Source organism: Aquamicrobium segne (assembly GCF_042656785.1).
Classification (GTDB): domain Bacteria; phylum Pseudomonadota; class Alphaproteobacteria; order Rhizobiales; family Rhizobiaceae; genus Mesorhizobium; species Mesorhizobium segne.
In genome coordinates this window covers 55,513-113,183 of record NZ_JBHSLL010000018.1, presented here as the reverse complement: position 1 = coordinate 113,183, position 57,671 = coordinate 55,513, and the positions used below count along the sequence as shown (strand labels likewise).

At 55.5% G+C, this 57,671-nt stretch carries 47 protein-coding genes, 2 tRNA genes and 1 pseudogene (2 of these 50 only partly in view); 22 read left to right on the top strand and 28 right to left on the bottom strand.

What is annotated here, in order from left to right:
• Window positions 1-76 carry the 3' portion of a multidrug effflux MFS transporter gene (locus ACFPLB_RS07370; protein WP_378228767.1) on the top strand. Its footprint begins 1,124 nt before the window's first position, so only the last 76 of its 1,200 coding nucleotides appear in the window; the start codon falls outside the window, past its left edge; it ends in the stop codon at window positions 74-76.
• Between the two features lie 74 nt (window positions 77-150).
• Here the strand turns inward: ACFPLB_RS07370 and rpsD are convergent, their stop codons facing one another.
• From rpsD to ACFPLB_RS07355, 3 genes and pseudogenes are all read right to left on the bottom strand, one after another.
• Window positions 151-768, bottom strand: coding sequence for a 30S ribosomal protein S4 (gene rpsD, locus ACFPLB_RS07365; RefSeq protein WP_378228719.1), 618 nt, complete (start codon window positions 766-768; stop codon window positions 151-153).
• A gap of 199 nt (window positions 769-967) precedes the next feature.
• Complete coding sequence (murI, locus tag ACFPLB_RS07360) at window positions 968-1,768, bottom strand: glutamate racemase (RefSeq protein WP_378228718.1); 801 nt, start codon at window positions 1,766-1,768, stop codon at window positions 968-970.
• A 14-nt stretch (window positions 1,769-1,782) separates the two neighbouring features.
• A pseudogene (locus ACFPLB_RS07355) lies at window positions 1,783-2,606 on the bottom strand (RNA methyltransferase).
• 199 nt (window positions 2,607-2,805) lie between these two features.
• Here ACFPLB_RS07355 and ACFPLB_RS07350 point away from each other — a divergent pair.
• Window positions 2,806-4,017, top strand: a complete 1,212-nt coding sequence (locus ACFPLB_RS07350; RefSeq protein WP_378228717.1) for an NADP-dependent isocitrate dehydrogenase — start codon at window positions 2,806-2,808, stop codon at window positions 4,015-4,017.
• A gap of 215 nt (window positions 4,018-4,232) precedes the next feature.
• On the opposite strand, the gene alaS is transcribed toward ACFPLB_RS07350, so the two are convergent.
• The 9 genes from alaS to ACFPLB_RS07305 form a co-directional block, all read right to left on the bottom strand.
• Entirely contained in the window at window positions 4,233-6,896 is a 2,664-nt protein-coding gene (gene alaS, locus ACFPLB_RS07345; RefSeq protein ID WP_378228716.1) for an alanine--tRNA ligase, read from the bottom strand.
• Window positions 6,897-7,146: 250 nt separating this feature from the next.
• The gene (recA, locus tag ACFPLB_RS07340) at window positions 7,147-8,223 is read right to left on the bottom strand and encodes a recombinase RecA (protein WP_378228715.1); all 1,077 of its coding nucleotides are present in this window, start codon (window positions 8,221-8,223) and stop codon (window positions 7,147-7,149) included.
• Window positions 8,224-8,432: 209 nt separating this feature from the next.
• Entirely contained in the window at window positions 8,433-8,813 is a 381-nt protein-coding gene (gene sufA / locus ACFPLB_RS07335; protein WP_378228714.1) for a Fe-S cluster assembly scaffold SufA, read from the bottom strand.
• A 111-nt stretch (window positions 8,814-8,924) separates the two neighbouring features.
• The gene (locus ACFPLB_RS07330; protein WP_378228713.1) at window positions 8,925-9,317 is read right to left on the bottom strand and encodes an SUF system Fe-S cluster assembly protein; all 393 of its coding nucleotides are present in this window, start codon (window positions 9,315-9,317) and stop codon (window positions 8,925-8,927) included.
• Window positions 9,314-10,555, bottom strand: coding sequence for a cysteine desulfurase (locus ACFPLB_RS07325; protein WP_378228712.1), 1,242 nt, complete (start codon window positions 10,553-10,555; stop codon window positions 9,314-9,316). The genes ACFPLB_RS07330 and ACFPLB_RS07325 overlap by 4 nt, the downstream gene beginning before the upstream one ends.
• A gap of 69 nt (window positions 10,556-10,624) precedes the next feature.
• Window positions 10,625-11,893, bottom strand: coding sequence for a Fe-S cluster assembly protein SufD (gene sufD, locus ACFPLB_RS07320; protein ID WP_378228711.1), 1,269 nt, complete (start codon window positions 11,891-11,893; stop codon window positions 10,625-10,627).
• A gap of 26 nt (window positions 11,894-11,919) precedes the next feature.
• On the bottom strand, window positions 11,920-12,675 hold the full coding sequence (sufC, locus tag ACFPLB_RS07315) for a Fe-S cluster assembly ATPase SufC (RefSeq protein WP_378228710.1): 756 nt from the start codon (window positions 12,673-12,675) through the stop codon (window positions 11,920-11,922).
• Between the two features lie 139 nt (window positions 12,676-12,814).
• On the bottom strand, window positions 12,815-14,329 hold the full coding sequence (gene sufB, locus ACFPLB_RS07310) for a Fe-S cluster assembly protein SufB (RefSeq protein ID WP_378228709.1): 1,515 nt from the start codon (window positions 14,327-14,329) through the stop codon (window positions 12,815-12,817).
• A gap of 155 nt (window positions 14,330-14,484) precedes the next feature.
• Window positions 14,485-15,642 (bottom strand): cysteine desulfurase family protein, encoded by a 1,158-nt coding sequence (locus tag ACFPLB_RS07305; RefSeq protein WP_378228708.1) that lies wholly within the window; start codon window positions 15,640-15,642, stop codon window positions 14,485-14,487.
• 355 nt (window positions 15,643-15,997) lie between these two features.
• Here ACFPLB_RS07305 and ACFPLB_RS07300 point away from each other — a divergent pair, with 355 nt between their 5' ends.
• Window positions 15,998-16,672, top strand: a complete 675-nt coding sequence (locus ACFPLB_RS07300; protein ID WP_378228707.1) for an alpha/beta hydrolase — start codon at window positions 15,998-16,000, stop codon at window positions 16,670-16,672.
• Here the strand turns inward: ACFPLB_RS07300 and ACFPLB_RS07295 are convergent.
• Window positions 16,664-17,797 (bottom strand): anhydro-N-acetylmuramic acid kinase, encoded by a 1,134-nt coding sequence (locus ACFPLB_RS07295; protein ID WP_378228706.1) that lies wholly within the window; start codon window positions 17,795-17,797, stop codon window positions 16,664-16,666. The two genes, ACFPLB_RS07300 and ACFPLB_RS07295, sit on opposite strands and share 9 nt — an antisense overlap.
• Before the next feature lie 102 nt (window positions 17,798-17,899).
• Here ACFPLB_RS07295 and tyrS point away from each other — a divergent pair, with 102 nt between their 5' ends.
• Window positions 17,900-19,153: a tyrosine--tRNA ligase gene (tyrS, locus tag ACFPLB_RS07290; RefSeq protein ID WP_378228705.1), complete on the top strand. Its 1,254-nt coding sequence runs from the start codon at window positions 17,900-17,902 to the stop codon at window positions 19,151-19,153.
• 37 nt (window positions 19,154-19,190) lie between these two features.
• Here tyrS and ACFPLB_RS07285 read toward each other — a convergent pair whose 3' ends face one another.
• The gene (locus tag ACFPLB_RS07285; protein ID WP_378228704.1) at window positions 19,191-22,586 is read right to left on the bottom strand and encodes a YhdP family protein; all 3,396 of its coding nucleotides are present in this window, start codon (window positions 22,584-22,586) and stop codon (window positions 19,191-19,193) included.
• 165 nt (window positions 22,587-22,751) lie between these two features.
• Between ACFPLB_RS07285 and bcp the strand changes: the two genes are divergently transcribed.
• Window positions 22,752-23,255, top strand: a complete 504-nt coding sequence (gene bcp, locus ACFPLB_RS07280; protein WP_378228703.1) for a thioredoxin-dependent thiol peroxidase — start codon at window positions 22,752-22,754, stop codon at window positions 23,253-23,255.
• Window positions 23,256-23,382: 127 nt separating this feature from the next.
• On the top strand, window positions 23,383-24,687 hold the full coding sequence (locus ACFPLB_RS07275; RefSeq protein WP_378228702.1) for a M23 family metallopeptidase: 1,305 nt from the start codon (window positions 23,383-23,385) through the stop codon (window positions 24,685-24,687).
• Between the two features lie 18 nt (window positions 24,688-24,705).
• On the opposite strand, the gene ACFPLB_RS07270 is transcribed toward ACFPLB_RS07275, so the two are convergent.
• Window positions 24,706-24,781, bottom strand: a tRNA-Val gene (locus ACFPLB_RS07270).
• 214 nt (window positions 24,782-24,995) lie between these two features.
• Here ACFPLB_RS07270 and ACFPLB_RS07265 point away from each other — a divergent pair.
• From ACFPLB_RS07265 to ACFPLB_RS07250, 4 genes are all read left to right on the top strand, one after another.
• Window positions 24,996-25,072, top strand: a tRNA-Asp gene (locus ACFPLB_RS07265).
• A 277-nt stretch (window positions 25,073-25,349) separates the two neighbouring features.
• Window positions 25,350-25,835, top strand: coding sequence for an EF-hand domain-containing protein (locus ACFPLB_RS07260; RefSeq protein ID WP_378228701.1), 486 nt, complete (start codon window positions 25,350-25,352; stop codon window positions 25,833-25,835).
• Window positions 25,836-25,976: 141 nt separating this feature from the next.
• On the top strand, window positions 25,977-26,264 hold the full coding sequence (locus tag ACFPLB_RS07255; protein ID WP_378228700.1) for a hypothetical protein: 288 nt from the start codon (window positions 25,977-25,979) through the stop codon (window positions 26,262-26,264).
• Between the two features lie 3 nt (window positions 26,265-26,267).
• Entirely contained in the window at window positions 26,268-26,441 is a 174-nt protein-coding gene (locus ACFPLB_RS07250) for a YegP family protein (RefSeq protein WP_378228699.1), read from the top strand.
• A gap of 79 nt (window positions 26,442-26,520) precedes the next feature.
• Here ACFPLB_RS07250 and ACFPLB_RS07245 read toward each other — a convergent pair whose 3' ends face one another.
• The 6 genes from ACFPLB_RS07245 to ACFPLB_RS07220 form a co-directional block, all read right to left on the bottom strand.
• Complete coding sequence (locus ACFPLB_RS07245) at window positions 26,521-26,793, bottom strand: HU family DNA-binding protein (RefSeq protein ID WP_378228698.1); 273 nt, start codon at window positions 26,791-26,793, stop codon at window positions 26,521-26,523.
• Window positions 26,794-27,107: 314 nt separating this feature from the next.
• Window positions 27,108-29,519 carry an endopeptidase La gene (gene lon / locus ACFPLB_RS07240; protein ID WP_378228697.1) on the bottom strand — a complete coding sequence of 804 codons (2,412 nt, stop codon included), beginning with the start codon at window positions 29,517-29,519 and terminating at the stop codon, window positions 27,108-27,110.
• Between the two features lie 280 nt (window positions 29,520-29,799).
• On the bottom strand, window positions 29,800-31,077 hold the full coding sequence (gene clpX / locus ACFPLB_RS07235) for an ATP-dependent Clp protease ATP-binding subunit ClpX (RefSeq protein ID WP_378228696.1): 1,278 nt from the start codon (window positions 31,075-31,077) through the stop codon (window positions 29,800-29,802).
• A 240-nt stretch (window positions 31,078-31,317) separates the two neighbouring features.
• Window positions 31,318-31,953 carry an ATP-dependent Clp endopeptidase proteolytic subunit ClpP gene (gene clpP, locus ACFPLB_RS07230; RefSeq protein ID WP_378228695.1) on the bottom strand — a complete coding sequence of 212 codons (636 nt, stop codon included), beginning with the start codon at window positions 31,951-31,953 and terminating at the stop codon, window positions 31,318-31,320.
• 128 nt (window positions 31,954-32,081) lie between these two features.
• Window positions 32,082-32,432, bottom strand: a complete 351-nt coding sequence (locus tag ACFPLB_RS07225) for a cupin domain-containing protein (RefSeq protein ID WP_378228694.1) — start codon at window positions 32,430-32,432, stop codon at window positions 32,082-32,084.
• Window positions 32,433-32,477: 45 nt separating this feature from the next.
• On the bottom strand, window positions 32,478-33,761 hold the full coding sequence (locus tag ACFPLB_RS07220) for an O-acetylhomoserine aminocarboxypropyltransferase (RefSeq protein WP_378228693.1): 1,284 nt from the start codon (window positions 33,759-33,761) through the stop codon (window positions 32,478-32,480).
• A gap of 480 nt (window positions 33,762-34,241) precedes the next feature.
• On the opposite strand from ACFPLB_RS07220, the gene rplM reads away from it, so the two are divergent.
• Window positions 34,242-34,706 carry a 50S ribosomal protein L13 gene (rplM, locus tag ACFPLB_RS07215; protein ID WP_378228692.1) on the top strand — a complete coding sequence of 155 codons (465 nt, stop codon included), beginning with the start codon at window positions 34,242-34,244 and terminating at the stop codon, window positions 34,704-34,706.
• Window positions 34,706-35,185, top strand: coding sequence for a 30S ribosomal protein S9 (rpsI, locus tag ACFPLB_RS07210; protein ID WP_378228691.1), 480 nt, complete (start codon window positions 34,706-34,708; stop codon window positions 35,183-35,185). Before rplM ends, rpsI begins: the two co-directional genes overlap by 1 nt.
• A gap of 188 nt (window positions 35,186-35,373) precedes the next feature.
• Here rpsI and ACFPLB_RS07205 read toward each other — a convergent pair whose 3' ends face one another.
• Window positions 35,374-35,997 (bottom strand): invasion associated locus B family protein, encoded by a 624-nt coding sequence (locus tag ACFPLB_RS07205; protein WP_378228690.1) that lies wholly within the window; start codon window positions 35,995-35,997, stop codon window positions 35,374-35,376.
• Window positions 35,998-36,225: 228 nt separating this feature from the next.
• Here ACFPLB_RS07205 and ACFPLB_RS07200 point away from each other — a divergent pair, with 228 nt between their 5' ends.
• Window positions 36,226-38,061: an extracellular solute-binding protein gene (locus tag ACFPLB_RS07200; protein WP_378228689.1), complete on the top strand. Its 1,836-nt coding sequence runs from the start codon at window positions 36,226-36,228 to the stop codon at window positions 38,059-38,061.
• A gap of 20 nt (window positions 38,062-38,081) precedes the next feature.
• Here the strand turns inward: ACFPLB_RS07200 and mfd are convergent, their stop codons facing one another.
• Together mfd and ACFPLB_RS07190 are read right to left on the bottom strand one after the other, a co-directional pair.
• Window positions 38,082-41,573, bottom strand: coding sequence for a transcription-repair coupling factor (gene mfd / locus ACFPLB_RS07195; RefSeq protein WP_378228688.1), 3,492 nt, complete (start codon window positions 41,571-41,573; stop codon window positions 38,082-38,084).
• A gap of 50 nt (window positions 41,574-41,623) precedes the next feature.
• On the bottom strand, window positions 41,624-41,920 hold the full coding sequence (locus ACFPLB_RS07190) for an FAD assembly factor SdhE (protein ID WP_378228687.1): 297 nt from the start codon (window positions 41,918-41,920) through the stop codon (window positions 41,624-41,626).
• Window positions 41,921-42,011: 91 nt separating this feature from the next.
• Between ACFPLB_RS07190 and recG the strand changes: the two genes are divergently transcribed.
• Complete coding sequence (recG, locus tag ACFPLB_RS07185; RefSeq protein ID WP_378228686.1) at window positions 42,012-44,120, top strand: ATP-dependent DNA helicase RecG; 2,109 nt, start codon at window positions 42,012-42,014, stop codon at window positions 44,118-44,120.
• Between the two features lie 38 nt (window positions 44,121-44,158).
• Here the strand turns inward: recG and glmS are convergent, their stop codons facing one another.
• The 4 genes from glmS to ACFPLB_RS07165 all read right to left on the bottom strand — a co-directional run bounded on the left by glmS (window position 44,159) and on the right by ACFPLB_RS07165 (window position 48,618).
• Entirely contained in the window at window positions 44,159-45,985 is a 1,827-nt protein-coding gene (glmS, locus tag ACFPLB_RS07180) for a glutamine--fructose-6-phosphate transaminase (isomerizing) (RefSeq protein WP_378228685.1), read from the bottom strand.
• A gap of 104 nt (window positions 45,986-46,089) precedes the next feature.
• Entirely contained in the window at window positions 46,090-47,439 is a 1,350-nt protein-coding gene (gene glmU, locus ACFPLB_RS07175) for a bifunctional UDP-N-acetylglucosamine diphosphorylase/glucosamine-1-phosphate N-acetyltransferase GlmU (RefSeq protein WP_378228684.1), read from the bottom strand.
• A gap of 96 nt (window positions 47,440-47,535) precedes the next feature.
• On the bottom strand, window positions 47,536-48,282 hold the full coding sequence (locus ACFPLB_RS07170; RefSeq protein WP_378228683.1) for a cytochrome c biogenesis CcdA family protein: 747 nt from the start codon (window positions 48,280-48,282) through the stop codon (window positions 47,536-47,538).
• A 132-nt stretch (window positions 48,283-48,414) separates the two neighbouring features.
• A complete protein-coding gene (locus ACFPLB_RS07165; protein WP_378228682.1) occupies window positions 48,415-48,618 on the bottom strand; it encodes a hypothetical protein in 204 nt (67 codons plus the stop codon).
• A 276-nt stretch (window positions 48,619-48,894) separates the two neighbouring features.
• Between ACFPLB_RS07165 and topA the strand changes: the two genes are divergently transcribed.
• The 8 genes from topA to rplI all read left to right on the top strand — a co-directional run.
• A complete protein-coding gene (topA, locus tag ACFPLB_RS07160) occupies window positions 48,895-51,519 on the top strand; it encodes a type I DNA topoisomerase (RefSeq protein ID WP_378228681.1) in 2,625 nt (874 codons plus the stop codon).
• A 4-nt stretch (window positions 51,520-51,523) separates the two neighbouring features.
• Window positions 51,524-53,818: a ribonuclease R gene (gene rnr / locus ACFPLB_RS07155; RefSeq protein WP_378228680.1), complete on the top strand. Its 2,295-nt coding sequence runs from the start codon at window positions 51,524-51,526 to the stop codon at window positions 53,816-53,818.
• 1 nt (window position 53,819) lies between these two features.
• On the top strand, window positions 53,820-54,263 hold the full coding sequence (locus ACFPLB_RS07150) for a DUF983 domain-containing protein (RefSeq protein ID WP_378228679.1): 444 nt from the start codon (window positions 53,820-53,822) through the stop codon (window positions 54,261-54,263).
• Window positions 54,264-54,275: 12 nt separating this feature from the next.
• Entirely contained in the window at window positions 54,276-55,001 is a 726-nt protein-coding gene (locus ACFPLB_RS07145) for an NUDIX hydrolase (protein ID WP_378228678.1), read from the top strand.
• Between the two features lie 95 nt (window positions 55,002-55,096).
• Window positions 55,097-56,281, top strand: coding sequence for an MFS transporter (locus tag ACFPLB_RS07140; protein WP_378228677.1), 1,185 nt, complete (start codon window positions 55,097-55,099; stop codon window positions 56,279-56,281).
• Between the two features lie 282 nt (window positions 56,282-56,563).
• Window positions 56,564-56,980: a 30S ribosomal protein S6 gene (gene rpsF / locus ACFPLB_RS07135; protein WP_378228676.1), complete on the top strand. Its 417-nt coding sequence runs from the start codon at window positions 56,564-56,566 to the stop codon at window positions 56,978-56,980.
• A 3-nt stretch (window positions 56,981-56,983) separates the two neighbouring features.
• Complete coding sequence (gene rpsR / locus ACFPLB_RS07130; protein ID WP_035025637.1) at window positions 56,984-57,232, top strand: 30S ribosomal protein S18; 249 nt, start codon at window positions 56,984-56,986, stop codon at window positions 57,230-57,232.
• Window positions 57,233-57,571: 339 nt separating this feature from the next.
• On the top strand, window positions 57,572-57,671 hold the start of the coding sequence (gene rplI / locus ACFPLB_RS07125) for a 50S ribosomal protein L9 (protein WP_378228675.1). It continues 476 nt past the right edge of the window; the window shows 100 of its 576 coding nt (coding positions 1-100); it begins with the start codon at window positions 57,572-57,574; the stop codon falls past the right edge of the window.

The window sequence follows — 57,671 nt, the reverse complement described above, 5'->3', positions numbered from 1 at the left end:
CGCCATTATAGGGCTGTTTTTTGTGCTGATTGCAGAACGCGGCAAGCTGTTTCAGGCACATCACAAACCGCTGTAATTCTTTTATGATAAATGAGGTAAAAGAAAAGGCCGCCCAAAAGACGGCCTTTTCAAAATAAAATTGCAATCAGATCAGCGCGAATAGAATTCGACCACCAGATTGGGTTCCATCTGGACGGCGTAAGGTACATCCGACAGGCTCGGCACGCGAGAATAGGTGGCAACCATCTTGTTATGGTCCACTTCGATATAATCAGGAACATCGCGCTCGGCGAGACTGACAGCTTCCAGGACGATGGTGAGTTGCTTCGACTTTTCACGCACCTCGATCACATCACCCGGCTTGCAGCGATAAGAGCCAATGTTCACGCGGCGGCCATTGACGTTGACATGACCATGATTGACGAACTGGCGCGCAGCAAAAATCGTCGGAACGAATTTGGCGCGGTAGACGATAGCGTCAAGACGCGATTCCAGCAGGCCAATGAGGTTTTCAGGCGTATCCCCACGGCGGCGGGCGGCCTCATCATAGGTCTTGCGGAACTGTTTTTCGGAAATATCGCCGTAGTGACCCTTCAGCTTCTGCTTGGCGCGCAACTGCAGGCCGAAATCGGACAGTTTGCCCTTGCGGCGCTGACCATGCTGGCCGGGACCATACTCACGACGATTGACCGGGGATTTCGGACGACCCCAGATATTTTCGCCAAGACGGCGATCAATTTTATATTTTGCGGATTCGCGCTTGCTCATCGCATTCCCTTTCAAACAAAACACCCACAGCCTCATGACTGCGGGGAAGGAAACGCGCCCTCCTCTGGCCTCCGTTTTCGAGACCTGACAGAATTGTCTGCGCCAAGCAGCAGACTATCCACGGGACACGTCAAATGAAACAGTCGGGCTGGTTGGCCCGGTGCTTCGCAGGTTTCACTAGAGGGACAGGTCTGCGCTGTCAAGCCTGCACGATCAATCCAAACCCTTGCATCAACCGCCGGATGGACTCATCCGGCCTGCCTGAAGTAAAAACAGCAAGATCCAGCTGCCCATCATTGTGACTTTTTGCCAATCCGGTTTCATGTCTCAACAAGGATAGGGCCCGTCGGGCAATGGCTTCAGCGGGATCAAGCCAGTCCACCGGCCATGGGGCGGTCTTGCGCATCCGATTGGCCAGAAATGGATAATGGGTGCAGGCCAGCACCACAATATCGGTGCGCTGCCCGTTCTGCTCCACAAAGCACGGCGCAATTTCTGCCCGCACGGCCTCCTCATCAACAAACCCGTCGCGCATATAGGTTTCAGCCAGCAAGGCCAGATTTTGCGAGCCGACAAGCCGCACATGGCATTTTGTCGCCCATTGATGAATGAGATCGCGCGTATATTGGCGCTTGACGGTTCCGGGCGTCGCCAGCACCGAGACAAGGCCGGAGCGCGTACGTTCCGCCGCAGGCTTGATTGCGGGCACCATGCCGACAAAGGGATGACCCGGAAAGCGCTGCCGCAGATCAGAAATGACCAGCGTGGAAGCCGTATTGCAGGCAATGACGGAAATTTCCGGGCGAAATCGGTCCAAAAGCCCGGCAAAAAGCTCCAATATATGTGCGCGCAGCGCCGGTTCTTCCCAGGCTCCATAGGGAAAGCCCGCATCGTCTGCGACATAGACAAAGCGTCGATCCGGGATCAGCACCCGCGCCTCGCGCAGCACTGTGAGGCCACCAACACCGGAATCAAACATCAGGATTGGCGCTTCAGCCATTTTTAGGCCGCTCCTTATCCGGCTCCACCAATTTTTCGGCTGTCACATCCTTGCGCGCCATTGTGCGCGGTGTTTTGGGCGAATAGCGATCCAGCGACGTAATCACCCCGCGTAACACCCGCAATTCAGGCGCCGCAAAACCTGCCCGCGTCAGGACAGAGCGCAGATTGTCCACCATTTTTGATTTTTTCTCAGGCGGTCGAAAATAGCCGCGCACATCAAGGGCTGCTTCCAGATGAGAAAACAAACCCAGCAAGTCTTCCTTGCTGGCTGGCTCCATATCTGCCCCCCGAAAATTGGTGCGGGTCTCGTCCGCAAAGCCGGATTTCATCCATTCATAGGACATCAACAGCACAGCCTGCGCAATGTTGAGCGAGGCAAAGCCCGGATCGACCGGGAAGGTTACAACCTCGTCTGCCAGTCCGACCTCATCATTGTTCAGGCCAAACCGCTCACGCCCGAACAGGAGGCCGGTGCGTTGGCCTGCCTGACTGCGGGCGCGCAATTGTCGGCCCGCCTCCACCGGGGCGCGCACCGGCTTGAACCCGTCACGGGCGCGGGCTGTCGTGGCAAAAATAAAATTCAAATCGGCAATTGCTTCCGGCAAAGTCTCAAACACACGCACAGCATCGATGACATGATCAGCCTTGCTGGCTGCGGCGCGCGCCTTTTCGCTTGGCCAGCCATCACGCGGATTGACCAGCCGCAATTCATGCAGGCCGAAATTGGCCATGGCACGCGCCACCATGCCGATATTCTCGCCAAGTTGCGGCTCGACAAGAACAATCACCGGACCGGTCGAGGCAGGCTTTTCATCTGGCGTGGTCGTTTCAGTCATCACAAACCGGAGTTTTATTCATAAAACAAGGACCGTCCCTGCCATATCTATTCGACAAATTGAAGGAATTTTGTTGCCATGACAGGCTTTCAAAACAGGCAGACATGATTTGCGCCGCATCGCAGCTTTTGGTATAGGGGCGCATCTTTAACGCCTTGCCCATGCGGCAAAGGCCATTTTCCAAAATGAGGCAGTTTTTATGGCGAAGATCAAGGTGGCAAACCCGATCGTCGAACTCGACGGCGACGAGATGACCCGCATCATATGGCAACTCATCAAGGACAAGTTGCTCCATCCCTATCTTGATCTCAATCTTGAATATTATGATCTTGGCGTTGAACATCGTGACGCCACCGATGATCAGGTGACCATTGACGCAGCCAACGCCATCAAGAAACATGGCGTTGGTGTGAAATGCGCCACCATCACCCCCGATGAAGGGCGTGTCGAAGAGTTCAAGCTCAAGAAAATGTGGCGTTCGCCCAACGGCACCATCCGCAACATTTTAGGCGGCACCATCTTTCGCGAACCAATCATCATGAAGAATGTGCCGCGCCTGGTGCCCGGCTGGACCCAGCCGATCATTATTGGCCGACATGCTTTTGGCGACCAGTATCGCGCCACCGATTTCCGCTTCCCCGGCAAGGGCAAGCTGACCATCAAATTTGTCGGTGAAGACGGCCAGACCATCGAGCATGAAGTGTTTGACGCGCCCGGCTCAGGCGTCACCATGGCCATGTATAATCTTGATGATTCAATCCGCGAATTTGCCCGTGCTTCATTGAATTACGGCTTGCTGCGCAATTATCCTGTCTATCTGTCCACCAAGAACACCATTCTCAAAGCCTATGATGGCCGCTTCAAGGATATTTTCCAGGAAGTTTACGAACAGGAATTCGAGGCAAAGTTCAAGGAAAACAAGATCTGGTATGAGCACCGCCTGATCGACGATATGGTTGCCGCTTCGCTCAAATGGTCTGGTGGCTATGTCTGGGCCTGTAAAAACTATGATGGTGATGTTCAGTCTGACACAGTGGCGCAAGGCTTTGGCTCATTGGGCCTGATGACTTCAGTGCTGATGACGCCAGATGGCAAGACCGTGGAAGCAGAAGCTGCCCATGGCACGGTAACCCGCCACTATCGCCAGCACCAGAAGGGCGAGCAGACCTCAACCAACTCGATTGCCTCGATCTTTGCCTGGACGCGCGGCCTCGCCCATCGCGCCAAGCTCGACGACAATGCCGAGCTGAAGCATTTTGCCGAAACGCTGGAGCGCGTTTGCATCGAGACTGTCGAAAGCGGCTTCATGACCAAGGACCTGTCGCTGTTGATCGGACCGGATCAGCCATGGCTGTCGACCACCGGCTTCCTCGACAAGGTCGACGAAAATCTGCAAAAGGCGATGGCCTGAACCATTTGCCGTCAGATATTTTTATCTTGACGGCAAATGCTCTAAAGCCTGTCTCTCGAACTGGGAACCAGTTTCGAGATAAAGACATGCGAAAAAACAAAGACTTAAAGCGAGTCTCGTGAATCTAAAAAGATTGTGACACGCTTTAAACTAAAAGGCGGTTTCCATTTTGGAAACCGCCTTTTTTATGGGTTGATACAGAAAAGCAACTGAAATCAGGAAGCCAGCACCGCTTCAACGGCTGCAAGCGCCTGCCCGGCTTTTGCACCATCCGGGCCGCCTGCCTGCGCCATGTCAGGACGCCCGCCACCGCCCTGCCCGCCAAGGGCGGCAGATGCCTGACGCACCAGATCAACGGCAGAAAAACGGGATGTGAGATCCTCCGTTACAGCCACCACAACACTTGCCTTGCCATCTTCGACAACGCCGACAAAGACAACGACGCCTGAGCCAACCGATTTCTTGCCCTCATCGGCCAGTGATTTGAGATCACGCGGTGAGACGCCCTCAACCACCTTGCCAAGGAATTTTATGCCCGCCACTTCCTTTGCCTCAGAACCGGCAGCACCATTTGCGTCTCCACCCAAAGCAAGTTTGCGTCGCGCTTCGGAAAGCTCCCGTTCCAGCTTGCGCCGCTCTTCCACCAGCGCTTCCACCCGCCCCAAAACATCGGCAGGCGCAACTTTCAGCACCGCAGCCGCCGACTTCAAGCGTTGCTCCTGCTCATTAAGATAAAGCCGGGCCGCCTCGCCGGTCAGCGCCTCAATGCGGCGCACGCCGGCTGAAACCGGACTGTCGGAAACAATGCGTATCAGCCCAATATCGCCTGTCGCGCGCACATGTGTGCCGCCGCACAGTTCAATGGAATAAGGCCGGTTGGCCTTCTCGCCATGCAGTGCAGTTCCCATCGAAACGACACGCACCTCATCGCCATATTTCTCGCCAAACAGCGCCATGGCGCCTTCAGCGCGGGCATCATCGACCGTCATCAGCCGTGTCGTGACCGGAGCATTCTGCACCACGATCTCATTGGCCATATGCTCGACCTGTTCAAGCTCTTCAGCGCTGACAGCCTTGTTGTGTGAAATGTCAAAGCGCAGCCGCTCTGGCGCCACCAGCGATCCCTTCTGGGCAACATGAGTGCCCAGCACTTCGCGCAGCGCCTCATGAATGAGATGTGTGGCCGAATGGTTGGAGCGCAGCCTGCTGCGGCGTGCATGATCGACCTTCAATTCCACCGCAGCACCCGGTTTCAGTTTTCCCTTTACAACCTTGCCAAGATGCACGATGAGGCCGTCGGCTTTTTTCTGCGTATCTTCAATCTCAATAGAAAAATCATCCCCGGAAATAATGCCGGTGTCACCCATCTGACCACCGGATTCGCCATAAAACGGCGTCTGGTTGACGACAATGGCGACCTTGTCGCCTACAGCTGCTGTTTCCACTTGTTTGCCATCGACGACCAGGGCCTGAATAATTCCTTCGGCCTGCTCTGTATCATAGCCAAGAAATTCACTGGCTCCGGTTTTATCACGCACCCCGAACCAGATAGTTTCGGTTGCAGCTTCGCCAGAGCCTGCCCAATTGGCGCGAGCCTCGGCCTTCTGACGCTCCATTGCCAAATTAAACCCTTCAAGATCAACACCGATATTGCGCTGGCGCAGCGCATCCTGAGTCAGGTCAAGGGGAAAACCATAAGTGTCATAGAGCCTGAAGGCGGTTTCACCATCAAGATTATCGCCTCCGCTCAAAGATTCGGTTGCCTCATTCAAAAGGGCCAGACCGCGCGTCAGAGTGTTGCGAAAACGGCTTTCCTCCAGTTTCAATGTCTCGGAAATCAGGCTTTGGGCACTTACCAATTCAGGATAGGCCTGCCCCATCTCGCGCAACAGCGCCGGAACCAGCCGCCACATCAGCGGCTCTTTGGCCCCCAAAAGCTGGGCGTGGCGCATGGCGCGGCGCATGATACGACGCAGCACATAGCCGCGCCCTTCATTTGAGGGCAAAACGCCATCGGCGATCAGGAAGGACGAGGCGCGCAAATGGTCGGCAATAACGCGGTGGCTGGCACGGTTTGCCCCAAGCGCCGGAACGCCGGTTGCTTCTTCCGAAGCGCGGATCAGCGCCTTGAACAGGTCAATGTCGTAATTGTCGTGCTCGCCTTGCAAGACGGCGGCAATGCGCTCCAGCCCCATGCCCGTGTCGATGGATGGACGCGGCAGTTCAATACGCTCCTCCTTCGACAATTGTTCATATTGCATGAAGACAAGGTTCCAGATTTCGATGAAACGATCGCCATCCTCATCGGGACTGCCCGGCGGGCCACCGAAAATATGATCGCCATGGTCGTAGAAAATCTCTGAACAGGGACCGCAAGGGCCGGTATCGCCCATCGCCCAGAAATTATCGCTGGTGGCAATACGGATGATTTTTTCATCCGGCAGACCGGCAATCTTCTTCCACAGATCAATGGCTGCATCATCGGTGTGATAGACGGTGACCAGCAGGCGGTTCTTGTCCAGCCCGAATTCACGGGTAATCAGGTTCCAGGCAAGTTCAATGGCACGTTCCTTGAAATAATCACCAAAAGAAAAATTACCCAGCATTTCAAAGAAAGTGTGGTGGCGCGCCGTATAGCCGACATTGTCAAGGTCATTATGCTTGCCGCCAGCGCGAACGCATTTCTGCGAGGTGGTGGCACGGTTATAAGAACGGGTCTCCAACCCGGTAAACACATTCTTGAACTGCACCATGCCCGCATTGGTAAACATCAGGGTCGGGTCATTACGCGGCACCAAGGGGCTTGAAGAAACGACCTCGTGTCCTTCCTTGCGGAAATAGTCGAGGAAGGTCGACCGGATCTCGTTTACACCACTCATGAAAGCTGCCTTTGCCCAGAAACGCCATTGATGTCAGCGCACAAACACAGCCTTTTAGCGGTCGACCGGAACCCTGTCCAGAATGAGAAACGACGCGCCTGTTTTTGCAGCCATCAAAATACAAAATCGGCAGCGTTTGTCCTTCTGGACTGGCGCTGCCGATATATAAATTGCATCATTTTCGTCTAAAGCAACGGGCGTTCTGACAAACGCAGCTTCCGCTGCCCCAAGCTTTTCTCAAAAGTCGGGATCAGGCCTCGTCAGCCTCCGCTTCAAAGCCGCCATTTTCAAGAAATTTCTCGGCAATCAGGCCTGCATTCTGGCGCAAGGTTGCCTCAATCTCACGTGCGGTATCGGGATTGTCACGCAAGAACAGCTTGGCATTTTCACGCCCCTGCCCCAGACGCTGTGAATTATAGGAAAACCACGATCCTGATTTCTCAACCACCCCGGCCTTGACACCCAGATCGATCAGTTCCCCCATCTTGGAGACGCCTTCACCATACATGATGTCGAACTCGACCACCTTGAAGGGCGGGGCCAGCTTGTTCTTGACCACTTTGACGCGGGTCTGGTTACCGGTCACCTCATCACGATCCTTGATCGAACCGATACGGCGAATATCGAGACGCACCGAAGCGTAGAATTTAAGTGCGTTTCCTCCAGTCGTCGTTTCAGGAGACCCGAACATGACGCCAATCTTCATACGAATCTGGTTGATGAAAATAACCATGGTGTTGGAGCGTGAAATCGAAGCCGTCAGCTTGCGCAGCGCCTGGCTCATCAGACGCGCCTGCAAGCCGGGCAGCGAATCGCCCATCTCGCCTTCAATTTCAGCGCGCGGTGTCAGGGCGGCCACCGAATCCACCACCAGAACATCAACCGCGCCCGAACGCACCAGCGTGTCACAAATCTCCAGCGCCTGCTCGCCAGTGTCCGGCTGCGAAATCAGAAGATTTTCAAGGTCAACACCAAGCTTGCGGGCATAAACCGGGTCGAGCGCATGTTCAGCATCAACAAAGGCGCAAATGCCACCCTTCTTCTGCGCTTCGGCCACAGTGTGAAGCGCCAGTGTTGTCTTGCCCGAGCTTTCAGGCCCGTAAATCTCGACAATGCGTCCGCGCGGCAGACCGCCAACACCCAGCGCAATATCAAGGCCAAGCGAGCCGGTTGAGACCGTTTCAATCTCCACCGCCTGTTCATTTGCGCCCAGACGCATGATCGAGCCCTTGCCGAAAGCCCGCTCGATCTGTGACAGGGCGGCATCCAGTGCCTTTGATTTGTCCACCGAATTGTCCTCTACAAGCCGCAATGAATTCTGAGCCATGATACAGCACCTTCTGGTCGTCAATAACAGACGGACAATTCCTGACTGCTTATATTTTTGTACACTCTTTGTTCTAATTTAGCAAGAGCGCCAACACTTTGATTCCATTGAATAAATAAAATATGTTCTCGTTTTATTCTAAATAATACCGCTATGTGAACGCGGATAAAAAGCATGGAAGGGAAAGGTGTTTTTGAAAAATATCCGGGTCAGGCCCCGGCCCGGGCCTGCGCCAGCGCCTTGAGATCAGCCGCTTTCAGCTCCACTGATTCGCCGCAACCACAGGCGGAAGACTGGTTGGGATTGCGAAAGGTAAAACCGGTGCGCAAGGCGGTGACTTCAAAGTCCATCTCGGTGCCCAACAGGAAAAGGGCTGCCTCAGGCGCAACATAAACATGCGCGCCTTCATACTCGATATGATCATCCTTCGGATTTGGCTCGGTAACCAGATCAACCGTATATTCCATGCCTGCGCAGCCGCCCTTCTTGATGCCAAGGCGAATGCCATGCGCACCTTCGCGTGAAGTGGCGATCTCGCGAACACGCTCGGCTGCTTTTTGCGTCAGCGTCATGACGGAAAAACCTGCCATATCAGTCCTCTCCATGTCCGGCAGTCAAATTCCCGCCAGAATGAGTTTTATACATATCTTCCCTGAAGATGGGGATATTTGCAAACCACCGCAAGGTTGGCTTGTGCGGCTTCAATACCAGCCGCAGGCGATTTGCGCTTCTTCCGACATGCGATCCGGCGTCCATGGCGGATCAAAGGTCATTTCAACCTCCACCCCCGAAACACCTTCTACTGTGCTCACCGCATTTTGTACCCAGCCCGGCATTTCCCCAGCAACCGGGCAGCCGGGAGCCGTCAGTGTCATATCGATCTTGACGGTGCGGTCATCTTCAATATCGATGCGATATATAAGACCAAGCTCGTAGATGTCTGATGGAATTTCGGGATCATACACCGTCTTGAGCGCGGCAATGATGTCATCGGTCAGCCGCGCCAGTTCATCATCGGAAATAGCCGAGACCGATCCCGCTTCACTCGCCTGTTCAGGCGCCGCATTCATGTTGCTTTCATCCATATCCGTCATCCAAAAAACTTGCAGGCTTTTTCCAGCGCTTCGGCCAGCACGTCGATTTCTGCTTTGGTATTGTACATGCCAAAGGATGCCCTGCATGTGGAGGTCACGCCAAAGCGCTTCAACAGCGGCTGGGCGCAATGGGTACCGGCGCGCACAGCAACACCCTGACGATCGATCAGCATCGAAACATCATGTGCATGAATGCCCTGCAATTCAAACGAAATGATCGCCCCCTTGTCCGGGGATTGGCCAAAAATACGCAGCCGGTCAATGGCGCCAAGCCGCTCATGGGCATAGGCGGTCAGTTCGGCTTCATGGGCAGAAATCTGCGCGCGTCCGATACTATCCATATAGTCAAGGGCGGCGCCCAGCCCAATGGCCTGAACGATGGGCGGCGTTCCTGCCTCAAAACGATGCGGCGGCGCATTGTAAGTGACCATGTCCTCACTCACATCCTCGATCATTTCACCACCGCCCATAAAGGGGCGCATGGCTTCCAGCCGCTCCGTCTTGCCGTACAGCACGCCGATGCCGGAAGGCCCGTAGACCTTATGGCCGGTAAAGACGAAGAAATCGCAGTCAAGGTCCTGCACATCGACAGGCATATGGACAGCGCTCTGGCTGCCATCGACCAGAACCGGAATCCCGCGCGCATGGGCAATGCGGCAGATTTCGCGGATCGGGGTCACCGTGCCCAGCGCATTCGACATATGGGTGATGGCAACCAGCTTTGTGCGCTCGCTCAGGCTGTTTTCAAAATATTCCAGATGCAGCGCACCCAGATCATCCACCGGCACCCAGACAAGTTTTGCGCCCTGCCGCTCGCGAATGAAATGCCATGGCACAATATTGGAATGATGCTCCAGGATCGACAGCACGATCTCGTCACTCTCGCCGATATTGGGCATTCCAAAACCATAGGCCACCGTATTGATGGCGGCGGTCGAATTGGAAGTGAAGATGATATTGTCAACCGATGGTGCATTCAAGAAACGGCGCACGCTTTCGCGGGCTTTTTCATAGGCGTCCGTAGACGCATTGGATAAAAAATGCAGGCCGCGATGCACGTTGGCATAGTCTTGCGCATAGGCGTTGTGGATCGCATCCAGCACGATTTGCGGCTTTTGCGCCGATGCGCCATTGTCAAGATAGACCAAAGGCTTGCCATATACCTGCCGGGCAAGAATGGGGAAGTCGCGGCGAACAGCCTCAACATCATAGGCAGCGGTTTTGATCATTTGATCCATCACAGGCTCCCTGCGCCCTTGCTCCACCGCCCCCAGCGAACACAAGTCGTTGGGGGCGCGTGGAAAATTTTACCCGTGTGTGGCAAACCAGTCATCAAGCCTGGCTTCAAGAGCCTCTACCAGGCGCTCATCTTCCAGTTCCTCGATCACTTCGGCCACAAATGCCTTGACCAGCAGGCCACGCGCCGTCTTTTCGGTGATGCCACGCGACATCAAATAGAAAAGATAATCATTCTGGATTTCAGTCACCGTCGCGCCATGGCCGCAGGCCACGTCATCGGCAAAGATTTCCAGTTCCGGCTTGGTCGAAAACTCGGCATCGTCAGACAAGAGCAGCGTGTTGCAAGCCATGCGCGCATCGGTCTTTTGCGCAATCTGGTGCACATTGATGCGCCCCTGAAACACACCATGCGCACGACCTGTCACCACATTGCGCACAATCTCGGTGGAGTCGGTATGGGGCACGGCATGGTCAAGCACCATGGTCACATCGGTGTGGTTGTCACCAGCCAGAAGGTTTATGCCACGCATCTGGAAGTCCGAGCCTTCACCCGCCACATTTACGTGCACTTCCTGACGCACCAGCTTACCGCCACTATTCATGAAGAACAGGGTCAGCTTCGCATCCTTGCCGATCTGCGCCTTGAACTGGGCCAGATTTTGCGCCGTCTCAGGCTGTTCCTGAATAATCAACCAGGTGACGTCTGCCCCATCGCCAACATGAAGCTGGCTGACGCAAGTGGCAAAACCGGCCCCTTCGCCCGACTGACGCTCAATGATGGTTGCCTGTGCCTTTGCCCCGACATTGACTGCAAGGCGCACATGGCTTTGACCACCGGCCTGCAGATTTTGCAGTTCAACCACCTGTTCCAGTTGAGCGCCTTCAGCAATATCAAGCGCAATGCCATTGGCCACAAAGGCAGTGTTGATGGCGCCAATGGCATCGTCAAACCCATAGGTTTCAAGCGACGAGGCAAACTGGCCGTCGATCAGTTTTTGGGCAAGCGGTGTAAAGGTAATGCCCTCGCTTGAGGGCGGCTTGCCCGACCACACACCATCAATGAGCGTGATCAGATGCGAGTCTTCCAAAATAGGATCAAGCGCCTTGACCGCAGATGTTGCCGGAAATGCCGGAACCTTGCCCAGCAGGCGGCGCAGATCCGTATAGTGCCAGCTTTCAACACGGCGGGTCGGCAGACCTGCCTTGACCATTTCAATGGCGTGATCGCGCCTGCTCATCACCGCGCCATCGCCCGGCAATGTGCCCAGTCGCTCGCCAAAAGCCTCAACCAGAGCCGTCTCGGCAGGCGTAAGCTGTGGAGTTGCGTGTATATTCATTGCATTCACCTCACCTAACCACCGCCTTAAGCTGCTTCACCGATAATACCGGCATAGCCATTGGCTTCCAGTTCAAGCGCCAGCGACTTGTCGCCGGACTTGACGACCTGCCCCCTGGACAAGACATGCACACTGTCGGGCACGATATGCTCCAGCAGGCGCTGATAGTGGGTGATGACAAGGAAGGCACGGTCGGGCGAGCGCAGCGAATTGACGCCATCGGCCACAATCTTGAGCGCATCGATGTCGAGACCGGAATCGGTTTCATCCAGCACACACAGTTTTGGCTGGAGCAGCTTCATTTGCAGGATTTCGGCGCGCTTTTTCTCACCGCCGGAAAAACCGACATTGAGCGGACGCTTCAACATGCCCATATCCATGTTGAGGGTGCCCGAAGCCTGTTTCACCTTCGCAATGAATTCCGAAATTTTCAGCGGTTCCTCGCCGCGCGCCTTGCGCTGCTCATTCATCGCAACTTTCAGAAATTCCATGGTGGCGACACCGGGAATTTCCATCGGATACTGGAAAGCAAGGAAAATGCCGGAAACGGCGCGCTCGGCCGGGTCCATCTCAAGAATGGACTGGCCATTGTATAAAATATCGCCTTCCGTCACCTCATAATCCTCGCGACCGGCAAGAATATAAGACAGCGTTGACTTGCCCGAACCGTTTGGCCCCATAATGGCGGCAACTTCGCCAGCCTTTACCGTCAGGTTCAAGCCACGGATAATCTCAGTGCCGTCCTCGGCAATGCGGGCATGCAGATTCTTGATCTCAAGCATTGTGTTCTTCCTGAATTTTCAAAGCCCGTTGCAATTTTTTAAGAAAAACCGCTTTGCGTGGCTTTTTAGTCCCTGTTCTGTTTCAACTTGCCGCTTCCAAAACCGGCATGCGGTTTTGCGCGACATGCTTTTTCAATGGTCAGCCGACCGAACCTTCGAGCGAAATGCCGATCAGTTTCTGGGCTTCGACGGCAAATTCCATCGGCAGTTCCTGAATGACATCCTTGACGAAGCCATTGACGATGAGCGCAATGGCTTCCTCTTCAGGAATGCCGCGCTGCATGACATAAAACTTCTGGTCTTCAGAGATTTTAGAGGTCGTGGCTTCATGCTCGAACTGGGCGGTCGAGTTCTTGGCTTCCATGTAAGGAATGGTGTGCGCACCGCAGCGATCGCCGATCAGCAGCGAGTCACAATTGGTGAAGTTGCGCGCATTGGTTGCCTTGCGATGGGCCGAAACCTGACCGCGATAGGTGTTTTGCGAAAAACCTGCGGCAATACCCTTGGAGATGATGCGGCTTTTGGTGTTCTTGCCCAGATGGATCATCTTGGTGCCACTGTCGATCTGCTGATAACCATTGGAAACGGCAATCGAGTAGAATTCGCCCTGGCTGTCATCACCGCGCAGAATGCAGGATGGGTATTTCCAGGTGACGGCAGAGCCGGTTTCCACCTGTGTCCACGAGATTTTTGAACGATCGCCACGGCAATCGCCACGCTTGGTGACGAAATTATAAATACCGCCCTTGCCTTGCGCATCGCCCGGATACCAGTTCTGGACGGTCGAATATTTGATTTCGGCGTCATCAAGCGCAATCAGTTCAACAACGGCGGCGTGAAGCTGGTTTTCATCGCGCTGTGGTGCGGTGCACCCTTCCAGATAGGAGACATAGCCGCCTTCCTCGACAATGATCAGCGTGCGCTCAAACTGGCCGGTGTTCTTCTCGTTGATACGGAAATAGGTCGAAAGTTCCATCGGGCAGCGCACACCCTTGGGCACATAAACAAATGACCCATCGGTAAAGACTGCCGAATTGAGCGTCGCATAATAATTGTCACTGACCGGCACGACCGAAGCCAGATATTTTTTCACCAGTTCCGGATGTTCGCGAATGGCTTCTGAAATCGAGCAGAAGATCACTCCGGCCTTGGCCAGTTCTTCCTTGAAGGTGGTTACAACCGAGATGGAATCGAAAACCGCATCAACCGCAACGCGGCCTGAGGCATAGATATTGTCGCTTTCTGCGCCATTTTCCGCAGCAGGCTTTTGCACCCCGGCCAGAATTTCCTGCTCACGCAGCGGAATGCCCAGCTTTTCATAGGTGCGCAGCAGTTCCGGATCGACCTCATCAAGCGATTTGGGACCAGTCTGGTTCTTTGGCGCGGCGTAATAATGAATATCCTGAAAATCAATTTTCGGATAATCGACACGCGCCCAGGTGGGCTCTTCCATGGTCAGCCAGCGGCGATACGCCTCCAGACGCCATTCAAGCATCCACTCCGGCTCATCCTTTTTATTTGAAATAAAGCGGATAATGTCTTCATTCAGCCCCTTGGGGGCCTTGTCGGTTTCGATTTCTGTCTCAAAACCATATTTATACTGATCAACATCGAGCTCACGAACGGCATCGATTGTTTCCTGCACAGCAGCCACAGGCGTTCTCCATCCTTGTCGGGGGCAAGGCCCGACAGTTTTCAAACTATGGCATCGCCCAATCAGAACGATGTGTTTTACATATAGTATGTTCCGGTCGCGATTACACCCGCCCGTCACACACCAAAAGGCCGCAGCCGCGGCCCCAGCCACCTTCAGGCGGCTCTGCCTCCACCGGAACGGCGGGATACGATACCCGCCAGCGCCGAACGGAACAGTTCAAGGTCGTGCATATCCGTCGCCTGCCCGATGGACACACGCAACGCACCCTGGATTTCATCAAAGCCCATCGCCGTCAGCACAGGACTTGCGCCCACCTTGCCCGACGAACAGGCCGAACCAGCCGACAAGGCGACACCGGCAAGATCAAAGGCGATCTGGGCGGTTTCGGCTTTCAGGCCGGGAATGGCAAAAAACAACGTATTGGCCAGCCGCGGCGCAGCACGCCCGAAAATCAGCGCATCGGGAACCAGTTCCAGAACCACATCTTCAAAACGGTCACGCAGCTTGCGCACCTCGTCAATTGTCTTGAAACTTTCAGATGCGGATTCTGCCGCAGCCCCGAACCCGGCAATACCGGGAAGATTTTCAGTTCCGGCACGATGGCTTTTTTCCTGCCCGCCACCAGTAATCAGCGGCTGCGGCATCATCAGATCACTGGCGGCAATAATTGCGCCAACGCCTTTGGGACCACCGATCTTGTGGGCGGAAAGAATCAGATAATCGGCACAAGGCTTTGACATATCAAGCAAAATACGCCCTGCCGCCTGCACCGCATCCAGCACCAGAACGCCACCGGCAGCCTTGACTACCGAGGCAATGTCCTCAAGCGGCTGCACCACGCCAGATTCATTATTGGCAGCATGAACAGCAACCAGCGCCAGTCCTTGCGCCTTGTCATGAGACGCCAGCGCTTGCGCCAGCGCATCCAGCTTCAACAGCCCTTGCCCGTCAACACCGATCTGCGTGATCTGATCGGGCAAAAAACGCCCGCCACTGCGCAGGCAGGAATGGTCAGCGCTACAGATATAAAGATGAGAAAAGCGCAATGGCGCTTTGCCCATGCGCCAGTCCGGGGCCAGCAGGGTGGTAGCCCCTTCTGTTGCGCCTGACGTAAAGACGATATGTTGCGGCCGGGCATTGACCAGTCCGGCAATCCGGGCGCGCGCTTCTTCCATCAGACGCCGCGCTGCGCGCCCCTCACCGTGAACAGAGGAAGGATTGGCAGCCTCCAGCGCCGCGACCACAGCCTCACGCGCAACACGCAAAAGCGGTGCGCTGGCATTATAGTCGAGATAGGCGCGAGCAGCCATTTCCTGTCAAATCCTCCTGAACTTTCTCTATCACGCCGGACTGCGGCGTTATTTCCTTGAAATCTGAGGCTTAGCCGTCCTATCTACGCAGCAACAGCGCAGATCGGCTGACCAGTCAGTTTTGAACAATTCTAATCTAGCTTCTAAGAAGGCCCCGTCCCCGCGTCAAGGTCAAATCTTGCGAAAAGCATTCAAGAATTGCTCCAGCGCGACGCGATCCGTTTTGAGAACGCCTCCTGTTTTCCTGGAAACGAACAGATGTTCTCAAATTTTGTTGCAGCCGCATTTATGCGCCGCCAGACAAGATCGTCTGGCTGTAAAATGCTCTAAAATTTTGTTTTAGTCGGAGTTTTGAATGCCAGAGGTCATTTTTACAGGTCCTGCCGGTCGGCTGGAAGGACGCTATCAGCCTTCCACCGAAAAGAACGCGCCGATCGCCATCGTGCTTCATCCCCATCCGCGATTTGGCGGCACGATGAACAACAAGATCGTCTATGACCTGTTTTACATGTTCCAGAAGCGCAATTTCACCACGCTGCGTTTCAACTTTCGCAGCATCGGCCGCAGCCAGGGCAATTTCGATCATGGTGTGGGCGAGTTGTCGGATGCAGCAGCTGCCCTCGACTGGATACAGGCATTGCATCCAGACTCACAACATTGCTGGGTGGCCGGATATTCCTTCGGCGCCTGGATTGGCATGCAGCTTTTGATGCGCAGGCCGGAAATCGAAGGGTTTATGTCGATTGCCCCGCAGCCGAACATCTATGACTTTTCCTTCCTTGCCCCCTGCCCGTCCTCCGGCCTCATCATCCATGGCGATGCCGACAAGGTCGCGCCGCCCAAGGATGTTCAGGTTCTGGTCGACAAGCTGCATACGCAAAAAGGCATCACCATTACCCAGAAAATCCTGCCCGGCGCCAATCATTTCTTTTCCAATGATACAGACCTGCTGATCGAGGAATGCTCCGATTATCTGGATCGCCGCCTTGCCGGTGAACTGGCCGAGCCGCGCCCCAAGCGCCTAAGATAAGGGTTTTTTCACAAAAATCCCGCCGCTCACCGGCCTGTCACACCCTGTGGTGGATGGAAAAGTGAGCGGCATTTTTTTGTATGAGCGCACAGCCAGATAGGCCCAGGCTTCTGCTTCCGTTGCATCACCATCAAGGCCGGCCTCTTCCGCGGAAATGACCTGTGCACCCATTTTTTGAGCACCTGCCTTCAGATCATGCATGATATGCGGGTTTTTGCGCCCGCCCCCGCAAATGATCCACAGAACCGGTCTTTCCGGCAAATGTGTCGTGGCCTTCAAGATTGCTCTGGCCGATAAAGCCGCCAGAGTTCTGGCACCATCGGCAAGTTTTAGCCCTTCAGCTTGCGCCAGCGTAAAATCCCCACGATCAAGCGATTTTGGACCCGGCCTGTCAAAGAAAGGGCTTTGCAAATAGCTAGCCACAACGTCCTCATCCACCTGCCCCTGTCTGGCGATTTCTCCATCCTGATCAAAGGAAATACCGACTTTTTGCATGACCCACTGGTCGATCAAACCATTGCCCGGCCCCGTGTCAAAAGCAATTGGATCGCCATTTTTCGGTACATAGGTGATGTTTGAAATGCCGCCAATATTGACGAAAACAACCGGAAACCGGCCTGCGATATTTTCAGGCAATGAACGCGCCAAAGCCGCATGATAGGCCGGAACCAAAGGCGCGCCCTGCCCGCCATGACGCATGTCTTCAGCCCGCATGTCAAACACCACCGGCAGGCCGGTCAGATCTGCCAGCATTTGCCCGTCACCCAGTTGAACGGTCAGTGCCTGTTGTGGCCGGTGCAGCACGGTCTGGCCATGAAAGCCGATCAATTCAGGTTTTGTCCAGCAGCCCGCCTGATCCGACAGGAATTTTTCAACCGCTGCTGCATGTCTGCGGGTGATGTCTTGCTCCAGCGCAGCCAGATCACCGGGGCGCGCAGAACGCTGCGTGATCTGCTTTGCCACTTCAAGCCCAGCGATAATACGCTCACGAAATGCGGCCTCATAAGGCACAGACAGGCATGGTCCCTGCTCGACCAGATTGACGCCATCGGTGCGCAGCATGGCCAGATCAATCCCGTCCATTGAGGTGCCGCTCATCAGGCCGATTGCGCAGATTGTCGCCATTTGGCTTACTATCCTTGTGATTCCCTGTCTTGAGATGCTAAACGCGCGCGGTCACACTTGCCACGCCGACATGAACCCGTCGGCGCTTTCAGGAACAGAAAAATGACTGCCTTCAAATCCGATTTCCTGCGCATGATGAGCGAGCGCGGCTTCATCCACCAGATTTCCGATGAAACCGGCCTCGATGATCTTTTCGCTAGGGAGACGGTGAGCGCCTATATCGGCTTTGATCCGACCGCCCCCAGCCTTCACGCAGGCGGGCTGATCCAGATCATGATCTTGCACTGGTTGCAGCAGACCGGCCATCGCCCCATTACATTGATGGGCGGCGGCACCGGCATGGTGGGCGACCCCTCCTTCAAGGATGAGGCGCGCCAGTTGATGACGCCGGAAACCATCCAGTCCAATATGGACGGCATCAAGAAGGTGTTTTCCAGCTATCTGAAGTTTGGCGACGGGCCCCAGGATGCGCTGATGGTCAACAATGCCGACTGGCTTTTATCCTTAAACTATCTTGAATTCCTGCGCGATGTCGGCCGTCATTTCTCGGTCAATCGCATGCTGTCCTTTGATTCAGTCAAGCTCAGGCTCGACCGCGACCAGTCGCTGTCCTTCCTCGAATTCAACTATATGATTTTGCAAGCCTATGATTTTGTTGAGCTTAACAAGCGCTATGGCATCAGATTGCAAATGGGCGGCTCAGACCAATGGGGCAATATCATCAATGGTATCGATCTTGGCCACCGCATGGGCACATCGCAGCTTTATGCACTGACCACACCGCTTTTGACCACCGCTTCAGGCGCCAAGATGGGCAAGTCCCTGGGCGGCGCCATCTGGCTCAATGCCGAAATGTTCAGCCCCTATGAGTTCTGGCAATATTGGCGCAACACCGAAGACGCTGACGTGGAGCGCTTCTTAAAGCTCTACACCACGCTGCCGCTGGCTGAGGTGGCAAAGCTGGCAGCCCTTGGCGGGGCGGAAATCAATGAGGCCAAGAAAGTTCTGGCAACCGAAATCACCGCCATGCTGCATGGGCGCGAAACGGCTGAACAGGCTGCTGAAACCGCACGCAAGACCTTTGAAGAAGGTGCGCTGAGTAACACTTTGCCCACGCTTGAGGTGGAACGCAGCGCGCTGGAAAGCGGCATCGGCATTCTGGCCCTGCTGGTCAAGGCCGGCCTTGCCTCTTCCAATGGTGAAGCCCGCCGCCATGTGCAAGGAGGTGCTGTGCGCCTCAACGACCAGCCCGTGAGCGATGACAAGCAAATTGTGACAGTTCAGGATCTGAATCTGGAAAACGCCGCAAAGCTTTCTTTAGGCAAGAAAAAACACATTTTGCTGCGGGCGAATTAAAACCTGTCTGTTAAACTACCGTCCCCGGTATTCAGCTTCATCTATATTCAAAGATCGAACGGAAAATGCCGGGGGCAATGACTGAAAGCGGATTGATCTCCAGTTCCGGTTTTTTGACATTACCGCGCAGGCGGTAAGTTACGCCAATCAGGCCACGGTCACGGCCATTGCCCAAAATCACACCAATCAGCGGCAATTCGCCAAAAAGACGGTTCAGGCCATAGGCCGGCATGAACGTGCCGGTCATGTCCATCTTGTCATCCTGATCGTATAAAAGGCCCTGAAAAGTGGTGCCGATCAACGGTCCGCGCAAAACACCCTCCGCCAGTCTTACATAGCCCGGCCCCTTCTCCACCTGAGTCGAGCCACGGTCAAACTGCACGCGCGATGTATCGATATTGCGCCGCACGGCCTGATTGAGGCTGCGGCTGTCACCGGCGGGCGTGGTTGAGACAATCGATGCCAGTTTCGGCTCATTCTCGACAAAGAAGTCACGCGCATCAATCCTGCCGCGTAAAGGGCCATCACCTGAACCTTGCAGGGCAATGGAAATGCCGCCGCCTTTGACATTGCCATATATATCGAGAAAGCGGAGGATTGCCCCGGCATCCGCCGAGCGCATCGACAGATTTTTTTGTGCGCCGCTTGTAGCGCCTTCAGCCGTGACCGCAGCACCGCTGCCGCTGGAGCCGCTGACTTTCAGACTATCAATCCGCGATCCTGCGCCTTGATAGTTTAGTTTCAGACCCGTCAGAATTTCATTATGAAAACCTGTCAGACTGCCAACATCGGCGGTCAAGACGATAGAATCAGCCTTGCCGCTTGTGCTGCCAGACCCACCTGCATCTGTCGTAAAGCGCTTGATGATCGAACGCGCATCAAGGGATTTTCCAACGACATCAATCTTGTAGCCATCTCCCGTCCGGGCAATGGCGACAGCAACATCATCCTCCCGATTAAGGCGCAGCCTGTCAAAATTGGCTGAAACCAGCGCCCCACCAGAAAGCACCACATCGCCTTTGGCAGAAAAACTCTTGCCCTCAAGGTTGAAACCGGAAAGCCGCGTCGTGCCTTCTGCATTTTTCATCTCGAAGGACACATGTGCCGCAACCCCGGCGCCCTTGCTCCAGCCCACCCATGGCAGGGACAGTTTTGCCGCCGTCAGGTCCGCATCAACCGCGCGCACGCCATTTGCCCGGCTTTCCAGCGCCACCTTTATTGTGCCTTCCAGCATATTGGACAGGCCCGGCATCAGCCTGTTGCGCAGATCCTCATCCAGCGTCAGGGTAACCTTGCGGCTGCGCGCAACATCTGATGCCTTAAAAGGCTCAATCAGACTGACTTCGGCTGGTATCTCATTCAGCCTTGCCGTGGCGATGATTGTCGCCTTGCCCGGATCAACCACAATGGAGCCATTGGCATTGGTAACATTTTGGCCATCAAACGCCTTTTTCAGCGCCAGCCCTTCATATTCCAGCGCCACCAGCCACTCCAGACTGCTGGTTTCAACACCGCTTTGCAAAGGAATGTCGGCCTTTACATTGCCCCTCACCTGCCCGGTAAAATCTTCCGGCTCAAGCCCCACATAGCGCATGGCGTCGATCGGCTTGTACGACGCCAGTTCCGCAATGGCGGCTGCATCGCCTGCAACATCAATATCCAGCTTGCCAATGACAGGGCGCTGTTCCGCATCATCAACTGTCAATGTACCATTGCTGGCCGCCGCAATTCGCCCGCTTGGCATATAGACAGTGCCTGTTTCCAGCGAAATACGAACCCGTGTTCCCTCAAACTCAACCCGGCCGATGGCATCACGCACAGGCGGAATATGACCGGCCGTATCAAAGCGCGCGCCTTTGACATCAAAGCGGCCCAAAACCTCCCGGGCAGTCAGCGGCACACCGCTGCCCAGCCGCCCCGGCGCCACCTCATAATGCAGGCTGGCTTGCGAGACCCGGCCGCCAAACAGGTTCTTCAACACCCATTGCCGGGGGCTTCCGGCTGTCATCCATGGCCATAATTGCTTGACATGCGACACTGGCATATCGTGGATATTCAGCGCCAGAGACAGGCCCGGTGTCTTGTCATCGGCAAACTGAATTGTCGCCAGCCCCACTGCCTCGCCACCCGCGCCTGAGCGCACGGCAATGGTGTCGGCAACCAGCCTATGGCCTTGCACATCATAAATACCGGCAACGCGGCTGACAAAGCGCAGTGCCGGTTCTGACGAATCATCGGGAGCCGATATCGAACGATTGCTGACAAAGTCATAGCGATAGGCAGGCTGACCTTCCGGTGAAAGGTCAGCCGGGCGCGGCCCCACAGAACCCTGAAATTCAAAATTCGACCGGCCCGTATTGAGCAGCAATTTGCCAATATCGATCTTGCCGCTTCCCTGTTCGAGCGTTGCCTGCATCGAAATATCAGCTGAAAACAGACCCCGGCGTCCAAAATCAAGCACCATGTCTGTCATAGTCAGCGCCGCTTGCAGGCGGGGTGGTGTGTTATGGTCCGTTTCGCTGCCGGTCAGCCGCAGCGTAGCATGTGTAAACTGATCGCCGCCGCCCGGCCAAAAAACCTTATGCTGCGCCGGTTCAATCTCGACATCTGCCTCAAGACTGGTCATGCGCTGGCTTAGCGGGTCGCGGGCAGCCAGACCCGACAGACTGACTGCCCGTCCATCAAGAACAGCCTGCGCAAAAAATTCCATGCGCTCTGCGCCAGCCTGTCGCACAGTCGCATTGTCAATTTTAATGGAATGGTTTTCCAGACTATCGGGCAAGACCAGTTCAACATTGACCAGCTTGATGGTGCGGACAGACTCCAGCCGGACAGAACCAAGTGCACTGCGTGCTGCATCAAAAATTGCTGCCGTCACCTTGTCCGGGTCGAGCAATCCCTGCTCGTTTTGCACAAAAGCCAGCATATTTTTCTGGCCAGCAGGCAAGGCTGCCAGATTGATGCGCGCATCTGAAAGCCGGGCGCTGCTCAAGCGCAACTTGCCACCGAGCAGCGGCAAGGCGCGCACGCCAAAGCGCACCGCACCTGCCTCCAGAAGCCGGCTTCCATCAGCAGTTCTCAGGCTGACATTTTTAACCTGCAGGCTAAGAAAACTCGATCCGTCCAGTGTAATGCCAGGCAAATCGCCATTCACCACCACTTCTGTTTTTGTGAATTTGTGAATGACCTCCTGTGCGGCCTGCTGGAAATGCTCAGCCCCCACCCCTGAAATCACCAAACCATAGACACCCGCGCCAGCCAGCGTGACGAGCAGGGCAAGAGCCAGCACCACACGCTTCAGCCATTTTAGCCGACGCTTGAAAAGCGCACGCCCCAGCGGCGGCGCGCAACCGCCAGAAGGCAAGGCACTCAGATCCGTAATCTCTGAACGCCGGAACCTGACCTTTTCATGTTGTGGAATTTTCTGATCCACACCAAATTCCAATATCGTCACAATGTCGCGCGCGAGCGCACTTCAAAGCGTAAAAATCTGAAAGATTGCAACGCATCTGACAGTCAGCCGGACAGGCTGGAGCGAATCCTTGTCAGACCTTATATGGATGACGGCCAACACGTAACCTTAAACAAGGGCATTGCCATGACTGACAGCAGCAAAAATGACATTCACTCCACTGATCTCAAGGTCACAGACAAGGCTCCATTATTCGAGTTACCCGGCGATAGTGACAAAATCGTGCGTCTTGCCGATTTTATCGGCCAGCCTGTCATCGTCTATTTTTATCCCAAGGATGATACGAGCGGCTGCACCAATGAGGCAATCGATTTTTCGCAGCTCAAATCTGAATTTGAAAAACTGGGGGCGACCATTATCGGCATTTCACCCGATAGCGCCCAAAAGCACGACAGGTTTAAAGCCAAGCATGATCTGACCATCACGCTGGCCGCCGATGAAGAGCGCAAAGCCATTGAAGCTTATGGCGTATGGGTGGAAAAGCAGATGTATGGGCGTCGCTATATGGGTATTGAGCGCACAACTTTTCTGATCGGGCGCGATGGCCGCATTGCCAAAATCTGGCGCAAGGTGCGGGTGAAAGGCCATGCAGCGGCGGTACTGGAAGCGCTTCGCACAGTGGAAGCCTAAATTTTATAAAAGACAGCCGCTAGGAACGCTTTTTTTATCTTCACGCCCAATCCAAACCTGCAAAACAAAGCTTTGTTAACCCTAACAGCGCATAAATTGCGCATTGGCATGGTTAACGGGGTATATCATGGCAGGTCAGCCCTCATCTTTTGGCAAGCGCAAGGAACCGCATACGCTTATCATCGCTCATGGTGAGCGGGTTCGCCACTTCACCATTCGCCCATGGCTGGCCGGATTGCTCACCTCTACCGTCATCACGCTTTCATTGGGATATCTGGGAGCAACATCTTATCTCATGCTGCGCGATACGGTTTTGAGCACCTCAGCAGAGCGCCAGACCCGCATCCAGCAAGCCTATGAAGAGCGCATTGCCACACTGCGCGTACAGCTTGACAGAATCACCAGTCGGCAAATGCTCGATCAGCAGCTTATCGAGACCAGAGTTGCTGAACTGGCCGAGCGCCAGAGCAGGCTTAGCCAGCAGCAAAGCCAACTTCTGCCGGTTGTCGAGCGGGCACAGCGTGAGATTGGTGGCAATCTGCCGCTCCATGTCCCTGTTCCTGCAAAGCGACAGGAAGAAACACCCCCTAAAATGACCGGCTCGATCCAGCATATGGAAAAGCCGATCACAGCCGCCATGGCTGGTCTTTCACCTTTTGCAAGCTGGACAACAAGAACAGGAGATGCACCCACCTCCACCACCATGGCCGATGCCGCCTCTTCTGCCGCCAATCTTCTTGTCAGCATTGAACAGTCTCTCAAGACGGTTGAGAACAGGCAGCTTACCCATATCGCCCAATTGACGGATGCAGCCTTGCACAATGCAGACGCAATTTCTGACGTGCTTGAAGCAGCAGGACTGCCGGGAAAACCCGCTTTCAGACAGGCAGACAGTGTTGACAGCCATATGGGCGGCCCTCTCATTCCTGTGAAGAGCACAACGTCTTTTAACGACAGGCTTCAAGAGCTTGACAAGGCCCTGCAGACATTGAGCCAGATCAGACAGGAAACACACCGCCTGCCCCTTGCCCACCCGGTCCCCGGCCAAAAAGTCACCAGCCTTTTTGGAGTCAGGCGTGATCCGCTGATCGGCGCCAGTGCATTCCATTCAGGCATGGATTTTCGGGCATCGATCGGGACGAATGCAAAGGCCTCGGCTTCCGGCACCATTGTCAGTGCCGGCTGGAATGGTGGCTATGGACGTATGGTTGAAATCGATCATGGCAACGGCCTGTCCAGTCGCTACGCCCATCTCAGCCATATAACGGTGTCTGTCGGACAGACGGTCAAGGCTGGAGAACTTGTCGGCTATACCGGAAACAGCGGCCGCTCAACCGGCCCGCATCTTCACTATGAAATTTTGCGCAATGGTCAGGCGCTCAACCCCATCCGATTCCTGAAGGCAGGCAAGGCTGTACAGCAATATCTGTAGAATCAAGCGTTAAAAACATGGTGGGCGATGACGGACTCGAACCGCCGACATCTTCGGTGTAAACGAAGCGCTCTACCAACTGAGCTAATCGCCCCCAACGGGCCGGAGCATTAAGCGGTTCCTGCTGTATTCGCAAGCCCCAAGCGGAAATTCCACGATTTTATCATTGAAAAAGAACCCCTCGCGACAGGCTTGAGGAAAACATTGCAAGTTTTCATACAAGCACCTCCAGAGTGCTTGACACCTGCACACGAACCCCTTATCCAGCCGACATCGACACACACATGAACACAGTGTTTGTTGCAAGCGCGGGTGTAGCTCAGTTGGTTAGAGTGCCGGCCTGTCACGCCGGAGGTCGCGGGTTCGAGCCCCGTCACTCGCGCCAGTTATTTTAAAGGCTTATGCCTTTGACTAACTGAAATTTTATTTTTCCCGATAATATGTTTTATCTTTTGATCAGGCCAAAGCGGCGCGATCTTTCAGATTCGCGCAATCCGCTTTAAGCCTTTGTCTTGGTCGCATATGTGTGGTCTTTCCTTCCGCCTCTTTCCAAACATTACAAAGGTTTAATGCCAGCATTCATCTCCTGTTCACCCGCGAGCCGCGATCCTGATATCGCGTCCTCCCAGACGTGAAATGAAAAATAATTGGAGTTGAATCTCATGAAACGTACCATTGCATCCGTCATTCTCGTCGCATCCCTGGCTTCCACCGGCTATGCTCTGGCACAGGATGCAGAGCAGATCGACAGCCCTGAAGTTGCCGAGGAAATGCAGAAGCCTGGCAAGCGTTTCAATCGCGCCCCGATTGATCTGGCCACATTCTCAAAGCTTGATGACCTCAAGGCAGCCGATACCAATGGCGACGGCACGCTGGATCGCGAAGAAATCGAAGCTCACGCCCTCAAGCAGATGGTCAAGCGCATGGCTGACCGCATGGAGCGCCGCCTGGACATCAACGGCGATGGCACTGTGACGCTGGATGAAATCGAAAAGCAGAAAGCCAAGGAGTTTGCAGTTCTCGACCGCAATGATGACGGCAAGCTCGACCGCAAGGAAATGCGGGCTGCTCACAAGGCTGACCACAAGGGCGGCAAGCATGGCCAGCGTGGCGGCGGCCATGGCTTCCACCACAAGATGCAGCGCTAAAACAATAGGGAGTGCTCCGTCGCCTGAAGGCGGTGGAGCATTTTCTACAACCAAAAGATGTTGAAGGCTGTAATTGTCTTTTAGTTTCCACCCATATGTCTTTATAATCTTCCGGTACGCAACATTTTACCGGGGACAATCATGGAAGCTATTCTCGCTCAACTTGTAGGCGGCCTCGCGGGCGGCGCTGCAGGCGGCAAGGTCATCAAGGACTCCGATCTTGGCAATATCGGCAATCTCATCGCTGGCGCCATTGGTGGCCTCGGTGGTGGTTCACTGCTCGGCTCGCTTTTAGGCGCTGGTGGCGCTGCGGCTGGCGGGCTTGATATCGCTGCACTTGCCGGGCAGCTTGTTGGCGGCGGCGTGGCTGGTGCAATCGTTCAGATCGTTGCCGGCCTCGTCATCAACAAAATATTCAAAAGGTCTTGATCCATGCATAAATTTGAAATTTACAGGGACAAGGCTGGCGAATTTCGCGTTCGCTTTAAATATAACAGCGAGATCATGTTCTCGACCGAGGGCTATAGCTCGAAGGCAAGTGCTCAAAACGCCATTGACTCGATCAAGAAAAACGGACCGGGCGCGCCTGTTGAAGATAACAGCTAAAACATTATGCTTGCGTCAGATGGTTATATCTGACGCAAGCATAAATGCGGCTTAAAAAAACCTGCTGGCTTGTAAACGCTTAATTGACAGCGTCTTTAAGGCCTTTGCCGGCAGAGAATTTTGGCACGTTGCGAGCCGGAATTTTCACCTCTGCACCAGTCTGTGGATTACGGCCGGTCGTCTCGGCGCGCTTCGAGACAGAAAAATTACCAAAGCCGATCAGCCGGACATCCCCGCCCTTTTTCAACTCGCCGGTGATGACGGAAAACACCGCCTCAACTGCCGACTGAGCATCAGCCTTGGAAAGATTTGCAGTTTCGGCAACAGCAGACACCAGTTCGTTCTTGTTCATAAATTTCCCTTTCATGAGAGAACCGGGACGAAAGACTCATCCGGCAGAAGCTGAACTGTAGAAAGAAGCGCTTCCGCAACCAAGTGGAAATTTACTCTATGACCCTTGAAATCCCCGGTTTTCCGGGGATTTCAAACAAAAAGGCCGGGATTTACCCGGCCTTCCCATCATTTTTCGGCAATGACAGCCTTGTCAGGCGGCAATTTCCAGATCGATTCCTGTTTTCACACAAGCAGATGAAATGATCCAAATGCCTGTTTGAGCCTTCCTTGTGGGCTGCGTCAGATGCACCATCCGGCGCAGCCACAAAGGTCTTAATGAGCCATCGGCTTGGCAATGCCCTGCACTGTTTCCACAGCGGCTGGCGTGTCAACCGGCTCCACCCACTCGATGGGCTCCGGCATCCGCACCAGCGCATGTTTCAAGACCTCACCGACACGGGCAACCGGGATAATCTCCAGGCCATTCTTCACATTGTCGGGTATCTCGGCCAGATCCTTGACATTTTCTTCCGGGATCAGAACCGTCTTGATACCGCCGCGAAGTGCAGCCAGAAGTTTTTCCTTCAGCCCGCCGATTGGCAAGACCCTGCCGCGCAGCGTGATCTCACCGGTCATCGCCACATCCGCCCTGATCGGAATGCCGGTCAAAACAGACACGATAGCCGTTGCCATGGCCACGCCCGCCGAAGGACCATCCTTGGGCGTTGCCCCTTCAGGAACGTGCACGTGGATATCGCGCTTGTCGAACAGCGGCGGCTCCACACCAAAGTCGATAGCCCGCGAACGCACATAAGAGGCTGCCGCAGAAATCGACTCTTTCATCACATCCTTCAGATTGCCCGTGACGGTCATGCGGCCCTTGCCGGGCATCATGACACCTTCAATGGTCAGCAATTCGCCGCCCACTTCGGTCCAGGCCAGGCCGGTGACGACACCCACCTGATCATCCGTCTCGGCCATGCCGAAGCGATAGCGCTGCACGCCCAGATAATCATCAAGATTGTCTGGCGTGATCGCCACCGACTTTTTCCCGGTCTTCAGGATCTCGGTCACCGCCTTGCGGCCCAGCTTCATCAGTTCGCGCTCCAGCGAACGCACACCCGCTTCACGGGTGTAGGTCTGGATGATGGCGCGGATGGCCGCATCATCGACCGAGAACTCGCCAGGTTGCAGCGCATGATCGCGAACCACCTTGGGCATCAGATGCCGTTTGGCGATCTCGACCTTCTCATCTTCGGTGTAGCCGGCAATACGAATGATCTCCATACGGTCCATGAGAGGGGGCGGGATATTCAGCGTATTGGCTGTGGTCACAAACATCACATTCGACAGATCATATTCAACTTCCAAATAATGATCCATGAAAGCCGAGTTCTGTTCAGGATCCAGCACTTCCAGCATTGCCGAAGACGGATCGCCGCGGAAATCCTGACCCATCTTGTCGATCTCATCAAGCAGGAAGAGCGGATTGGATTTCTTGGCTTTCTTCATCGACTGGATGACCTTGCCGGGCATCGAACCGATATAGGTACGCCTGTGACCGCGAATCTCAGCCTCATCACGCACACCGCCAAGCGCCATACGCACAAATTCGCGCCCTGTCGCCTTGGCGATGGACTTGCCAAGCGAGGTCTTGCCAACGCCGGGCGGGCCGACAAGGCACAGGATCGGCCCCTTGAGCTTGCGCTGACGGCTCTGCACCGCCAGATACTCAATGATCCGCTCCTTGACCTTCTCAAGGCCGTAATGATCGGCGTCCAGAACCTCTTCGGAAAAATTCAAGTCCTGCCTGACCTTTGAATTGCGGCCCCACGGGATCGACAAGAGCCAATCCAGATAGTTGCGCACAACGGTGGCCTCTGCCGACATGGGCGACATCGTCCGCAGCTTCTTCAGTTCGGCATCGGCCTTTTCGCGGGCTTCCTTGGAAAGCCGCGTCTTCTGGATGCGTGCCTCCAGTTCGGCAGCCTCATCACGGCCGTCCTCGCCTTCGCCAAGCTCCTTCTGGATCGCCTTCATCTGCTCGTTGAGGTAGTATTCGCGCTGCGTCTTTTCCATCTGGCGCTTGACGCGCGAACGGATGCGCTTTTCGACCTGCAAAACAGAAATCTCGGCTTCCATGAAGCTCATGGCGCGCTCAAGACGCTCCTTCACCGAAAGGGTGGCCAGCATTTCCTGCTTTTCAGGAATCTTGATTGCAAGATGCGAAACAACCGTATCAGCAAGTTTGGAATAATCCTCAATCTGGCTGGTGGCGCCAACCACCTCGGCCGAGATCTTCTTGTTCAGCTTTACGTAATTTTCAAAATCCACAATCACCGAGCGGGCAAGCGCCTCAATCTCGATCTCGTCTTCTTCCGGCTCGACCAGACCCGAGACGCGGGCTTCATGAAAGTCGCTGCGTTCGGTAAAGCCATCGATACGCGCGCGCTCAGTGCCCTCAACCAGCACCTTGACGGTGCCGTCGGGCAGTTTCAGAAGCTGAAGCACATTGGCCTTTGTGCCGACTTCATAAATGGCGTCGGCTTGCGGATCATCATCGGCAGCATTTTTCTGGGTGGCCAGCAGGATCTGCTTTTCCTGACCCATGACCTCTTCCAAAGCCTTGATCGATTTTTCACGACCAACAAAAAGAGGCACAATCATATGCGGAAAGACGACGATGTCGCGCAGCGGAAGAACCGCCAACACACTGTCATCTGCAGGCTGTGCAATTTTGGTCATTGTCAAACCTTTCCTTCGCGCATGCCTTGAGCCAAACGCGAATCCTCTATCAGAGCATGATGATTTTCTCCTGAAACGTCATCATGCTCCAAGTTTTTATTTTTCGCATGATCTTATCTGAAAAGTCTGCAACTTTTCCAGGATCATGCTTTAACAACCGGGGATCGTTCCGCCTACCACCGTTTGCAACAGCGGCTTGCAGCGCAGAAATCAACCCCGAACTTGTCTGTTAGGTGGATACAGGCAAAGCAAAGATCAAGAGGCAAGCGCCAACCGAACGTCAGGCGCTGACATTGTCCTTCTTTTCCTTCGCATCGGAATAAATATAGAGCGGGCGAGCATTGCCCAACACCACCTCTTCCGAGATCACCACTTCCCGAACCCCTTCCAGCGCAGGCAGTTCAAACATGGAATCCAGCAGGATTGCCTCCATGATCGAGCGCAGGCCGCGCGCACCGGTCTTGCGCTCGATAGCGCGCCGCGCAATGGCTGAAAGCGCACCTTCATGGAAGGTCAGTTCAACATTTTCCATCTCGAACAGGCGCTGATATTGCTTGACCAGCGCATTCTTCGGCTCCGACAGGATCTGCACAAGGGCTGCCTCGTCCAGATCTTCAAGCGTCGCCAGAACCGGCAATCGGCCGACAAATTCAGGAATCAGACCGAATTTGAGCAGATCTTCCGGTTCCACCATGCGAAACAACTCGCCACTGCGGCGCTCTTCGGGCGAGGCGACAGACGCACCAAAGCCGATGGAGGTCTTGCGCCCACGGTCAGAAATGAGCTTGTCGAGCCCCGCAAACGCCCCGCCACAGATAAACAGGACATTGACCGTGTCCACTTGCAGGAACTCCTGCTGGGGATGTTTGCGGCCCCCTTGCGGCGGCACCGAGGCAACCGTGCCCTCCATGATCTTGAGCAGCGCCTGCTGCACGCCCTCGCCCGACACATCGCGGGTGATCGAGGGATTGTCGGATTTGCGGGTGATCTTGTCGATCTCGTCAATATAGACAATGCCGCGCTGGGCGCGCTCGACATTATAATCGGCAGCCTGAAGCAGTTTTAAAATGATGTTTTCGACATCTTCGCCCACATAACCGGCTTCCGTCAGCGTTGTGGCGTCAGCCATGGTGAAGGGCACATCGATGATGCGGGCCAGCGTCTGGGCCAGCAGCGTCTTGCCGCAGCCAGTCGGGCCGATAAGCAGAATGTTGGACTTGGACAGTTCAACATCATTGTTCTTGCTGGCATGCGCAAGGCGCTTGTAGTGATTGTGTACGGCGACCGACAAGACGCGCTTGGCGTAGGGCTGGCCAATCACATAATCATCAAGAACCGCGATAATTTCCTGCGGCGTGGGCACACCCTCACGCGACTTCACCATCGAGGTCTTGTTTTCCTCGCGGATGATGTCCATGCACAGTTCGACACACTCATCACAAATGAAGACGGTGGGTCCAGCAATCAGCTTGCGCACTTCGTGCTGGCTCTTGCCGCAGAACGAGCAGTAAAGCGTGTTCTTGGAATCTGCGCCACCGCTGTTACCGACCTTGCTCATCTTCCAGTCCTTTCATGACCGTCTGCCGGTGGCCTGGCCGACATGACGCATTCTCTCGCCTTGAGGATGACGCCATTAAAAAAATATATGACACTTCCCGCAGCCCTCAGATGAAGCCTACCCCACCGAAAATCAACAGAGGTTTAACGTTAGGCAATCACATCACCCGTGGGAACAGCAAAATGTGGCCGAAATACCGCAAATCACCTTAAAATGCGGCATTTCCATCACCTTGACCCATCAGGCTGAAGGGTTCTCCGCCTCTGCCGCCTCACGTGTGGAATGAACCTTGTCGATCAGTCCAAATTCCAGCGCCTCTTGCGAGGTCATGAAATGGTCACGGTCGAGTGTCTTTTCAATAGTCTCATAGTCCTTGCCGGTATGCTCGACATAGACCTCATTGAGGCGACGCTTGAGCTTGATGATATCTTGCGCATGGCGCTCAATATCGGACGCCTGCCCCTGAAAGCCCCCCGAAGGCTGGTGGACCATGATGCGCGCATTGGGCGTGGCAAAGCGCATGCCCTTTTCACCTGCACATAAAAGCAGCGATCCCATCGAGGCAGCCTGCCCGATGCACAGCGTCGATACAGCCGGCTTGATGAACTGCATGGTATCATAAATGGCCATGCCGCTGGTGACCACGCCGCCAGGCGAATTGATATAGAGTGAAATTTCCTTCTTCGGATTTTCCGCCTCAAGAAACAGAAGCTGGGCGCAAACCAGCGTCGCCATGCCGTCTTCGACCGGACCGGTGATGAAGATGATGCGCTCCTTGAGAAGGCGCGAGAAAATATCATAGGCCCGTTCACCGCGATTGGTCTGCTCGACCACCATCGGAACAAGGCTCATATAGGTTTCGATCGGGTCTTTCATGAAATGTCCTTAAGGTGGGGCCAAACCGGCACGAAACGAGGCGCCGCCATCATTGAATCACTTTGCTTCTCATCCCGTAAATAGGCTAGCAGCTTATCGTTGTGCAAGACCCTGACCCTGATGCCCGGTCAAAGCCGGATCACATAGTGCTTGCGAGTCGTTTCAAGCACTTCCCAGACGCCTTTAAAGCCGGGCCTGAGGATAAAGGAATCGCCAGCCTGCACGCGGCGTGCCTCACCGTCCTCTTCCGATATGACTGAAACACCGGAAAGGATGTGGCAAAATTCCCATTCATCATAGGAAATACGCCATTTGCCAGGTGTCGATTCCCAGATGCCCGCATAAAGGGCGCCATCACGCTCTTCGATATTCCATGTGCGAAATTGCGGATTGCCTGAAATGAGGCGCTCTGGTGCTGGAGCGCCCTCTTCCGGCTCGATGCCGGATATATCAAGCGTAATAAATTTTTCTTGCGCCATGGTGCAGGGCTCCGATTTGATCCGAAACCCTGCCTGCCATGAAGATCAGGCCTTGGCCAGTGCCTGTTCCAGATCGGCAATAATATCCTTGATATCTTCAATGCCGATCGACAGGCGCACCACTTCGGGACCTGCGCCAGCAAGCTTTTGCTGCTCGGCGCTCAACTGGCGATGGGTGGTGGAAGCCGGGTGAATGACCAGCGACTTGGTGTCACCAATATTGGCCAGATGCGAAAACATCTCCAGCCCTTCGACAAATTTTACGCCCGAATCATAGCCGCCCTTGAGGCCGAAAGTGAACACAGAGCCCGCCCCCTTGGGCGAATATTTCTGCTGAAGCGCATGGTTCTTGTCGGAAGCCAGCCCCGGATAGGAAACCCACTCGACCTTGGGATGCTTTGACAGCCATTCCGCAACCGCCAGCGCATTGTCACAATGGCGCTGCATGCGCAGCGGCAAGGTTTCCAGACCTGTCAGGATCAAAAATGCGTTGAAGGGTGAAATTGCCGGTCCAAGATCGCGCAGACCCAGCACACGTGCCGCCAGCGCAAAAGCGAAATTGCCAAAAGCCTGATGCAGGACCATGCCGGCATATTCCGGGCGCGGCTGCGACAGAAGCGGATATTTGTCCGATTTCGACCAGTCAAATGTGCCGCCATCGACAATGATACCGCCGACCGAATTGCCATGACCGCCAATGAATTTGGTCAGTGAATGGACGACAATATCCGCGCCATGCTCGATCGGGCGCAAAAGATAGGGGGAGGCAAGCGTATTATCGACCACCAGCGGCAGCCCATGCTTGTGGGCAATGTCGGCAAAGACCTGAATATCGACAAATTCACCGCCCGGATTGGCAAGGCTTTCAATATGAATGGCCTTGGTGCGCTCATCGATCAGCGCCTCAAAACTTGCCGGATCATCCACATCGGCCCAGCGCACATCCCAGCCAAAACTCTGGAAGGAGGTGCCAAACTGGTTGATGGTGCCGCCATAAAGCTTGCGGGCGGCGACAAAATTGTCGCCCGGCTGCATCAGCGTATGGAAAACCACCAGATGGGCTGCCTGGCCTGATGCGGTCGCAAGGGCTGCCGTGCCGCCTTCCAGCGCTGCAACCCGTTCTTCCAGAACCCCTTGCGTGGGGTTCATGATGCGGGTGTAGATATTGCCAAAAGCCTGCAGGCCAAACAGCGAGGCGGCATGATCGGCATCCTGAAAAACAAAGGAGGTGGTCTGATAGATCGGCACCGCGCGCGATCCGGTGGTCGGGTCCGGCTTGGCGCCCGCATGGACAGCCAGCGTGTTGAAACCGGGAGCGCTTTGCGACATTTCATTCCTCCAGAAGGTAAAATTGAGAGACTTATTGCTATCATTGCTCCTGCCAAGGCAAGTGGCAAAGCGCAAAACACCATGGTTGTGCGTTTTTTGGAATAAAAATCCTGCCATTACCCTGACAAGGGAAACTTTATTCCAGTTTCATCGAGCTGTCAGCCATGTCAGGATAAGCTATCGGGTTTTGCCCTGCACTCAAAGCAGCGCTGCAACTGGATCTGTCTGGCTGGCGTTATTGCACATTAATAAATGAGGTAAAATAATACCTCATATCTATATAATTGTTTTTATTGATTTTTTAAAAGAAGCATGAGCCAGATCAGGCTTGACCGCCCTATCAGCCTCCCCTATAAACCGCCTCGGACAACAGCTTTTGGGCTATCGTTCATCATTGGCGGCAAAAGCTGCCAATTCAAGCAACAAGAAACGCCGTGTCCGCCCCTTAAAGGCAGGCAGGGTCCTTTATGGAAACAGAACATGACAACCTTTTCGCAGAAGCCTGCGGACGTGGTGAAGAAGTGGGTTCTGATCGACGCCGAAAACATCGTCGTTGGTCGTCTTGCCTCTCTCGTCGCCAACCGTCTGCGCGGCAAGCACAAGCCCACATTCACCCCCCATGTCGACGATGGTGACAATGTCATCATCATCAATGCCGACAAGGTGGCGCTGACGGGCAAGAAATATACCGACAAGAAATATTACTGGCACACCGGCCATCCTGGCGGCATCAAGGAGCGCACGGCGCGCCAGATTATCGAGGGCCGCTTTCCCGAGCGTGTTCTTGAAAAGGCCATTGAGCGCATGATCCCGCGCGGTCCTCTGGGCCGTCGCCAGATGAAAAATCTGCGCGTTTATGCAGGCTCCGATCACCCCCACACGGCCCAGCAGCCCGAGACGCTCGACGTCGGCGCGCTGAACGCCAAGAACAAGAAGGTCAAATAATGACTGAGCAGCTTTCCTCGCTCGCAGACCTGGGCGCTGTTGCCCAGACCGCGCAGCCGGCCGCGCCGGTCCACGTCCAGAAGCTCGACAAGTCGGGCCGCGCCTATGCCACCGGCAAGCGCAAGGACGCCATCGCCCGCGTCTGGGTCAAGCCCGGCTCCGGCAAGATCGTCATCAATGGCAAGGAACAGGAGCAGTATTTTGCACGCCCCGTTCTCCAGATGATCCTCAACCAGCCGCTGGTGGCTGCCAACCGTGCCGGCCAGTACGACATTGTCGCGACAGTCGCCGGCGGTGGTCTGTCCGGCCAGGCTGGTGCAGTGCGCCACGGCATTTCCAAGGCTCTGACCTATTATGAGCCGGAACTGCGCGGCGTGCTGAAGAAGGGCGGCTTCCTGACCCGCGACAGCCGCGTGGTCGAGCGCAAGAAATACGGCCGCGCCAAGGCCCGCCGTTCGTTCCAGTTCTCGAAGCGTTAAGCTTCGGGCCAGTTCTCGAAGACTTAAGCTTCAGACTTGTATTTCAATCAAAAAGGCCGCCTTTCGAGGCGGCCTTTTTGCATTCCGGGTGTAGGGAAAAACCAGATTCATCAGTCACGTAAAAATAAAAAAGGCTCCGCCAAGCGGAGCCTTTTTTTAAAAAATAATTCCGGTTGAGCAGGGCAGAATCAGTTGCCCGCAGCCTTGGCCTTTTCCTGCTCTTCCCTAAGCTTCTTGGCAAAGTCCTCATTGTTCTTGGAGACAAACTCCTGAAGCGCCTTCTGGCGGTCTTCAATGTCTGAAGCCTGCAAGGCCGGACCTTCAAACGCATCGGTAAAACCCTGAAGCGAAATCTTGATCGGGTTCGGCTGGTTCTGGAAATTTATAGAGGTCAAGGTGATCTCCGACCCCTTCTTGAAGGAGGTGACGATCTGGTCGGTCATCGGCACTTCAGCTACGCAACGGTCCGGGAAGCAGATGACATAATCAAGCTTCTGCGCCTTGCCATTATCAACCTCAAGGGCAATGCCGGGAGGCACAAGGCGGCCACTGGGCACGGTGACCTGGAAAACCTTGCGGTTTACCTTGCCGCGCAAGTCGATCATGCTCACACCGGTCACCAATTGGCCATTGGCGGCAGTGACGATATTTTGCACATTGCAGATATCGACATCTTCCTGCTTCGAGCAGGCCTTGAACCAACCTTGTGGAACTTGCTGCGCCGAGGCCTGAGGCAACCCGGCTGCGAGGAACCCGGCCACACCGGCCATCATGACCGACAGGCGATATGCTCTGGATTTCAGGCTGGACATAAGGTGCGTTTCCTCTCGACTTTTGTGTCCCCGGTGCAGGCCCGCCGCCACACCGCAACGCTATCTGTTGCGAAAATGCGGCAACAGAATGGCTCTTGGCGCGTGTTACACTGCAACGGCTGTCAAATCCAGTCTGTACAGCGTATTTCACGACTGTGAACAGCGGATTTACACATCGCGTGATAAGTTCGCCACCGAATCAGCATATTGCTTTATCGGAAGCCCATCATGAACCGAACTGCCCTGTGGCTGAGTGCCGCCCTTGCCATGCTGCCTTTTGCGCCTCACGCAGCCAGCGCAGAACCGCGTCACGCCATCTCCATGCAGGGCGAACCGTCCCTGCCAGCAGATTTCACCCATTTTACCTATGCCAATCCAGAGGCGCCCAAAGGTGGTGAAATCACCTATTGCGTGGTCGGCACTTTCGATAATCTCAATCCTTTTATCCTGAAAAGCCTGCGCACCACCGCGCGCGGCGTTATCGACACGATTTTCGGCAATCTCGTTTTTGAGCCGCTGATGGAGCGTAATATGGATGAGGCCTTCAGCCTTTACGGGCTGCTGGCGCAAAGCGTGGAGATGGATGAAGAGCGCAAATGGATCGAGTTTCATCTCAACCCGGACGCCAGATGGTCTGACGGTGAACCGGTCACGCCTGAAGATGTGCTGTTTACCTATGAGGTGTTCACCCAAAAAGGACGCCCGCCCTATTCCGACCGCATGAAGCGGGTGGAAAGACTGGAAAAGACCGGGCCGCACAGTGTGCGCTTTACCTTCAATGAACATGCCGACCGGGAATTTCCGCTGATCATCGCCATCACACCGATTGTGCCGAAGCATTTTTTTAACATCGACAATTTTGATCGCGGCACACTCAAACCCGTCACCGGCTCCGGCCCTTATGTGATTGAAGAGGTGACACCGGGCCAGCGCATCGTCTTTCAAAAAAACCCTGATTATTGGGGCAAAAATATTCCGACCAAGCGCGGCTTTAACAATTTCGACAAGATCACCATCGAATATTTCCTCAACGCCACCGCTCAGTTTGAAGCCTTTAAAAAAGGCATTTGCAGCGCCTATGCCGGGCCGCTTTATACGGGCATGGGGCCGTTGCAGGTGGAGCGCGAGTTTAATTTTGCCGCTGCACAAGACGGGCGTGTTCTCATCAAAGCCTATGATCTGGGCATTCCGCCCGTCGTTACCGGCTTTTTATTCAACACACGGCTTTACAAATTCGCCGACCCGACCGTGCGGCAGGCCCTTGGCCAGCTTTACGATTTTGAATGGGCCAACAAGAACATGTTTGGTGGCAATCTCGCCCGCACCATGAGCTTCTGGCAAGGTTCTGAGCTTTCAGCACTCGGCCATCCAGCCAGCGACAGGGAAAAAGCACTGCTTGCCCCCTATCCCGGCCGGGTGCCGCAAGATGTGATGGATGGAAGCTGGCGTCCACCACAAAATGATGGATCAGGACAGGACCGTGCTGCCCTTAAAAGCGCGCTTGATCTGCTCAAAAGCGTTGGCTTCAAGATTGAAAATGGCGTGATGCTGGATGCAGACGGACAGGCTTTTACCTTTGAGATCCTGACCGCCTCGCAAGATGAAGAGCGGCTGGCGGCCCTTTATCAGCGCACTTTGGCCAAGCTTGGTATTGCAGTCACCATCCGCGCCCTTGATGGCGACCAGATCCAATCGCGCAAGCAGCGTTTTGATTTCGAGATGCTGATCGGCTCTAGCGGCTTCAACAATTCACTGTCGCCGGGCATTGAGCAGATCGGGCGCTGGGGTTCACAAGCAGCCAGCCGTGAAGGCTCCTTCAATCTGGCTGGCGTTGCCGATCCGGCTGTTGATGCCGCTATTGAAGCCATGCTCAATGCTCGAGAAAAGGAAGATTTCGTGGCGGCTGTGCGGGTGCTCGACCGCTTGCTGATTTCAGGCAATTACATGATCCCGATGCAGCATAATCCGCAGCAGCTTATTGCCTATTGGAACCGGTTTGAGCACCCCGACAAGGACCCGCTTTTCGGCTTCCAGCTTGCAACATGGTGGATGAAGCCAAACTGAAAACTGAAAGCCGAGAAATTTCAAGCACTTGCCAGCTTGGCCAGTTGCATCATCACCACCGCAGAACCGGCCAGGCGCTTGTCAGGCGTCGGCCAGTCGCGGATGAAGACAATGCTTTGATCCGGGCGGATTTTGGCCAGAATGCCCTGTTCACCAATGAATTTGACCAGCCCGGCAGGGTTGGCAAATGTCTTGTTGCGGAACTGGATAACCACGCCTTTTGGCCCGGCATCGAGTTTTTCGACATTTGCGGTGCGGCACAGCGCCTTGATGAAGACGATCTTCAACAGATGTGTCACCTCATCGGGCAGCGGGCCGAAGCGGTCGATCAGTTCCACCCCGAAGGCATCGATTTCCTCCGGTGTTTCCAGATCGCCAAGCCGCCGGTAAAGCGCCAGCCGCAATTGCAGATCAGGCACATAGGTTTCAGGGATCATCACCGCCGTGCCAATGGAAATCTGTGGCGACCAGCCACTATCTGCAACAGAGCCCGAATCCTTGACCTCGGCGACCGCTTCTTCCAGCATCTGCTGGTAAAGCTCAAAACCCACCTCCTTGATATGGCCCGATTGCTCCTGCCCCAGCAGATTGCCCGCACCGCGAATATCCAGATCATGGCTGGCAAGCTGGAAGCCAGCGCCTAAGGAATCGAGCGATTGTAGAACTTTCAGACGGCGCTCGGCCGTATCGGTCAACTTCTTGCGGGCTGGCAGGGTAAACAGCGCATAGGCGCGCAATTTGGAGCGCCCGACCCGACCACGCAACTGGTAAAGCTGAGCCAGGCCAAACATGTCGGCACGGTGCACGATCATGGTGTTGGCGGTTGGAATATCCAGGCCGGATTCGACGATTGTGGTGGACAGCAGCACATCATACTGGCCTTCATAAAAAGCGTTCATGATGTCATCGAGCCGTCCGGGCGGCATCTGACCATGCGCAACCGTAACCTTCAGTTCAGGCACTTCATTTTTAAGAAATTCCTCGATCTCGGCCAGATCGCTGATACGCGGCACGACATAAAAACTCTGGCCGCCACGATAACGCTCACGCAGCAAGGTCTCGCGGATCACCAGCGGATCGAAAGGCGACATGAAGGTGCGCACCGCCATGCGGTCCACCGGCGGGGTGGCGATCAGCGACAATTCACGCACCCCTGTCAGCGCCAGTTGCAATGTGCGCGGAATGGGCGTGGCCGAAAGGGTGAGCACATGCACATCACTTTTCAGGTCTTTCAGACGCTCCTTGTGCTTGACGCCGAAATGCTGCTCTTCATCGATGATCAGCAGGCCCAGATTCTTAAATTTTATGGCTGAACCAAGCAGCGCATGGGTGCCGACCACAATATCGACCGTGCCGTCTTCCAGTCCCTTTTTGGTTTCAGCCAGTTCTTTTGCGCCAACCAGACGTGACGCCTGCCGCACCTTGACCGGAAGACCGGCAAAACGCTGCGAAAATGTCCGGTAATGCTGGCGTGACAGCAAGGTCGTGGGCACGACGATCGCCACCTGAAAACCTTCCATGGCGGCAATGAAGGCAGCACGCAGCGCCACTTCGGTTTTGCCAAAGCCGACATCGCCACACACCAGACGATCCATGGGCCGGCCCGCCGACAGATCATCCATGATCGAATCGATAGCTGTTTGCTGGTCGTCAGTTTCCTCATAAGGAAAACGGGCGCAAAACTCGCCATAAAGCCCTTCTGCCGGGATCATGGCGGGGGCTGTGCGCATCTGGCGCTCGGCTGCAATACGGATCAGATCGCCTGCCATATCCAGCAGGCGTTTCTTCAGCCTGGCCTTGCGCGCCTGCCAGGCGCCGCCGCCCAGCCTGTCAAGTGTGGCTTCTGCCGAATCCGAACCATAGCGCGATAAAAGTTCGATATTTTCAACCGGCAGAAACAGGCGGTCATCGCCCGCATAGTGGATTTCAAGGCAATCATGGGGTGCGCCAGCCGCCTGAATGGTTTGCAGGCCGATAAAGCGGCCAATGCCATGGTCGGCATGAACGACAATATCGCCAGCAGACAGTGAGCCTGCTTCAGAGATGAAATCAGCGGCACGTTTGCGCTTTTTTGAGCGACGCACCAGCCGGTCACCCAAAATATCCTGCTCGGCGACAACAACCATGTCATCGGTTTCAAAACCGGTTTCCAGTTGCAAGACGGCCAGTGCCGCCTGCCCTTTTTCCAGTTTTTCAGCCGCGCCAAGCGTTGCAACCTGCTTCAAATTGCCCAGATGATGCTCGGCCAGAATTTGCGCCAGCCGGTCCAGCGAGCCTTCCGTCCAGCCAGCAATGACAATACGGCGGCCAGCGGCGCGCTGGTCGGAAATATGTTTGACCGCCTCGCTAAACACATTGGCATTGGGGTCGGCGCGTTCCTCGGCAAAGCTGCGCCCGGCGCGTGCGCCCGCATGAAAGACCTTGCGTTCCCCCACATCGGGTGCAGCAAAGGGCGTCAATTCGATTGCAACACGCTTGGTTGTGGCAAGTTTTACGTCATCGGGCGACAGATACAGGAATTGCGGCGCAACCGGCTGATAGGGCACCGCATCTTTCAGTGCCCCCTCACTTTGCTGCTTGCGCGCCTCATAATGGTCGAGGATCTGCGCGTGGCGCTCAACAAGCGCCTCATTCGCCAGATGATCAAACACCACCGGCACATCCGGCAGATAATCGAAAATCGTTTCCAGCCGCTCATAAAAGAAGGGCAGCCAGTGTTCCATACCGGCAAAGCGGCGACCTTCGCTGACGGCGGCATAAAGCGCATCATCACGCGAAGGGACACCAAAAGCCTCGATATAGGAACGGCGAAAGCGGCTGATGCTGTCAGCATTCAGCGCCACCTCGCTCATGGCCTGCATGGTCAGTTCCGTACGCTGGCCAATGGTGCGCTGGCTGGCCACATCAAAGCTGCGAATTGATTCCAGCGTATCGCCAAAGAAATCAAGACGCAGCGCCTCTTGCGTGCCCGGGGCATAAAGGTCGAGAATCCCGCCGCGCACGGCAAATTCACCCACTTCACGCACCGTGGGCACACGCTCGAAACCGGAATTTTCCAGCCGCCTGACCAGCAGATCCATATCGACCTGATTGCCGGGTCGGGCCCGAAAAGTCTGCGCCTCGATGAGTTGGGCCGGCGGCATTCTTTGCAGCAGGGCGTTGGCAGTGGTGAGCACCACCGCGCGGTGCGGCTTTTCCCGCAAGGCGGCAATCGCCGCCAGCGCATCAAGGCGACGCGCAGCCGCATCAGAGCCGGGCGATACACGGTCATAGGGAAGGCAATCCCAGGCCGGAAGCTCCAGAACCGGCAAGCCGGGATCGACAAAACTGAGCGCCTCGACAATGGCCGGAAGCCGCTGCCCGTCACGGGCAACAAAAAGCAGCGGGCCATCTGCCGCAACCTCGCGTGCAGCCTGCGACAGAGCAAAGGCCTCATAGCCATCGGCAACGCCATCAAGAATGAAAGAGCCAATGCTGGTTTTTGGCAGGCCGACTTTGGGAATGAGGCTCATGAAACAGGCTTTTTTAAACTAAAACAAGATCAGGCGAGGTTTTGGGCAGATCACACAGGCCGCAATATGGCGCTGGTTTTCCATTCAAGAACACGGTGCAGGATCGGCAGGTCAAGAGTTCCAGGAATCGGGTTCTGGCCGGTGATCCATGGCAAAAGCTCGGTGTCATTGATGTCGAGCAGGCGTTCATACTGGTCAAGCTCGTCAGTACTCAACCCCGCAAGCTCGGCATTGGCAAAATTGCCCAAAATAAGATCCATCTCGCGCATTCCACGATGCCAGGAGCGAAACAGCAGCTTGCGGCGGCGCATATCCAGCCCTTCGCTTGTTCTTGATGTTCCGCTCATGATGGCTCCTTATGCACGATGGCGCGCATATAGCGTGGATAGGGGCCAATGTCAGCCTTGCAACACACCCTGCAAACTCTAATCTACCCCCATGCGCCCATCTTTGCTTGATCCCTTGTTTACGCCCATTACTTCGCTGGCCGGTGTCGGCCCCAAGGTTGGCGCCCTGATGGAGCGCATCCTGCCGCTCGATCGGGGGGCACACGGTGCGCGCACTGCCGATCTTTTGTTTCTTTTGCCCAGTTCGGTGATCGACCGGCGCAGCCGACCCGGCATTGCCAATGCTGCCCCCGGTGAAATTGTCACGCTCGATCTCATCATCGACCACCATCAGCCGCCACCGCGTGGCAATCGCTCGGTGCCTTATCGCATCCTTGCCCATGACGACACTGACGAGATTACACTGACCTTTTTCCATGCTCATGCCAGCTATCTGGAAAAGCAACTGCCGGAAGGCGCGCAAGTGATTGTTTCGGGGAAGATGGAATGGTTCAATGGCTGCCCCTCCATGGTTCATCCCGACCATATCGCTTTGGCGCAAGATGCGGCCAGTCTGCCGCTGGTCGAGCCGGTCTATCCGCTGACTGCCGGACTTTCAGGAAAGGTTTTACGCCGCGCCATTACGCAGGCGCTGGCGCGAGTGCCAAAAATGCCGGAATGGCAGGATACACCCTTCCTGCGCCGCCAGTCTTTTCCTTCCTTTGATGCCGCACTTGCGCGTATTCATAATCCTGAAACACCGATTGATGCAGCCCCCGATAATGTGGCATGGCGCAGACTTGCCTATGATGAATTTCTGGCCGGGCAGGTTTCACTGGCACTGGTGCGCGCCCGTGTGCGCCGCCTGTCCGGCCAGCCGCTGACCGGAGACGGGCAGCTTGTTGACGCCTTGCGCGCCAGCCTGCCCTATGCGCTGACTGGCGCACAGGACAGGGCGCTTGCCGAAATCCATGCCGATCTGGCCAGACCTGAGCGCATGCTGCGCCTGCTGCAAGGCGATGTCGGCTCAGGAAAAACCGTTGTGGCGCTGCTGGCCATGGCACGTGCGGTGGAGGCTGGCGGACAGGCCGCCTTGATGGCGCCGACCGAAATTCTGGCCCGCCAGCATTTTTCCACTATCGCACCATTGGCAGAACGTGCAGGGCTTAAAATTGCAGTACTGACGGGGCGCGAAAAAGGCCGTGAGCGCAAGCAGGTTCTGGAAGGTCTGGACGATGGCTCGATCCATATCGTCATCGGCACCCATGCATTGTTTCAGGAAAGCGTGGTTTTTCATCGGCTGGTATTGGCTGTGGTCGATGAACAGCATCGGTTTGGCGTGCATCAGCGGCTGGCCATGACCGCCAAGGGCGATGCGCCCGACATGCTGGTGATGACTGCAACGCCCATTCCGCGCACGCTGGTTTTGACCGCATTTGGCGATATGGATGTTTCGCGGCTCACCGAAAAGCCAGCCGGTCGCCAGCCGATCCGCACAGTCACGCTGCCGCTGGAGCGCTTGTCTGAACTGGTCGGGCGCATTCGCGATGCGGTGGCGCAGGGGCAGAAAATCTACTGGATCTGCCCGCTTGTCGAGGAATCGGAAGAGGTGAAGCTAATGGCCGCCGAAGACCGCTTTGCCTCTCTTCAGCCCGTCTTTGGCGACCAGATCGGCCTTGTTCATGGCCGCATGAAGGGGTCAGAAAAAGACGAGGCCATGCGCGCCTTCAAGGAAGGGAAAACCCGGGTTTTAATCGCCACTACAGTCATTGAGGTGGGTGTGGATGTGCCTGACGCCACCATCATCGTCATCGAACATGCCGAGCGTTTCGGCCTTGCCCAGCTTCATCAATTGCGCGGACGGGTCGGGCGCGGCTCCAAACCCTCCTCCTGCGTCCTGCTTTACAAGGAGCCATTGGGCGAGACGGCCAAACGCAGACTTGCGGTGATGCGTGAAACCGAAGACGGTTTTGTCATTGCCGAAGAGGATCTGAAATTGCGCGGCGAAGGCGAATTGCTGGGCACGCGCCAATCCGGCACGCCGGGTTTTCAGATCGCCCGCATCGATACCCATGCCGATTTGCTTGAAACCGCACGTGACGATGCCAGGCTGATATTGGCGACCGACCCGGACTTGCAAACGCCGCGCGGCAAGGCGCTGCGGCTTTTGCTTTATCTGTTTGGCAAGGATGACGCGGTGCGCCTGCTGCGTGCCGGTTGATATTTTTCTTGTGCGTCCTGGATCCTTAACCTTGACGGCTATTCCACCGTTACTGATTTGGCCAGATTGCGCGGCTGGTCAACATCCGTGCCCATGAAAACAGCCGTATAATAGGCCAGAAGCTGGATCGGCAGTGCATAGACAATGGGCGAGATGATCTCCGGCACATCCGGCAAGACAATGGTGTCCATTGTCTCCACCGTGGCATTGGCCGCCCCCTTCTCATCGGTAATCAGGATGATCTTGCCCCCACGGGCTGCAACTTCCTGCATATTGGAGACGGTTTTTTCAAAAATCCGGTCGTAAGGCGCAATCACCACCACCGGCATTTTTTCATCGATCAGCGCAATCGGCCCATGTTTCAATTCGCCCGCCGCATAGCCTTCGGCGTGAATATAGGAAATTTCCTTGAGCTTGAGCGCCCCTTCCATGGCCAGCGGGAAATTGGTGTCACGGCCCAGATAAAGCACATTTTTGTAATAGGAAAGTTCACGCGCCAGCTTCTCGATCTGGCGCTCTATCCTTTGCAAGGTCTGGTTGGCAAAGCGCGGCGTTTCAGACAATTGGCGCACCAGCGCCTTTTCTTCTTCCGGCGAAACTTTTCCACGCTCGACAGCCGCCCGCACAGCAAGCGAAGCCAGAACCGAAAGCTGGCAGGTAAAAGCCTTGGTGGAAGCAACGCCAATCTCAGGGCCAGCCAAAGTCGGCAGCACCACATCCGATTCACGCGCAATGGTTGATTCACGCACATTGACCACCGCGCCAATGGTCATGCCAGCCTCGCGGCAATAGCGCAAAGAGGCCAGCGTATCAGCCGTTTCGCCCGATTGGGAAATGAACAGGGCCACATCGCGCGCTGAAAGCGGCATTTCACGATAGCGAAATTCCGACGCAATATCGATGTCCACCGGCAGGCGCGCATAACGCTCAAACCAGTATTTGCCGATCAGTCCGGCAAGATAGGCCGTCCCACAGGCGGAAATCGCCAGCCGGTCGATGGCGTTAAAATCAAAGGGCAGATCCAGCTTGCGGGTCACGCCATTGGCAAAATCCAGATAATGGGCCAGCGTATGCGAAATCACCTCCGGCTGTTCATGAATTTCCTTTTCCATGAAGTGTCGGCGATTGCCCTTGTCAACCAGATAGGCCGCACCTTGCGATTGCTGGCGACGGCGCTCAACCGCATTGCCATCGGCATCAAAGATTGCGGCGCTGTCGCGGCGCACAACCACCCAGTCACCATCTTCCAGATAGGTGATTGAATTGGTGAAAGGCGCCAGCGCAATGGCGTCAGAGCCAAGAAACATTTCGCCCTCGCCATGGCCAATCGCTAGGGGCGGGCCATTGCGGGCCCCAATCACCAGATTGTCATCGCCTCTGAACATGATGGCCAGCGCAAAAGCCCCCTGAAGGCGCTTCAGTGTCCTGTGGGCGGCCTCAACCGGGGCTGAACCCCGTTTCAATTCCCGCTCGATCAGATGGGCAATGACTTCGGTGTCGGTCTGGGAGATGAAAAGATAGCCATCGGCAATCAGTTCATCACGCAATTCGGCAAAATTTTCGATAATGCCATTGTGAACAACGGCCACATCGCCTGAAAAATGCGGGTGGGCATTGGTTTCATTGGGCACACCATGGGTTGCCCAGCGTGTATGACCAATGCCGATTGCACCCGGCAACGGCTCATCCTTCAGGCGGTTTTCCAGATTGACCAGCTTGCCTTGCGCGCGCCTGCGGCCCAGTTCGCCCGCATGAATGGTGGCAACACCTGCCGAATCATAGCCGCGATATTCAAGACGCTTGAGCGCATCAACAATAAGGGGCGCAACCTGCGTCTTGCCCACGACTGCCACTATACCGCACATATCTGTTTGACCCTCAATCCTGAATAAACCCGCCACTGTCCAGACAGGACCCGGCCAATGAAAAAATCAAATTTCGTTCTGGCGTCTGTTTTTCTGACCACCGATTACTTCTTTGCCGCATCCGCACGTCTGGCGCGCAAAGCACGGGCTTTTTCCGGAAAAGTTTTCTGACGCGCCCGCCCAAAAGCCAGCGCATCATCGGGCACATTTTCCGTAATGATCGAGCCTGATGCAACATAAGCACCATTGCCGATAGAAACAGGGGCAACCAGCGAAGAATTCGAGCCGATGAAAGCGCCCTTGCCAATCTCGGTGATGAATTTGGAATAGCCATCATAGTTGCAGGTGATGGTGCCTGCCCCAATATTGGCGCCGGCCCCGATATGCGCGTCGCCAATATAGGTCAGATGGTTGACCTTGGCGCCCTCCTCCACAACGGCCTTCTTGACCTCACAGAAATTGCCGACCCTGGCACGTTCTTTCAAGTCTGTTCCGGGGCGCAGCCGTGCAAAAGGCCCAACCTGCGCACCAGCGGCCAGTCTTGCCCCTTCCAGATGGCTGAAGGCGCGAATAATGGCCCCGGATGCCACCTGCACATTCGGCCCGAACCAGACATTGGGTTCAATCAGCACATCGGCCCCGATCAGGGTATCATGCGCAAAAAACACGGTTTCGGGCGCAATCAGCGTCACGCCAGCCATCATGACCTCATGGCGGCGGCGCTTTTGCCAGATATTTTCCGCCTGCGCCAGTTCAGCACGGTTGTTGATGCCCAGCGCATTTTCAAAACTGGCCTCGATGGCGACAACATCAAGCCCTGTCTTGCCAGCAATCTCGACAATATCGGTCAGATAATATTCGCCCTTGGCATTGGCATTGCCCACAGCGCCTAAAAGATCCAGCGCATAGCGGCCTGAAATTGCCATCAACCCGCTATTGCAGAAGGTGATGCGGCGCTCCTCCTCGCTGGCGTCCTTCTCCTCACGAATGGCGGTCAAGCGGCCATTTTCTTCAATCAAACGCCCATAACCGGAAGGAGTATCGGTGTAAAAACCAAGCACGACCACTGCCGCCCCTTGCGCCAGACGCTGGCGCGCCCTGACAAGGGCGTCGGCATCGATCAGGGGCGTGTCGCCAAACATCACCAGCACATCATCATGGCCACGCTCTAGTGCAGCGCGCGCGGCAAGAACGGCATGGGCCGTACCTAGGCGCTCCTTTTGCTCAAAAATCTCTGCTTCCGGCGCAAAATCTTCCGCAGCAAGGCGCAGCTTTTCAGCGCCATGGCCAACAACCAGCGCCAGATCACCCGCGCCAGCCCCTTGTGCAGCCTTTGCCACATGCGCAACCAGGGGCAGCCCGGCAATTTTATGAAGCACCTTTGGCAGCGCGCTTTTCATGCGCGTACCCTCGCCCGCGGCAAGAATGATCGAAAGACAGGTTCGCTGGCTCATCAGGTAAAAACCACGTTCTTGTTGTAACGGATGGAGCTATTTAGCATTGCCTTGCTGATGAACCAATGCGGTTAAATTCCGGTGAGGATATAAAAACTATCCCAATCGGCCCAGAACGGGGAAGGTTTCCAAAAGCCAGAATGCCACGGTCTGCACGCCGCCGGTCAGGAAAAAGACGCCCGCAATCACAAGAAGGCCACCAATCACCTTCTCAACCCGGCCCAGATGCACCCGAAACCGGCCCAAAAATCGCATGAAGGCGCCTGAAAACAGGGCGGCAATCAAAAAAGGGATGCCAAGCCCGAGTGAATAGGCTGCCAGAAGCAAGGCCCCTTCGCCAATCGTTTCACGCCCACCGGCAAGGGTCAAAATAGGCCCCAGAACCGGCCCGATGCACGGTGTCCAGCCAAAGGCGAAAGCCAGCCCCATCACATAGGCGGCGATAGCGCTTGCCGGTTTGCCCTCCCCCTGGAACCTGGCCTCACGTGACAAAAGCGGGATACGGATCAGCCCAAGGAAATTCAGGCCCATAATGATGATCAGGATGCCTGCGCCAAAAGCCAGTTGCTCCTGCCACACCCGCAACAGACGGCCAATCGTCGAGGCCCCGGCCCCCAGCGCGATGAAAACGGTAGAAAAGCCAAGCACAAAGGCAAGCGAAGCAATGATGAGGGGGGTACGCGCACCGGCCTTTGCAGCCACGGTCGCATCCCCACGAAAATCATCGACCGAAACCCCTGCCATATAGCACAGATAGGGCGGCACCAGCGGCAGAACGCAAGGCGACAGAAACGACAAGGCTCCGGCCACGACTGCACTTGCATACCCTATGTCGAGTTCCATCACTGCTTTCCTGCGATTTTGGCCGGACGAATAGCCGGAACAAAGCAGTTTATATACAGCTTGATAAGCCGGGTGCGACCCAATCTCGCATCCGGCCCACCCTGCCCACAGAAAAGCAATCTGCTTTTTGCCCTACGCAGTATCGATACGCTGGGTCTGATCTACATTGATAGGCCGTTCGCCCCGGATAATGTCACCCGCCTCCAGATAAGCCATTTCGATGAGATAGGTCAGCATGTCACAGCGCTCGGCTTCTGCCATGGTGCGCAGCTGACCCAGCATCGCTTGCAGATAATCAAGTGTTTCAGTTCGGCGTCTGCTATATATATAGCTCATTACAAGTCATGCTCCCCCGGCGAGGCAAACTGCACTCGCCAGTTCTGAACAACCAGCCCGCCCTCAGGCTGTTACTTCATTTACCGACTATGCCACACATATACTAAAGCGAGCAATTAAAATTCATAGCCCCCTTGTGGTTGCAGTCGGTTTCAACCAGCTTTAAGGGCCTGCCTCTTGACCGAACGCGAAAGCACGGCCATTTGACGGGGGAAGAGTTTTTTATTGCAGGTTGGGCGGCTACTTTACGCTTGCAACCCAGAATGTACGGTAAATATGGACGTAGTTGTCGTTGAATCGCCGGCCAAAGCGAAAACAATCAATGAATATCTGGGACGTAACTATAAGGTTCTGGCTTCCTTTGGTCACGTCCGCGATCTTCCGGCCAAGGATGGCTCAGTGCGCCCCGACGAGGATTTTTCCATGTCGTGGACGGTCGACAGCGCATCTTCCAAACGTCTTTCTGACATTGCCAAGGCGCTCAAGGAGGCCGACCGACTGATTCTCGCCACTGACCCCGACCGCGAGGGAGAGGCGATTTCCTGGCATGTGCTGGAGGTTTTGCGCGCCAAAAAACTGCTCAAGGACAAGCCTGTCAGCCGGGTGGTGTTTAATGCCATCACCAAGAAATCGGTGCTCGATGCAATGGCCGAGCCTCGTGAAATCGATGTGCCGCTGGTCGATGCCTATCTGGCGCGCCGCGCTCTCGACTATCTTGTCGGCTTTACGCTATCACCGGTTCTGTGGCGCAAGCTGCCCGGTGCGCGCTCTGCCGGCCGGGTGCAATCGGTTGCGCTGCGTCTGGTTTGCGACCGCGAAGCCGAAATCGAGCGTTTTGTGCGCGAGGAATACTGGAACATTGCCGCCATTCTCGACACACCGCGCAAGGAAAGCTTTGAGGCTAGGCTGACTGCCTATGAAGGCAAAAGGCTGCAAAAGCTCGACATCAAGAACAAGGAACAGGCCGACAGCATCAAGAAAATGCTGGAAGGCGCCAGTTTTCATGCGCTTTCTGTCGAAGCCAAACCGACAAAACGCAACCCTGCCCCCCCCTTTACCACCTCGACCTTGCAGCAGGCGGCCTCGTCACGGCTTGGTTTTTCGGCCAGCCGCACCATGCAGGTGGCGCAGCGCCTTTATGAAGGCATGAATGTTGGCGGCGAAACAGCCGGCCTCATCACCTATATGCGCACCGATGGCGTACAGATGGCGCCAGAAGCCATTTCAGCAGCGCGCGCGGCCATTGGCAAGGAATTTGGTGACAAATACCTGCCTGAAAAGCCGCGTTTTTACACAACCAAAGCCAAGAATGCGCAAGAGGCGCACGAGGCCATTCGGCCCACCGATTTTTTCCGCACCCCGGCCTCGGTGCGGCAATATCTGGATGCCGATCAGGCGCGCCTTTATGAGCTGATCTGGAAACGCGCCATTTCCAGCCAGATGAATCCGGCTGAAATCGAGCGCACCACGGTGGAGATCGAAGCCAGAAATGGCACACAAAATGCCAATTTGCGCGCCGTCGGTTCCGTCATTCGCTTTGATGGTTTCATTGCCGCCTATATGGATCATCAAGAAGAAAGCGCAGGCGACGAAGATAACCGTCGCCTGCCGGAAATCCTCTCCGGTGAAGAACTGGCGCGCCAGACAATCAACGCCACCCAGCACACAACCGAGCCACCCCCGCGCTATTCGGAAGCAGCGCTGATCAAGAAAATGGAAGAACTGGGCATTGGTCGCCCTTCCACCTATGCGGCAACGCTGAAAACGCTGGAAGATCGCGACTATGTCACCATCGACAAGCGCCGCCTGACTCCGCAATCCAAGGGCCGCATCGTCATTGCCTTTCTGGAAAGCTTTTTTGACAAATATGTCGAATATGACTTTACCGCCTCGCTGGAAGGAAAGCTTGACGAGATTTCCGACGGCAAGCTCAACTGGAAAGACGTGCTGCGCGATTTCTGGACCGATTTTTCGGCTTCGGTCGATGACATCAAGGAATTGCGGGTTTCAGACGTTATTGATGCGCTCAATGACGATCTGGCACCCCTATTGTTTCCCGAGCGCGAAGATGGCTCTGACCCACGCATCTGCCCGCGCTGCGGCACCGGCAACCTGTCCCTGAAACTTGGCCGCTATGGCGCTTTTGTCGGCTGCTCGAACTATCCCGAATGTGGCTTTACCCGCCAGTTCGGTGAAGGTGGCGAGGGCGACGCAGACGCTGGCAGCACAGATAATGGCAACAAGGTGTTGGGCCACGACCCCGACAGCGAGGAAGAAATTACCCTGCGCACCGGTCGTTTCGGGCCCTATGTCCAGCGCGGCGAGGGCAAGGAAGCAAAACGTTCCAGCCTGCCCAGGGGCTGGACCCCCGGCTCGATTGATCTGGAAAAGGCGCTGGCGCTGTTGTCGCTTCCCCGCGATGTCGGCAGCCATCCCGAATCAGGCAAGATGATTACGGCAGGCCTTGGCCGCTATGGCCCCTTTGTGTTGCATGAGGGAACCTATGCCAATGTCGAATCCATCGAGGATGTGTTCACCATCGGGCTTAATCGGGCCGTCACGGTTCTGGCTGAAAAGCAGGCCAAGGGTCGCGGTGGGCGTGGCGCCACAGTTGCAGCACTGAAAGAGCTTGGCGACCACCCCGATGGCGGTGGCAAAATCATCGTTCGCGACGGCCGCTATGGCCCTTACGTCAATTTCGGCAAGATCAATGCAACCTTGCCCAAGGGCAAAGACCCTCAATCGGTAACTTTAGATGAGGCACTTGTTCTGATTGTGGAAAAGGAAGCCAAGGGCGGCGCCAAAAAGACGACACGCAAGGCCCCTGCCAAAAAGACAGCCACGGCAAAGAAAACACCCAAGAAAACGGCAGTGAAGAAAACTGCCGCAAAGAAGGAATAGGCTTTTGGCGCGCAGGATCTCCGGACGCAGCCACGGCGATCCGCGCACGGGCGATACACGGCGTGGAACGCAGGATCAATATCGCCCCTCACGCGATGAGGTCCTGCGCTATATCACCGAAAATCCCGATCATTCGGGCAAGCGTGAAATTGCCAAGGCCTTTGGCTTGCGTGGCCAGGACCGGATTTGGCTCAAAGACCTGCTGCGTGTCCTTCAGGATGAGGGTCTTTTGGAGAAAAAGCGCAAGCGGCTTTTACGCCCCGGAAATTTGCCGACCATTACAGTTCTCGACATATTCACCCGCGACGATGATGGCGGCTTGCTGGCGCGCCCGGCCGAGCAGGACGACGACGCCCCTGCCCCTGTTGTTTTCATCCGCCCTGCCCGCAATGGCCCGGCCCCCGGCATCGGCGACAGGGTTCTGGCCAAGACTTTTGCCACCGGCAAGGATGAGGGGCCAGCCTATACGGCGCGGGTCATCAAGATATTTGAAAAGCGTACACAGGCAGCGCTTGGCATTTTCCGCACACTTGACGATGGCAGTTTCCGCATCGAACCGGTGGAGCGGCGACAACCCGAACTGATCGTCGACAAGGAATTTCGCAACGGCGCACAAAATGGCGATCTGGTCGAGGTCGAGCCTTCACGCACTCCGCGCTATGGCCTGCCCAAAGCCAGGGTGATTTCCGTTCTTGGCTCACCGCTCAATGAGAAGGCGATCTCGATGATCGCCATCCACGCCCATGATATTCCCTATATTTTCCCGCAGCAGGTGCTGACAGACACACAAGCCCTCAAGCCTGTAGAGGCGGGCAAGCGCGAGGATTGGCGCAATATCCTGCTGGTCACCATCGACCCCGCAGACGCCAAAGACCATGATGATGCGGTGTTTGCCGAACCAGACCCGGATGAGAAAAACCCCGGCGGTGTCATCGTAAGTGTCGCCATTGCCGATGTTGCAGCCTATGTGGGGCCGGGCTCGGCTCTGGATCGCGAGGCATTAAAGCGCGGCAATTCGGTCTATTTCCCCGACCGGGTGGTGCCGATGCTGCCAGAGCGCATTTCCAATGATCTGTGCTCGCTGCGTGAGGGTGAGGACCGGCCGGCAATAGCGGTTCGCATGACGTTTACGGCACAGGGGCGCAAATTGCGCCATTCCTTTCACCGGGTGATGATGAAGTCAGCAGCCAGACTTTCCTACGATCAGGCGCAGGCTGCCATTGACGGTTTTCCAGATGACAAGACCGCACCCTTGCTTGAAACGGTTTTGAAACCGCTATGGCAGGCCTATGGCGCGCTCAAGCGCGGACGCGACCAGCGCGAACCGCTGGAACTCGACCTGCCCGAGCGCAAGATCCTGCTAAAAAAAGATGGCATGGTCGATCGCGTGATTGTGCCGGATCGTCTCGATGCGCACAGGCTGATCGAAGAATTCATGATTCAGGCCAATGTGGCCGCTGCCGAGACGCTGGAGGGCAAGAAGCAACCGCTTATTTATCGGACGCATGATGGCCCAACCCTTGCCAAGCAAGAGATATTGCGTGAATTTTTGCAAAGCATCGGGCTTTCACTGGCGCGTGGCGCACAGATGCGCCCCTCCCAGTTCAACGGCATATTGGCGCGTGTGCGCGGCACCGACGAGGATGCGCTGGTCAATGAAGTGGTTTTGCGCACCCAAAGCCAGGCCCAATATACCCCCGACAATATTGGCCATTTTGGCCTCAACCTGAAACGCTATGCGCATTTCACCTCGCCGATCCGCCGCTATGCCGATCTGATCATCCATCGGGCGCTGATTGCAGCGCTCGGCCTTGGGCAAGGTGGCCTGACCGGTGATGAAGAAGCACAGCTTGCCGAAACCGCACTATTAATTTCCGAAGCAGAGCGGCGCGCCATGGCGGCAGAGCGCGAAACGGTTGACCGGCTCATTGCCATACATCTGGCTGATCGTGTGAATGAAGATTTTCAGGCGCGGATTTCAGGCGTCACCAAGGCTGGACTTTTTGTCCAGTTGCCACAATTTGGCGCCGATGGTTTTATTCCGGTATCGTCCCTGGGAGGGGACTATTATCTGTTTGATGAAACGGCGCGCTCGCTGTTTGGAGAACGAAGTGGAAAAGGCTATCAGCTTGCAGACCATGTCGAGGTCCGCCTGCTTGAGGTAGCCCCCATGGCCGGAGCGATGCGCTTTGAAATGTTGAGCGAGCCAAAGCCGCTTCCCGGCTCCACCCGTTCATACCATAAAGGCCGCAGCCGCGCCGCAAAGAATCGACCGCATCCGCGCGGCAGGAGACGATGACATGAGCACTGAACAGCAGGTTTTTGGTGGCGCTGCGCAAAAAACCTCAAGGCCGGAAAGACCTGTGGGTGAAGCCATGAAGCGCGGACTTCTGGGCCGCTGCCCCAATTGCAATGAAGGCAAGCTTTTTCGCGCCTTCGTCAAATCCGTCGACAAATGTTCGGTATGCGATGAAGAGATCAATCATCACCGCGCCGACGATCTGCCTGCCTATCTTGATATTGTCGTGGTCGGCCATATCGTCGTTGCCGGTTTCATGATGATCGAAATGAATTATTTCTGGCCGATGTGGCTGCATATCACCGTCTGGATACCGCTGACCCTTATTCTTGCCCTGGTCCTGCTTCAGCCGATCAAGGGAGCCGTCATTGGCCTGCAATGGGCGCTCTACATGCACGGTTTCGGCGACAAGGCGGATGAACCGGAGGCTTTTTTAGAGCCATAGGCCCGCCCGGCCATGTTTAAGGCAGGTGCAGATCAGGCACACAGCGCCCCGGTGACACCAACAGCGCCATCTTTACAGCCATGTGATGCTGCGACCCTCATTCTGGTGGATCGGCAGGGCAAGGATTTCAAGGTTTTAATGGGGCGGCGCCATTCAGGCCATGTGTTCATGCCCGGAAAATTTGTTTTCCCTGGCGGTCGCACCGATCCCGGTGACGGGCATGTGCCCGTCGCAAAAGGGCTGCATCCTTACGAAGAAGCCAAGCTGTCAGCGCATGTGACCCGCACCACGCCTGCCCGCGCCATTGCCCTTTCGGCCATTCGTGAAACTTATGAAGAAGCCGGTTTTTTGGTCGGTAACAAGGGGGCTTTCTCCTTCACCCGGCCAGACTGGCAAGGCTTTGCCGAACATGGCGTTATCCCATCACTGCATAATTTGCGCTTTGTGGCGCGCGCCATCACGCCACCGGGCTGGGCTCGCCGGTTCGATACAAGGTTTTTTGCCGGTTTTCGCGACAGCATAGCTGTCGAACTGCCACAAGGCGGCCCCAGCAATGAGCTGGAAGACCTGCTATGGCTAACATTTGATCAGGCATTACAGCTCGACCTTGCCATGATTACCCGCACCATTTTGAAAGATATTCAGATGCGGCTTGCCTGCGACCCTGATCTTGCACCCGGCGGGCCGGTGCCGTTCTATCAATCGCTTAACAATTGCACTATTCGCACTCTTTTATGATCGGGATGCATATAATCGGGATGCAGGGTGCTTTTATTGAAATTCTTGTCAGGAAATGTTTGTAAAGTGACCTTCATCTCCCGGGCCTCGGCATCATGAGCCAGCACGCTGAAATTCATGCCGCAGAAAAGATACAGATATTGTCAATGGCGGCAGCCATTGCAGCCATCAGCGTGGTCGGCATCGCCATCGGTCTTGGAATGCCGCTGCTGTCTGTCATTTTGGAAACGCGCGGTCATTCAGCCACAATGATCGGCCTGAATACGGCCACTGCAGGCCTTGCCTCCATTGCAGCCGCCCCGATGGCGACACCGCTTGCCGTGCGCTTTGGTGTGGTTCGCACCATGCTGGCCATGAACCTGATTGGCGCACTCGCCTTTGTCGGCTTTTATTTTGCACCGGCTTTCTGGATGTGGTTTCCACTGCGTGTTGCGCTGCATATTGCGCTGACCGTGCTGTTTATCCTGTCGGAATTCTGGATCAGCACATCGGCTCCGCCACAGCGGCGCGGGCTGGTTCTTGGCATCTACGCCACGGTTTTATCACTTGGCTTTGCCGCCGGTCCCTGGCTGTTTTCCAAATTTGGCAGCGCCGGATTTCTGCCCTTTGGTGCAACTGTCGCCCTGGTTGTGATTGCCGCCATTCCCATTATGGCAGCCCGTCAGGAAAGTCCGAAAATCCACATGAGCAGCACAAGCAAAAGCGGGTTCTTGCGTTATATCTGGCTGGTCCCGACTGCAACTGCCGCCGTTCTGGTCTTTGGCGCGGTCGAGACCGGTGGCTTTGCGCTGTTTCCGGTCTATGGCAACAGAATAGGCTATTCGGAAGCCGATGCCGCCCTTCTTCTGACCATGATCGGCCTTGGCAATGTCATGATGCAAATTCCCATCGGCATGATCAGCGACAGGGTTTCCGACCGTCGCTATCTGCTGTTGCTTTGCGCCAGTGTCGGGCTGATGGGAACCGCCTTCATGCCGCTGTTTGCCCAGAACTGGCATTTGATGGCCGCTCTGCTGTTTTTGTGGGGCGGCGTGGTGGCAGCCCTTTATACGGTAGGTCTTGCCCATCTTGGCTCCCAGCTTTCAGGCCATGAACTGGCATCGGCCAATGCCGCTTTTGTCTTGTGCTATGGCATTGGCATGGTGCTTGGCCCCCAGGCCATCGGCATTGGCATGGATCTGTTTGGCCCGCTCGGTTTTGGCTGGTCACTGGCCATGTTCTTTGGCGCCTATATGCTGCTGGCCATTGGCCGCTTGCTGTTCAAAGGGCGAAAGGGATGAAAACCTGGCTGTAAAGGGGTTGTGTTTTAGCGTCTTTGCTATATAGACCCCTCAATCTGCCGGTCCCGATTGGGGGCTGAACGGAGGGCCGTGGAATTTTTTTAAAAATTTCCGCGACAGGAAGCCTGAAGCGCTTTTGCCTCCCGTGTCTCCGCTCTCGACCGTCTCGTCTGTTGCGCCTTTCTTCTCCGCTTTCCTTAATCGGGCTTTTAGCGGATCAGGAGAAGTTGCAGAGGCTTTAGCCGTCGGGAACCGGTCAGAGAAACGAAGAAAGGCAAGACAATGGCTCTTTACGAACATGTGTTTCTTGCCCGGCAGGATCTGTCACAGCAGCAGGTCGATGAGCTCGTTGAACGTTTCAAGGGCATCATCACCGAAGGCAGTGGATCGGTTGGCCGGGTCGAGAACTGGGGACTGAAATCCCTGACCTACCGCATCAACAAGAATCGCAAGGCTTATTACACGCTCATGGACCTTGACTGCCCCCCGGCGGCGCTCAAGGAAATGGAACGTCAGATGGGCCTGTCGGAAGACATTCTGCGCTTCATGACCATCAAGGTCGAGAAGCATGAAGAAGGTGCTTCCGCCATGATGCAGAAGCGCGAAGAGCGCGCCGAGCGCGGCAATTTCGGTGACCGTCCCCGTTTCGGTGACCGCGATCGTGGCCCGCGTCGTCCGCGCGAAAGCGAAGGAGAATAAGCAATGGTCGACATCAACCAGATCCCGACCCGGCGCCCTTTCCATCGTCGCCGCAAGACCTGCCCGTTCTCCGGCGCCAATGCTCCGAAGATCGACTACAAGGATGTGCGTCTGCTGCAGCGCTATATTTCCGAGCGCGGCAAGATCGTTCCTTCGCGTATCACCGCCGTCAGCCAGAAGAAGCAGCGTGAGCTTGCCAAGGCAATCAAGCGCGCCCGTTTCCTCGGCCTGCTGCCTTATCTGGTGCGCTAAAGCATGATCCTGGAAAAGTTGTAGACTTTTCAGACAAGATCATGCGGCTCAAACAAGAGCTTGGAGCATGATCCTGGAAAAGTTGCAGGTTTTTCAGATAAGATCATGCGGCTAAGACAAGAATTCAGAGCGGGTGATTTTGTCATCCGCTCTGCCCAATCGTGACGGGCACGGTTGTGGTTTTTTAAAAAAAACCCGGGTTGGGTCCATTTTGGTCCCTAACTGCCCAGGACGGGCAGGACAGCAAACAAGGCACATAAAACGCCACCCGCTTTCCTGACTGTCCCTTTGCCACAATGGCTGACCTGCCACTCCAAGGTCATGAAAAAGGACAAGAACATGGAAGTCATTCTTCTCGAACGCATCGCACGCCTTGGCCAGATGGGCGACACTGTCCGCGTCAAGGATGGTTTTGCCCGCAATTTCCTGCTGCCCGCAG

Bases quoted from the DNA above. Each gene is read 5' to 3' on its own strand.
- rpsD (WP_378228719.1), bottom strand. From the start codon at position 768: ATGAGCAAGCGCGAATCCGCAAAATATAAAATTGATCGCCGTCTTGGC.
- murI (WP_378228718.1), bottom strand. From the start codon at position 1,768: ATGGCTGAAGCGCCAATCCTGATGTTTGATTCCGGTGTTGGTGGCCTC.
- ACFPLB_RS07350 (WP_378228717.1), top strand. From the start codon at position 2,806: ATGGCGAAGATCAAGGTGGCAAACCCGATCGTCGAACTCGACGGCGAC.
- alaS (WP_378228716.1), bottom strand. From the start codon at position 6,896: ATGAGTGGTGTAAACGAGATCCGGTCGACCTTCCTCGACTATTTCCGC.
- recA (WP_378228715.1), bottom strand. From the start codon at position 8,223: ATGGCTCAGAATTCATTGCGGCTTGTAGAGGACAATTCGGTGGACAAA.
- sufA (WP_378228714.1), bottom strand. From the start codon at position 8,813: ATGGCAGGTTTTTCCGTCATGACGCTGACGCAAAAAGCAGCCGAGCGT.
- ACFPLB_RS07330 (WP_378228713.1), bottom strand. From the start codon at position 9,317: ATGACGGATATGGATGAAAGCAACATGAATGCGGCGCCTGAACAGGCG.
- ACFPLB_RS07325 (WP_378228712.1), bottom strand. From the start codon at position 10,555: ATGGATCAAATGATCAAAACCGCTGCCTATGATGTTGAGGCTGTTCGC.
- sufD (WP_378228711.1), bottom strand. From the start codon at position 11,893: ATGAATATACACGCAACTCCACAGCTTACGCCTGCCGAGACGGCTCTG.
- sufC (WP_378228710.1), bottom strand. From the start codon at position 12,675: ATGCTTGAGATCAAGAATCTGCATGCCCGCATTGCCGAGGACGGCACT.
- ACFPLB_RS07305 (WP_378228708.1), bottom strand. From the start codon at position 15,642: ATGGCTGCTCGCGCCTATCTCGACTATAATGCCAGCGCACCGCTTTTG.
- ACFPLB_RS07300 (WP_378228707.1), top strand. From the start codon at position 15,998: ATGCCAGAGGTCATTTTTACAGGTCCTGCCGGTCGGCTGGAAGGACGC.
- ACFPLB_RS07295 (WP_378228706.1), bottom strand. From the start codon at position 17,797: ATGGCGACAATCTGCGCAATCGGCCTGATGAGCGGCACCTCAATGGAC.
- tyrS (WP_378228705.1), top strand. From the start codon at position 17,900: ATGACTGCCTTCAAATCCGATTTCCTGCGCATGATGAGCGAGCGCGGC.
- bcp (WP_378228703.1), top strand. From the start codon at position 22,752: ATGACTGACAGCAGCAAAAATGACATTCACTCCACTGATCTCAAGGTC.
- ACFPLB_RS07275 (WP_378228702.1), top strand. From the start codon at position 23,383: ATGGCAGGTCAGCCCTCATCTTTTGGCAAGCGCAAGGAACCGCATACG.
- ACFPLB_RS07260 (WP_378228701.1), top strand. From the start codon at position 25,350: ATGAAACGTACCATTGCATCCGTCATTCTCGTCGCATCCCTGGCTTCC.
- ACFPLB_RS07255 (WP_378228700.1), top strand. From the start codon at position 25,977: ATGGAAGCTATTCTCGCTCAACTTGTAGGCGGCCTCGCGGGCGGCGCT.
- ACFPLB_RS07250 (WP_378228699.1), top strand. From the start codon at position 26,268: ATGCATAAATTTGAAATTTACAGGGACAAGGCTGGCGAATTTCGCGTT.
- ACFPLB_RS07245 (WP_378228698.1), bottom strand. From the start codon at position 26,793: ATGAACAAGAACGAACTGGTGTCTGCTGTTGCCGAAACTGCAAATCTT.
- lon (WP_378228697.1), bottom strand. From the start codon at position 29,519: ATGACCAAAATTGCACAGCCTGCAGATGACAGTGTGTTGGCGGTTCTT.
- clpX (WP_378228696.1), bottom strand. From the start codon at position 31,077: ATGAGCAAGGTCGGTAACAGCGGTGGCGCAGATTCCAAGAACACGCTT.
- clpP (WP_378228695.1), bottom strand. From the start codon at position 31,953: ATGAAAGACCCGATCGAAACCTATATGAGCCTTGTTCCGATGGTGGTC.
- ACFPLB_RS07225 (WP_378228694.1), bottom strand. From the start codon at position 32,432: ATGGCGCAAGAAAAATTTATTACGCTTGATATATCCGGCATCGAGCCG.
- ACFPLB_RS07220 (WP_378228693.1), bottom strand. From the start codon at position 33,761: ATGTCGCAAAGCGCTCCCGGTTTCAACACGCTGGCTGTCCATGCGGGC.
- rplM (WP_378228692.1), top strand. From the start codon at position 34,242: ATGACAACCTTTTCGCAGAAGCCTGCGGACGTGGTGAAGAAGTGGGTT.
- rpsI (WP_378228691.1), top strand. From the start codon at position 34,706: ATGACTGAGCAGCTTTCCTCGCTCGCAGACCTGGGCGCTGTTGCCCAG.
- ACFPLB_RS07205 (WP_378228690.1), bottom strand. From the start codon at position 35,997: ATGTCCAGCCTGAAATCCAGAGCATATCGCCTGTCGGTCATGATGGCC.
- ACFPLB_RS07200 (WP_378228689.1), top strand. From the start codon at position 36,226: ATGAACCGAACTGCCCTGTGGCTGAGTGCCGCCCTTGCCATGCTGCCT.
- mfd (WP_378228688.1), bottom strand. From the start codon at position 41,573: ATGAGCCTCATTCCCAAAGTCGGCCTGCCAAAAACCAGCATTGGCTCT.
- ACFPLB_RS07190 (WP_378228687.1), bottom strand. From the start codon at position 41,920: ATGAGCGGAACATCAAGAACAAGCGAAGGGCTGGATATGCGCCGCCGC.
- recG (WP_378228686.1), top strand. From the start codon at position 42,012: ATGCGCCCATCTTTGCTTGATCCCTTGTTTACGCCCATTACTTCGCTG.
- glmS (WP_378228685.1), bottom strand. From the start codon at position 45,985: ATGTGCGGTATAGTGGCAGTCGTGGGCAAGACGCAGGTTGCGCCCCTT.
- glmU (WP_378228684.1), bottom strand. From the start codon at position 47,439: ATGAGCCAGCGAACCTGTCTTTCGATCATTCTTGCCGCGGGCGAGGGT.
- ACFPLB_RS07170 (WP_378228683.1), bottom strand. From the start codon at position 48,282: ATGGAACTCGACATAGGGTATGCAAGTGCAGTCGTGGCCGGAGCCTTG.
- ACFPLB_RS07165 (WP_378228682.1), bottom strand. From the start codon at position 48,618: ATGAGCTATATATATAGCAGACGCCGAACTGAAACACTTGATTATCTG.
- topA (WP_378228681.1), top strand. From the start codon at position 48,895: ATGGACGTAGTTGTCGTTGAATCGCCGGCCAAAGCGAAAACAATCAAT.
- ACFPLB_RS07150 (WP_378228679.1), top strand. From the start codon at position 53,820: ATGAGCACTGAACAGCAGGTTTTTGGTGGCGCTGCGCAAAAAACCTCA.
- ACFPLB_RS07145 (WP_378228678.1), top strand. From the start codon at position 54,276: ATGTTTAAGGCAGGTGCAGATCAGGCACACAGCGCCCCGGTGACACCA.
- ACFPLB_RS07140 (WP_378228677.1), top strand. From the start codon at position 55,097: ATGAGCCAGCACGCTGAAATTCATGCCGCAGAAAAGATACAGATATTG.
- rpsF (WP_378228676.1), top strand. From the start codon at position 56,564: ATGGCTCTTTACGAACATGTGTTTCTTGCCCGGCAGGATCTGTCACAG.
- rpsR (WP_035025637.1), top strand. From the start codon at position 56,984: ATGGTCGACATCAACCAGATCCCGACCCGGCGCCCTTTCCATCGTCGC.